This window comes from Novosphingobium sp. NDB2Meth1 (assembly GCF_900117425.1).
In the GTDB taxonomy this organism is placed as follows: domain Bacteria; phylum Pseudomonadota; class Alphaproteobacteria; order Sphingomonadales; family Sphingomonadaceae; genus Novosphingobium.
The window spans coordinates 112372-169132 of sequence record NZ_FPEH01000016.1; the positions used below are offsets into that span (position 1 = coordinate 112372).

Here is a 56761-nt window from a genome sequence, read left to right on the forward strand (position 1 = left end):
CGAACAACCTCGATATCTCGCTGGAGTACTACTACGCCCCCGGCAGCTACGTGTCGGTCGGCGCCTACCTCAAGAACGTCAACAACTTCATCGTGCTCAACCAGACCACCGGCACGGTGGCCGATGCCAATGGCGGCGCGCTGATCGATCCGGGCACGGGCCTGCCCGCGCAGTTCACCGTCACCGCGCCGGTCAACGGGCAGGACGCAACCGTTCGCGGCATCGAGGCTGCTTGGCAGTACTCGATCGGCGATACCGGCTTCGGCTTCCAGGTGAACGGCACCCTCGTAGGCTCGAACCGCAAACTCGATCCGCGCAATCTTGCCAACAAGTTCGCGCTGACGGGTCTCTCCAACTCGGCCAACGCGGTGCTGTTCTACGACAAGAACGGCATCGAGGCGCGCATCGCCTACAACTGGCGCGACAACTTCCTGCAATACCTCGCCCCGCCGCCCCTCAACGGTGCGGGTCAGGCCGTCACGCAAGTGCGGCCCTACTCCCAGGTCGATGCGAGCGTGAACTACCACATCACCCCGCAGTTCTCGGTCTTCGGGGAAGTGGCCAACCTCACCAACTCGCGCACCCTCAAATATGCCTATTATCCCAACCAGTTCCTCTATGCGGAGGATACTGGACGGCGCTTCAAGCTGGGTGCGCGGGTGAACTTCTAAGCCTGCATAAGACCAAGTCCGGGGCGTGCATTGCGGTACACGCCCCGTTTTGCGTAGAACCTGACCAGGACGAGTCAGGCCGGGACGGGAACAGGAAAGGCGCATGGCCGAAAACGGCGCAATTCGTTCGGTTTGCATTGTCGGCGGCGGCTCGGCCGGGTGGCTGACCGCAGGGCTCATCGCCGCCCGCCACGGCGCCGACCTCAAGGTCACGCTCGTCGAAAGCGTGAAGCGCGGCACCATTGGCGTCGGCGAAGGCACCTGGCCCACCATGCGCAACACGCTGCGCAAGATCGGCCTTTCCGAAACCGATTTCATGCGCGCCACGCACGCCTCGTTCAAGCAGGGCGCCAAGTTCGCCCGCTGGCGCACCGGGGCGGCGGACGACTTCTACTACCACCCGCTCGTCCTGCCCGAAGGCTTCCCCGATCTCGATCTCGCGCCCTACTGGAACGCGAACCCGGCGCAGAGCTTCTCCGACGCCGTCTGCTTCCAGGAAGCGCTGTGCGAGGCTTCGCTCGCCCCCAAGCTGATGACGTCGCCCGATTATGTCGGCGTCGCCAACTACGCCTATCACCTCGATGCGGTGCGCCTCGGCGAACTGCTGGCCGAGCACTGCACCGGCAAGCTCGGCGTGCACCACATCGACGACGACATCATCGACGTCCGCCTCACCGAAAATGGCGATGTCACCGCCGTCGTCGGCGAACGCCACGGCGCGATTCAAGCCGACCTCTTCGTCGATTGCACCGGCTTCGCCTCGCGCCTCCTCGGCGAAGCGCTCGGCGTCCCCTTCATCGATCGCTCCGACGTGCTGTTCGTCGACCGCGCGCTGGCCGTCCAGCTCCCCGTCGAGGAAGACAGCCCGATCGCCTCGCACACCATCTCCACCGCGCAGCGCCACGGCTGGATCTGGGACATCGGCCTCCCGACCCGGCGCGGCATCGGCTATGTCTGGTCGAGCCGCCATGCCGGGAACGAGCGCGTCGAGGAGGAACTCGCCGCCTATGTCGGCCCCGATTTCGCCAAGCTCTCCCCGCGCGAGATCACCATCCGCTCGGGCCACCGCGCGCAGTTCTGGAAGAACAACGTCGTCGCGGTCGGCCTCGCCGCCGGCTTCCTCGAGCCGCTCGAAGCCTCCGCGCTCGTGCTGATCGAGCTTTCGGCGGACTATATCGCAACAAGCATGCCCGCCAGCCGCAGCGCGATGGACTTCGTCGCGCGCCGCTTCAACACGATGACGCGCTACCGCTGGGACCGGATCATCGAATTCCTGAAGCTCCACTATGTCCTCTCCGAACGCGAGGACAGCGCGTTCTGGCGCGACAACCGCGACCCCGCGACGATCCCGCAGGACCTCCAAGACCAGCTCGAACTCTGGCGCGACAGCCCGCCCGGCGAACACGATTTTTCGAGCGCGCACGAGATGTTCCCCGCTGCGAGCTACCAATACGTGCTCTACGGCATGGGCTTCCGCACCCGCCCGCGCCCCGGCCGCCTCGCCAATGCCGAGGCCGCGCAGGACGCCTTCGACCGCACCGCCGCGCTGAAGCGCAAGCTCACCGCCACGATGCCCAGCAATCGCGCGCTGCTCACCCGGCTCGCGCATTATCGTTTCCCAACGCTGTGAAGGCCGCCATGACCATCGTTCCCTTGAACCGCGCCGCCCATTCCGGCCTGCGCATCGATCCCGCCCGCGCGGCGGAGGCTGCCGCCGCCGTCCACCTCGTCCCACTGGTGGCGAGCGAGATCCGCCAGGTCGCCGGGCAGTTCCCCGTCTTCCTCGCCAAGGATGCCGAGACCGGCCAGTTCTACCCCGCCGCGCTGATGGGACTGGAGCCGCAGGAGAACCTGTTCTGGAACGGGGCCGCGCTCGAAGCCGATGTCCTCCCGCTCAACCTGCTGCGCCTGCCCTTCTTCGTCGTCGGCGAAGACACGGAAGCCGCGATCGCCATCGATGAAGCGAGCCCCGCGATCGGCCCGCAAGGCACCTGCACCATCGTCGATGCCGAGGGCGCGGAGACCGAATACTTCCGCTCCGTCCAGACCATCCTCGGCCGCCTGCTGCAGGGCCAGGGCGAGACACGCCGACTGGTCGATCTGATGCTGGAAACCAAGGTGGTGCGCGAGATCAAGCTCGACCTTGCCTTCCACGATGGCAGCACCAGCCTGCTCACCGGGCTCTACGGCATCGACGAAGTCGCGCTCGGCCGCGCGCGCGAGAAGATCGCCGCGTTCGACGACCTGATGATCCTCGCCGCGATGGCGCTCTCGCTCGACAAGGTCGCCGCGCTCGTCCGCCGCAAGAACGCGCGGATCGAAGCGCAATCGGCGTGGTTCACCCCGGGCGGCTGAGCCCTTGCAGGCGCACCCCGTCACCCATCTCGGTCGCGAGGCGGTGCCGCTGTGGATAGCGGACGAAGCGCACCCCGATCCTGAAAGCCTGCTGGCTGCCGCGCGCGCGGCTGCGCTCGTCCCCGTCGAGGACGATCTCTATCCCGGCGTACGCGCCCTCGCTCCGGCGGCGTGGGGCGAATGGCTGACGGACGCGCTGTCCGTTTGGCCCGAATTTGCCACCACCGAAGTCCTCCGCGCCGACTTCGCCATCGCCTGCCAGGATCCCGCCCGGCTGACCCCGGTCCAGCGCATCCCCCATTTCGACACGACCGACCCGGCGGTCCACGCCGTGCTGCACTATCTCTGCGACGCACCGCACCAGGGCACCAGCTTCCACCGCCACCACGCCACCGGTTTCGAGCGCATCACCGCGGCGCGCGCACCGCTCTGGCGGCAGGCCCTTGTCGCCGACGGGCAGCGCCACGGCCTGCCGCCCATGCGCTATCACGAAGCGGACACGCCCACCTTCGAACGCATCGGCACCGCCGACCTGCGCTTCAACCGGCTCGTCGTCTATCCGGCAAACTGCCTGCACTGCGGTAACATCGCCGGCTCATGGTCCAGCAGCGAACGCCTTACGATCACGGCACTGATCCGACTTGGGGAGCGCTAGCCGGCGCCCCCCATTTTTTCTGCATTGTCTTGGTGAGCGACGGGCTGCCCCACGTTCAGGCGACGATCAGGACGTCAGCGGAAGTCAGCGCAGGGTGCTCCCAGGCACCGACTGTCGCCACAAGCACTTGCGGGCGTCGGCCGATGCCGTCGACATCATAATAGAGGTTGCCGGTGGTGGCATCATAGATCACCCGGTCGGACGCATCGTTCGCGCTGGTCCCTGCATGGAACGCGTCCTCGTCCAGCACGCCGAGCGCGCTGAGGCCGGTGAACACCGCCTTGCTGAACGCCAACTTGTCCCCCTCGAAGCTGTTGAAGTCGAACACGAAATCGGCTGCGCTGCCCTGCGCCGGGGTCAATTTCGATGCGAACAGGAACGTGTCGGCCCCAGCTCCCCCGTAGAGGTCATCCCGTCCCGCCCCGCCTTCGAGCGTGTCGTTACCGTCCTCGCCATACAGTGCGTCGTTACCGGCGCCGCCGAGCAGGATATTGTCGGCTCCATTGCCATCCAGCCAGTTGTCAAGCCTGTTGCCGGTGCCATTTATCGCATCGGTCCCGGTCAGCAGAAGGGCCTCGATATTGGCCCCGAGCGTGAATGACACCGAGGCCTGGACCGTGTCATAGCCGCCGTCGAGGCCTTCCCGCACCACATCGCCGGCATTGTCGACGATGTACAGATCATCGCCCGATCCGCCGATGAGTGTATCGGCCCCGCTGCCTCCATCGAGCAGGTCAGCACCTGCACCGCCGTTCAGCGTGTCGTTGCCGCCCAGGCCCAGCAGCGTGTCATCGCCGTCGTAGCTCACCAGCGTATCGGCACTCGCAGCGCCGGTCAGCACATTGGACAGTGCGTTGCCCAGTCCCTTGCTTCCCGCACCCTCGGTGTATGTGAACGTGAGGTTTTCGACATTGTCGCTCAGCTTGTAGAAAGCGAGCGCGGTCAGGACCGTATCGGTTCCCTGATCGGCAAGTTCGACGACTTTGTCCGCGTTCGAGTCGACGATGTAGGTGTCGTCGCCCTGCCCGCCCTTCATGACATCGTTGCCCGTGCCGCCGTCGAGCCTGTCGTTGCCGTCGAGCCCCTCGAGCGTGTCCCTGTCGCCAAGGCCATTGAGGACATCATCGCCGTTCGTTCCGGTGATCATATCCTTGCGGGGCGTGCCGATGAAGGTATCTGTCGCGTCGGTGACCGTCACCGAGATCGCCTGATCGCTGAACAAGCTTCCGTCCGAGACGCGGACGGACACATCATAGACGTTGTCGCCGCCTGCATCGCGCGGTGCCTCGAAATCCGGCGCGGCGATGAAGGCCAGCGCGCCCGTCGCCGCGTCGATGGTAAAGAGCGCCGCATCGGCGCCGCCGCTGATCGCATAGACAGCGCTCGCACCCGCATCGGGATCGGTCGATGTCACCGCGGTCACCGCCGTCGTGTTCTCCGCCAGGCTGATGGCGGCGGCAGGCCCGCCGCCGTTCGATGTTATGACCGGGGCGTCGTTGACATTGGTCACCGTGACAGCCAGCGCCTGGGTATCCACGAACGAGCCGTCGCTGACCTGCACGATCACATCGTAGACATTGTCCGCGCCCGAGTCGGTCGGCGTCTCGAAGTCAGACGCGCTCACGAACGACAGCGCCCCGGTGCCAGCATCGATGGCGAACAGTGCCGCATCGGCACCGCCGCTGATCGAATAGACAAGGACAGTGCCCCGGTCGGCATCGGTCGCCGCCAGGGTGGTGACGGCGGCGCTGTTTTCAGCAACCGAGAGGGCCGCCGCAGCGCTGCCGCCGTTCGAGGTGATGCTGGGCGCCGATTCGTTCACGCCGGTGACCGCGATTGTCAGGGTCTGATCGTCGAACAGTACGCCATCGTTCGCCCGCACCTGGACGAGATAGCTGTTGTTCCCATCCGCATCGGTTGGGAAATCGAAATCCGGTGCATTGCGGAAAGACAGCCGGCCAGTCGATGCATCGATGTCGAATTGTGCCGCATCGGCACCGCCAATGATGGAATAGATCAAACCGGTGCCGGCATCGGGATCGGTCGCGGTAACGGTGGTGACCGCCGTGTTGTTCTCGGCAAGCGAGACCAGCGCCGAGATCCCGCCACCGTTGGAAGTGATGACCGGTGCCTCGTTGACATTGGTGACGATGATCTTGGCCGCCTGGGCGCTGAACAATGTGCCATCGCTGACGCGCAATGTGACGTCGTAGACATCGTCGCGTCCAACATCGGCAGGCGCTTCGAAATCGGGCGATGCCTTGAAGGTGAGCCGGGCCGTGCTGAACCGGGGATCGGTCGTCGGGACGAGTGCCACATGGAACAAGGCAGCGTCGGGGCCGGATAGCGTGACCGACAGCGTCGTGCCCGGATCGGCATCGGAGACGATCACCTGATAGGCTGGACCGGTGCCATTTTCGGCAAAGTTGGCCGACGGGGCAAATGCGCTGAACGGGACGTTGTCATTCACATTGGTGACAGTGACGGCAATGGCCTGGTCATCGGTGCGGAGACCGTCGCTGGCGGTCACTGTCACGTTGTAGACATTGTCGCCACCAACGTCGGTCGGGGCTTCAAAATCGGGGGCAGAGACGAAGGTCAGCACACCGGTCGCGGCGTTGATCGCGAATTTCGCTGCATCGGCGCCGCCGGTGATGGCGTAGGTCACCACCGCGCTGCCATCGGCATCGGTCGCTGTCAGAGTGGTCACCGCAGTGCTGTTCTCGGCAATCGAGATGGCCGCCGTGCTACCGCCGCCGTTCGAGCCGATGACCGGCGCGAACTCGTTCACGTCGGTGACGGTGACAGCGATGTCCTGAGTCACGCTCCGGACGCCGTCGCTGGCGCTGACGCCAACGTCGTAGATGTTGTCGCCGCCCACATCGGTCGGTGCATCGAAGTCCGGCGCCGTCACGAACGAAAGCGCGCCGGTGCTGGGGTTGATGGTGAATTTGCTCGCATCGCTGCCGCCGGCGATCGAATAGACGATGGTCGTGCCGGTGTCGGCGTCGGTTGCCCCGACCGTGGTGACGGCCGTGCTGTTCTCAGCCAGCGAAAGCGCCGCGCTGGCACCACCGCCGTTCGTGGTGATCACCGGCGCATTGTCATTCCGGTTGGTGACCGCGACCGACAGCAGCTGATCATCGAACAGGGTGCCGTCACTGGCGCGGACCTGGACCTGATAGATGTTGTTGCCGTCCGCATCGCCCGGCGCTTCGAAGTCCGGTGCGGCAAGGAAGAACAAGGTCCCGACACGGGCATCGATGCCGAAGCGTGCCGCATCGACACCGCCGATGATCGAATAGACGATACTCGTGTTCGCATCGGCGTCGGTTGCGGTGACGGTGGTGACCCCGGCCAGGTTTTCGGCGACCGAGACCGAGGCCGTGACCCCGCCGCCGTTGGACGAGATGATCGGCGCATTGTCATTGACGTCGTTGATGACGACGGACAGGATTTGCTGAGCAGACAGGGTGCCGTCGCTGGCACGCACGATGACGACATAGCCGTTGTTGGCATTGGCGTCCGCAGGCTGTTCGTAGTCCGGCGCAGTGATGAAGCGCAGTGCGCCGCTGCTGGCGTCGATGGCGAACCGGGCCGCGTCATCACCCCCGCTGATCGAATAGGTAAGGACCGCGCTGCCATCGGCATCAGTCGCGGTGAGCGTGGTGACGGCGGTCCTGTTTTCGTCGACAGTGACCGTGACGAGATTGGTGGTCGGGAACCTCGGCGCGAATTCGTTGACGTCGGTGACGGTGACCGCCAACGCCTGATCAGCGGTCAGGGTGCCGTCGCTGGCCCGGACGACGACGTCATAGACATTGTTCGCCCCGACATCGGTGGGCACTTCAAAGTTCGGCGCGGTGAGGAACGTCAGCGCCCCGGTGGTGGCGTTGATCGCAAACTTCGCGGCATCCGCACCGCCGCTGATCGAATAGCGCAGGCTGGTGCCCGGATCCTGATCGAAAGCGGTGACGGTTGTGACGGCGGTCCTGTTCTCGGCGACAGTGACTGCCGCATTGGCGCCGCCGCCATTCGAGGCGATGACCGGGGCATCGTTTGCGTCGGTGACAGCAACAATCAGCGTCTGGACGTCGGAGAACGTGCCGTCACTGGCCGTGACGTTGACGACGTAGGAGTTGGTGCCCGCAGCACTGCCCGGTGCCTCAAAATCGGGCGCCTTGATGAAGCTGAGCGCTCCGGTCGCGGAATCGATGCTGAAGCGTGCGGCATCGTTGCCCCCGCTGATCGCATAGGTGACCACCGACGTCTCGTCGGCATCGGTGGCCGTTACCGTGGTAACTGCGGTCGTATTCTCGGAGACTGTGAGGTTGGCAAGAATATTGCCGCCATTGGAAGTGATAACAGGCGGATTGTCATTAACGTCAGTAATCTTGATGGTATAGACTGCAGATCGAATGTCTATACCGTCGGAAGCAAAAACATAGATCTGATACTCTTTTGTTCCGCTCTCGTAATCAGGTAGAGTTAAAAACCTAATCTCACCCGTACTTGAGTTGTACCCAAATTTTGAATTATCATAAGCTCTTAACGTATTTTGTGTTAATGTCGTTGCATTACTGCCGCTATTTGGATTGTTTGTAACTGAAAAGAATGACAATAAGTATTCCGGCAGTGAATAAGTTACTACTTGACCATCCTGATCAGAAGCTCTAATACTGAAGGAGCGAGTATTCTCTGGAACTATAACGGGATTTTTTGTTAAAAAATCTGGCAAATCATTGACATTGGTGACGGTGATCGCGATGGCCTGGTCATCATACTTGGTCACATCAGCAGCGTTGCTGGCGCGAACAACGACGTTGTAGACATTATCGGCACCAACGTCGGTCGGAGCCTCAAAATTGGGGGCGTTGAGAAAGAACAGCCTTCCGTTCTGAGTAATTCTGAACTGCGCGGCATCTGCCCCGCCCGCAATCGAATAGACAACTGACGATGCGGCCGTGTCGGTCGCAACACTGGGTAGCTCAAGAGTATTTTCTGCAATCGAAAGCGATGCAGCCGGACCGCCTCCGCCCGATACGATCACTGGCGCATCGACTACGTCGGTCACCGAAACGGCGATGGCCTGCTGATCGGTGAGCTCGCCATCCGAGACCTGGACGACCACATCGTAGATGTTGTTGCCGCCGTTGTCGGTGGGCAATTCGAAGTTTGGCCGGGTCACGAACGACAATAGACCGGTGGCGGCGTTGATGGTGAACTTTGAAGCGTCGGCGCCGCCAATGATGCTGTAGCGCAACTGCGCTCCCGGATCGTCGACCGCCAGAACGGTCGCCGCGTTGGCACTGTTCTCGGGAACTGAAACGGCTGCAGTCGTGCCGCCGCCCGGCTCGATGATCGTCGGCGCAAGGTTTGCCGTCACCCGCACAGCGAGGGCCTGCTGGTCCGCCGAATTGCCATCGGACGCCTGTACGATGACATCATAGACATTATTGCGGCCGACGTCGGTCGGCGCGTCAAAGTTGGGCTTCGTGATGAATTGGAGCCTGCCGGTACTGGGATTGATAAAGAACGCCGAGGCATCAGCACCGCCGACAATCGAATAGATCAACGTTGTGCCCGGATCTTGATCAGTTGCTGTAATTGTCGCAACATCATATATTTCCGGAACCACTAAACTCGCCGCAGCAGCCCCACCGAAGGAAGTGATGGTCGGCGTCTCGTTTACGTCGACAACATTGACGTGAAAAAACTCCCTAATCGGCGCAAAGACGCCGTCGCTGACGACAATCTGCAAGTCATAGACGTTGTCACCGTTCGCATCGCCCGGCGCCTCGAAATTTGGGGCGTTGATGAAGCTCAAACGACCCGTAACGGGATCGATTGTAAACTTGTCGCCGTCCGCAAGCAGAGGATCACCGCCGAATGGTGCTGTGATTCTATACGTAAGTACAGCACCGGCATCCTGATCGAAGGCCACCACCGGCGATGCAACCAATGTGTTTTCGCGGGCATAAAGTATGGGATCAACAAATCGAGGCGGATCATCAACATCATCGATCTTAACAAACAATTTTGTGTTGCTAATAATAAGACCCGGACTGTATCCATATCCGACTGCTACCTCATAGATACCATCCCGATGCGCGTCAATTTTGTTTTCATAATCAAATGCATCTTTCGAAATTATAGATGCAATGCCCTGTCCGCTTCCAACTATCTTAAAAAGGTTAGCGTCATCTCCACCTGTAATTGTAGATATAACGCCAGATATTACCAATGTATCTGCGTAAAGAGATCCCCAGAACACATCATTCTCATCGGTTGAGAATGTTTGTGTTGGATATCTGGTACCGATAGTGAGATTAACCGACATGTCGTCCCCCGTCTTGTGACGCAACCGGGCATCACCACCGTTCCGCCCGGCCGATACCGACACGCGGCGCTGAGCATCGTTGACGAGCGCTGCGGTTCGAGGACCACACGCCGGGACGCGCGATCACCAAACGGGTTAGCAGTCTGCCCCGCGCAGAATGTTCAGGACTGCCTAGCCGCCTGTCCGCCGCCTCGCGCCGATCAGGTCTCTTCGCACCGGAAGCGGAGGCGATAATCGCGCGGGCTTTCGCCGTGGAGCGCCCGGAAAGCGCGCGAAAAGGCGGTGTCGCTGTCGTATCCGACGCGGAACGCGATCACCGAAACCGGCAGGATAGTGCCGCGCAGCAGGCGGCGCGCATTGTCCATGCGGATCGTGCGCACATGGTCCGCCACCGCATGGCCAAGCCGCGCGAACACGCCGTAAAGATGCGTGCGCGAGCAGCCCAGCGCCGCCGCGATGCTGGTGGCGGTCAGTTCGGGATCACCGTGACGCTGTTGGATCAGCAGCGTTGCCGCATCGAACAGCGAACGGTCGGCCATGCTCGCCAGCGGATGTCGGTCCGCACCGAGGCTGCGCAGCAGCGCCAAGGAAAGGTCGGTCGCCGTCGCAATCGCGGTTTCCGCCGCCGGGCCGTCCAGCGCCGCAAGATGGGTTTCCAACTGCTCCAGCTGCGCCGTCAGGAACGGCACCAGCGGCGCATCGCCGATCCGGCGCAGCGCCTCGTCATGCCGCACCGGATCGCCGCCGACGGCTTGCCGGGCCAGCTCCATCGGCAGGCTGAGATAGATATGCCCATGCCCCTCGGTCACCGAACAAGTGCCGGCATCGCCGCGGACCAGAACGAGGCCGTCTGCCGGTTTCACCAACTCCTTGGTGTGGCCCTTGCGCAAAAGGCCGATCGAACCCTCGCGCGTCAACGAAATCAGCAGCATGTCCTGCTTGTGCTCACCGAACCGGCACAGATTTGCGGTATAGCGCGATACCCCGAAAATGACGCCCTGCGCTCCGGTCACCGCGCGCATCTTGCCCTCGAAACGCAGCGCATCGCCGCGCTCGGCAACCTCGATGGCGATGCTGGTATGGAGGCTGCGCCAGCGCTCGAAGCGGTCCTTTGCCGATCCGTCAGACGTGCTCAGCCGCAAGAACGGCGTGGGCGCGACGGGCAAGGCATGCCTGCCCTTGCCTCTTGCCGATTCCAGCCTTTCACTCACAGTGAAACATGCCCCTCCCGAAGGGCACCGGCGCTATGCCCGGATCAGCAATATCCGCTATTCTTGACTTGGCCACCAGCCGTTGCTTTCCATTATGGACCATTTGGATGGGCGATTGCCGCGCTCTTGGTACATCGGTCGCGCCCGGAAATGCCGACTACTTGGCGGGAACGGACCAGCAGGGAGCAAATTCTGACCGTTGCGTGCATCAGGTCTGGCGCTTGGGGAGGAGGAACTGCGCTACCCGGCAGCAAGGTGTCTTCCCGCCGATCGAACGCGCAAAGACCCGCCCCGCGCGCGCACTCCGCGTCACCTGGGGGGAAAGCCGGGAAAGAAAGCGGAATTCTCCGCTAACGCTTGATCTAAAAGCATAAGAAATCTGGAAATGGATGCCTGGCGAAGCCTAAGCTGGGCGCGCTGAAGGTGAATGCGATCGGCAGAGCGGACGTTATCACGGCGCTCGCCCCCATTTGGACCGACAAGCCGGTCATGGCCCGAAAGGTGCGCACCCGGATCGGACAGGTCCTCGCCTTTGCCAAGGCACGAGGCCGGCGTGCGGAAGCGCTCCCCGATGCACGCGAACTACGCACCGGCCTTTCGCAGCAGGCACGCGGCGGTAACTTCGCAGCGATGCCATTTCCAGAAGTACCAGCCTTTGCAGCAGCCGAGCTTGCCAAGGGAGCAAGCGCCGGCCGATACGCCGTGTTGTTCGCGATCCTCACGTGTGCGCGATCAGCCGAAGTCCGCGGAGCGAGATGGGAGCAAATCGACCTTGATGCTCGAACTTGGACGCGCCCTGCATCGCTCATGAAGATGAAGGAGGGGCACGTGGTCACCTTGTCCGATGCGGCGATTGCACTGCTTGATGCCTATGCTCCCAAGGAGTTGCGCGAGGGCCTAATCTTCCTCGGGATGCGGGGCGGGCCGTTGTCGGACATGTCACTCACGAAGGCGTTGCGGTGCGCAGGCCGGTCCGAAACCGTGCATGGCTTCCGTTCATCATTTCGGGATTGGGCTGCCGAGAGGATGCCGACTATTCCACCGATGGTCGCGGAGATGGCCCTGGCACACCGCGTCGGCACAGCAACCGAGCAGGCTTATCTGCGCAGTGATCTGAGAGATATGCGACGCATCCTTACGGAAGCTTTGGGGCGCTTCGTTGCCCCGTCCCTTTGAGGTACGGCTTGCAGGCGTAGTCGACGACCCTCTCGTTTGCGCGGCTGCTTGCGAGCAGATCAAGACGCCCTCAGTATCTCCAAGGAACGTCCGCTGTCCGCCAAAAACCGTCGTTCCCCAATCCGGCAATCGCAATCGATTTGCTTGTTGAAGCGGATCGTATCCGCGTCAGAACTGCGCCGTGAGCTGGAGCCCCCATGTCCTCGGATCGCCGCGCTGGGTGTACTCGAGGAAGCCCGGCACCGTGATGTTCGCATCGACCAGATAGCGGGCGCCAAACAGGTTCTGCACCCACCCTTTGACCTGCAGATGATCGCCTATGCCCAGCCCTGCGCTCACGTTGGTGAGCGAGTAGCCGCCCTGGAGCTGGAACGGCCGGTTCGACGGATTGAAGTACTGGCTGGAACGATAGCTGAACTCGATGCGGCCGAGTGCCTTCAGCGAAGCGGTGAGCGGCAGTTCGCCGTCGACGATCCCGAACGCGGAGAAACGCGGCGCGCGCGGCAGGCGGTTGCCGGAATAGTCCTGACCACCGCTCGCGATGAAGCGGCCGTATTTCACGTCCTGCCACGAAAAGCCGGTTGAAAGGGTGAGCCCCTTCACCGGCAGGGCGGTCAAGGACGCCTCGACGCCGGTACCCGATGCCGTCGCGGCATTGCGGGTAATCACGGAGGGGCCGAAATCGACCAGCACCTGCAGATCATCGTACTTGAAATGGAACGCGGCGAGATCGAAGCGCAGGCGGCGGTCAGGCGTTTCCCCCTTGAAGCCGAACTCGTAGTTCCAGATCGTCTCCGGGCGGAACGCAGGGCCCGGTGACAGCTGGTTGAAGCCGCCTGCCTTGTAACCGCGCGAGGCAGAAAGGTACGTGGAGAAACCCTTCGCCAGCTTGTAATCAACCACAAACCGGGGTTGCCAGCTCGAGGTGGCGTAGCGCTGGCGCAAGGTGCCATCGGCAGCGACAGTTCCGTAGGTCGCAAGCTGCGTGAGGCTTGGCGGCACGAGAATGACCGGACCCAGCAGATTGCCGGCCGCCGGGAAGCGGACCTCGAAGCGCTTGAGATCGCGGCTCCAGCGCAGACCGGTCGTGAGGTTGAGACGCGGGGTGAGCGCGTAGGTGGCTTCGCCGTAAGCGGCGTAGCTCGTGTTGCTGCTCTTGCCGAGCGAGCTCTCGCGCACCCGGTCGGCACCCGGCGCGCCGAGCGCCGCGGTGCAGTCGCTGCCGAACAGCACGCCGCAATAGGCTTCCTCGGCGTAGAGCGCGAACTGGTTCGAGCCGATGTCATCGCGCGCCGCGCTGGCCCCGACAAACCACGTCAGCCGCCCGGTGCGACCATTGAGGCGCAGTTCCTGACTATAGCTGTCCTGATAACCGTCCGTACCGAAGTGTAGATAGGTCTCCGGCGAGGCGTCGGTGTCTTCGAGGTAGTGATTGCGGAAGCCGTTGTACGCGGTTGTCGAAGTGAGCCTGGTCGTTTCGCCAAGGTCCGCCTCGATGCGCAGCGTGGCGCGGTAGGTGTCGATATTGTCGCGTGCGGCATCGGCGGTGCCGTCGATCAGATCGGAGGAGACGGGGCCATAGGGGTCCGTGCCGACGAGCACAGGGCTGACATAGGGCCCGGGCTGGGCGCGCGTGCGGCGGTATTCGCCGCTGAGGTAAGCCTTGAGCCCGGCCCCGTCATAGCCCAGCGTGGCGCGCCCTGCGCGGCTCTCGAACGCACCGATCCGCCCCCCGAGCGTATTGCGGACATAACCGTCGCGCTGGCGGCTGACCCCGGCAATGCGCAGCGCCCAATCACCGCCGATGGGCAGATTGACCGCCGCGCGGGCGAAGACCAGCCCGTAGTCCCCCACGGTGAGTTCGCCATTGGCCGCGAATTGCGCGGGTGAGGGCTTGTTGGTCGAAATGCTGATCGCGCCCGCCGTCGTGTTGCGGCCGAACAGCGTGCCCTGCGGCCCGCGCACGACTTCGACACGGGCAATGTCGAACAGGTCGATGATCGAACTCACCCCGCGGCCAAGGTAGACGTCGTCGACATAGATGCCGAGCGCGGGATCCGACCCGACGCCGAAGTCCTCGGTGCTCACCCCGCGCACGGTGATGCGCGGTGTGGTTGCAGCGACCGCGGTTCCTGAAACGCCCGGCGTGAAGGCGACGAGGTCCGAGACATTGGCGCTGCGGTTGCGGGTGATGAAGCTCTCGCCGAAGACAGCCACGGCAATCGGCACATCGGCCAGCGTCTGCGCCCGCTTCTGCGCGGTGACGACGATCTCTTCGAGCTGTCCGGCCTCGGGCTGATCGGCGGCAGCCTCCTGCGCGGCTGCCGTTCCGCCATGAAGCGCGGCGGCAAGGGTGAGGCCATGGAGGGCGGACTTGCAGGGCAGGCGGATCATCCTTTTGCTCCCAGACGGACCATGACTTCGGTGGCCACTTTCAGCGTGCGGCTCTCGAAATCGTTGGGGGTGCGTGCGAACCGGTTGATGGTGTTGGTGAGGACATTGAGCGCGACATGCCCGGCGATCTCGACCAGATCGGCATCGCTGAACCCGGCCGCGCGCGCCTCTTCGAGCAAGGCATCGTCGACATCGCCGACGCGTTCGCGCAGGGCGAGCGCCAGCCGCAGGGCGACTGCTTCGCGCGCATCGCATGCCTGACCGGCCTCGGCAGCGGCAATCTCCGCTGCGGAAAGACGCGCGAAGCGGCCGCCGATGCGGTGCGCGGCAAGGCAATAGTCGCAGGCGTTGCTGGCCGCGATGGCGAGCGCGATCTGCTCCCGCAGGCGACGCGGGAGAGCACCTCCGTCGAGCGATTCCGCAAGAGCCAGATAGCCGCCGAGGAGGGCCGGTGAATGGGCCATGACGCGGTAGGCGTTGGGCACCATCCCTGTCTTGCGCTTGGCCGTATCAAGATGCGCGGCAGCAGCCGGTGCGGCATCGCGGGGCGGCAGGGGGGCAATGCGGGCGGTCATGGCAGGGGCTCCTGACAGGAGGAAGAAAGGATCGCTTCGACGCGCAGCGCGGCGGCGAGCAGGGCGGCATCGTCACCACGGCGGCCGACCAGTTGCAGGCCGACCGGGAGGCCGCCGGACGTTCCTGCGGGCAGCGACAGCGCGGGAGAGCCGGTGAGATTGAACGGCGCGGTGAACGCGGTGTCGCCGTAGATCTCTTCAGCGGTTGGCGCTCCCTTGGGGATCGGGGGCGCCACGCTGCGCGCGGTGGGGAGGACCAGCCCATCCACCCCAGCGAGCACTGCATCGAGCGCATCGCCGAGCGCCAGAGCGCGCCGCACGCCGCGCGCGTATAGCTCCGGGTCCGCGGCGGCGAGCCCCTGGCCCAGCGCGATGGCTTCGTGCAGGACATGCGGGATTTCGGCTATCGCCCTGCGCCACTGCACCCAGCCGGAAGGCAGCGAGGCTGAGAGGCCCGGAACCGCGCCTGCGGTTTCGGCGATAAGCGCCTGGCCGATGCCGTAGAGCACGAGGTGCAGCTCGCTGGCCTCGCGCAGCGCGGGCCAGTCAACGGTCACCAGTTCGGCTCCTCCGTCGGCTAGGTGATCGAGGGCCGTGTCCATGACCTTGCCAATCGCCGCATCGGCCATCTCCTGCGCGCCGGTCAGGATGCCGAGGCGCAATGGTTGCTGCGGCGCTTGTGCCGGCGCTGCGATCTCCCTGCGCCAGGCTGTGCGGATATCGGTGGGATCGGGTCCGTCCAGCGCCGCAAACAGGGCGGCCGCATCGGTCACATTGCGTGCGATGGGACCTGCATGTTCGAGAAACGGTTCGAGCGGGGCAATGCCGGTATAGGAGACGCGCCCTCGGCTCGGCTTGAACCCCACAAGCCCGCAGTATGCCGCCGGAACCCGGATCGAGCCGCCCGAATCCGTACCCAACGCAAGGTCTGCCAGACCGCCTGCGACCATTGCGGCCGAGCCGGACGACGAACCGCCCGCCGACCGGGTGACGTCATGCGGATTGCGCACGGGCCGCGGACGGCTGGAAAAGCTGTTGGCGCCAAGCAGGAAGGCCTCGCATTGCGCCTTGGCGATGATCCGGGCCCCGGCACGCCGCGCGCGGGCGACAACGGCCGCGTCCGCCGCCGGAATGAAGCCTGCCTGCCCCGTTCCCAGCGCCGTTGGAACCCCGCCCACGGCGATGTTGTCTTTGACGGACAGTGTCTTGCCGGTGAGCGGGCCCGTGCCAGTAGGCGGCAGATCGAACGCGCAGACAACGGCGCCGAACGGATCATTGCCCGGCTCCGTGACCAGCGGCGGATCGGCCGGTTCATCCCAGCGTCCGACAAGGCCGGCGATGATCGCCTCGCCCTCGTTCACGCGCGCACCAGCCGGACGAAATCGCCCTCGACGCCTGCGATGCGCGACAGCGCGGCGAAGTAGTCGTCGGGCCTGAACGCTTCTTCGGGGGCCAGCACACCCGTGCGCGCCGCCTTGCCTGCCATGAGCAGCGCGAGCCCGGCGACCAGCGGCGCGGCGGTCGCCGTCGCCATGTCGGTCATGCGGCCATAGTCGGGAATAAAGGCCCCGGCGGCACCATCAGGCCCCTCGGCGAGCGCCCAGACGCCCGGATACTCCGGCACCGGCTCACCGCTGCCGGGCTGGTGACGGGCCAGTTCGCGGCGAGAGGCTTCCATCGGAGCGAGACCTTCGACCGCCACGGCCCTCGCCGCTCGCTTGAGCGTTGCGGCCAGGGCCGAGGGCAGCGTCATCACGTTGATGCAGGTGTCGAGCCCGCCGATCACGCGCGGCAAGGTCACCGCTTCGGGATGGCCGATGGTCAGCGCCGAGCGTGGCGGGAAGCCGGGCAAGGCTACTTCGAGTTCGGCCAACGGCCTTTCGGAAGTCAGCTGCCCTTCGCGCCAGACGAGGATTTCCCCGGTCGCCTGTTCGATCCAGTGTTCGTTCGCCGCGCCATCCGCATCGCCGGGATCGTCATCGAGGCTCCAGCCGGTGATCAGGCTGTTGCAGCCGGGCGTGGCAGCCGCGACCATCATGGCGAGAAGGTTCGAACTGCCAGGGCTCGCACCTTGTCCGACCACGGCGGTGACCCCGGCTGCCCGCGCGCGGGCATCGAGATCGAGCATGGCGAGAGTGGGCTCGGGATCGTCGCATATGTCGAGATAGGCACAACCGGCCTCGATCGCGGCGGCGAGGACCGGCGGGCCAAAGCGGAAGAACGGGCCGACGCAATTGAGGACGAAGTCCGCGCTCCGCATCGCCGCACCAAGTGCGGCACGATCGGTCACATCAAGAGTGATTGCCTCGGCCCGTTCGCCGGCGGCCCGGGAGGCCTGATCCAGATCACGGTCCGCTACGATCAGCTGGCTAATGCCATCCAGTTCCGCCGCAAACCGCGCCGCTGCCTGGCCGACCGTGCCGGCTCCCAGCAGCAGGACTTTGGCGCCCGATGTCATGCAAACCTCCGTTGAATGTGGCGGGACTCGACTGTGCCGAGCAGCGGCAGACTGACGAGCATGAGCGCTGCCGGGGCGAGCGAGAGGAGAACGGCGATCAGGGTTTGTGTCGCCGCGTTCTGCCCGCTGGCGCCTTCGACAAACCCCGCAATCGACAGCCCTGCGCCGCCGATGGCACCGCCCGCCGCGAGCCCCAGCTTCTCGCACGATGTCCAGATGCCCGTGAATGCGGCGGTGCGGTCCTCTCCGGTCCGCGCGCGCTCGCGCTCGAGCACATCGGGCAGCAAGGCAAAGGCGAAGACTTGCGTTCCGGCATTGCCCACGCCCGACAGCGCCGCTGCGAGCCAGAGCGCGCCTAGTTGTGCCGGCGAGGAGAACCAGAACAGCGCCAGCCCGGCAGCATAGATCAGCGAGAACAGCACCAGCGCCCGGCGCTTGCCGATCCTGCCGCCAAACCATGCTGCCACTGGCGTCGCGCCAAGGCTTGCGAGGGTGAAGAGACCGAAGATCAGCCCAGTCAGGCTCTCCGTCGCATGCAGGAGGTAGCGCACGGCATAGGCGAGCATAGCGGCGTTGAGGCCACTCGCGACCATCTGAAGGCCATAGGTGACCAGCAAGGCCCGGAACTCCACAGCCCGCAAGGTGGCGCGTGGCAGGCTGGCCAGCACGCCCTTCTCGCGCCGCCCTTGCTCGATCGGCGCGTGTCCGGCGGCGATGAACGAACCGAACAGCGAGAGGCCTGCCAGCACGGCGAAGATACCGCCGGTCACGGCATAGGCGGCACGCCCGCCGCCAAGCGCTTCGATCAGCAGAGGGGCGCCCGCTCCTGCGGCAAGGATGCCAAGCGCGACGAACACCATGCGGCAGGCGATCAGGCGGGTGCGCTCCACCGGATCGGGCGCGAGTTCGCCGGGCAGCGCCACATAGGGGACGGCAAACAAGGAATAGCCGGTGGTCGCGACGAGGAAGGCAAGGCTCACCCACGCTAGCCGCATCGGCCATGCGGCAAAGGATGGCACCGCGAACAGCAGAGCAAGGCCAAGGGGAAGCAGGACCAGTCCCGCAAGCAGGAACGGACGGCGCCGCCCCCAGCGGCTCGATGTCGCATCAGACCACACGCCGATGACCGGATCGAGCGCGAGTTCCCAGAGCTTGGGCACGAAAAGCGCCGCTCCGGCCCAGACCGGCGGGATGCCGAGCTGCTCGGTCATGAAGAACAGGAGCAGCAATTGGGGGGCGACGATGAATGATGCCGCTCCAAACGATCCGCCCGCAAAGAGCAGCAGGATAAGTGGCGGCACACGCGGATTATCGCGAAATATGGCTTCATATTCATTTTTGTGGCGCGCTTCGCCAGCATCCGCCCGCTCAGGCATAGAGGCCCTGCTCGGCTGCCTGCCGCAGCGCGCGCTTGTCGATCTTGCCGATCGGCAGCATCGGCAGTTCGGGGCGCACCACGATCTGCTTGGGGACCTTGTAATTGGCAAGGCGTTCGCGCGCATGAGCGAGGATCTCGTCCGCGGTGACTTCGGCGCGCGCAATAATGAAGGCCCAGCCCACTTCCTGCCAGCGCGTATCCGGCATCGCGATCACGGCCGCGGCGGCGACGGCCGGATGCTCCTCCAGCACGGTCTCGACCTCGCGTGGGTAGACGTTGTGACCACCGGACTTGTACATTTCCTTGAGCCGGCCGACGAGGCGCAGGCGTCCTTCCTCATCAAGGCAGCCGAGGTCGCCCGTGCGCAGCCAGCCTTCCGGCGTGATGGTCTCGCGCGTTGCCGCGTCAAGCCCGGCGTACCCTGCCATCAGGAGCGGCCCGCGCAGCTGGATCTCGCCGACTTCACCGCTCGGCGCTGCGGACCCGTCGCTCAGAACCACGCGCAGATCGCCAGGTTCGGCCGGCGCGCCGACCGTGTCCGCCAGTTCCTCGACTGACGCGCCGGGCCGGGTGAACGTGATCGAGCCGGTGCATTCGGTCTGGCCGTAGCAGGTCGAAAGCTCGACCGGTGCACTCATCCGCGCCTCGATCCAGCTGCGCGGCATGGCCGCGCCCGACCAGACCAGATGGCGCAGGTGCGGCAGGCGAGCGAGATTGTATCCCCCGGCCGCATCGATCGCGAGATGCATGGCCGGGACTTGCCCGAGGATGCTGATCCGCTCGGCCTCCAGCACGGCCGGGATGGCGGCCGGATCGAACGTGGGCATGGTGACCAGCGTCCCGCCACAAGCCAGCGCGGGTGAGACAAGATCGATCAACGCCCCAACATGGTTGATCGGCAAATTGAGCAGCGTCCGCAGGCCTTCGTGCCCGTACCGCGCCGCATAGAGCCGTGCCGCCGCAACCGTCCCCTCATGCGTCAGCATCGCGCCCTTCGGCACGCCGGTGGTGCCGGAGGTGTAGACCAGCAAGGCGATGCGCGGATCGAGCAGCGGCGCGCTTGCGCAAAGCTGAGGAACCTGCGGCAGATCATCGACCGAGGCGATGACCTGAACCGAAGGCCGATCGGCGACCTCGTCCAAGGCGCTATGCAGCGCGGTCAGATCGTTTGCGCCCTCCGCGACGATGAGCGCAGGGCGGGAATCGGCAACCACATGCAGCAGTTCACGCGCCGTGTAGCGGGGATTGAGCCCCAGCCAGACGCCGCCTGCCTTGTGGGTCGCAAGTTCGCTGATCAGGAAAGCTGCGCCTGGTGCACCAAGGAAGGCGACACGGTCCCCGGCGCGCAGTCCATGCTGTGACAGGACCTCGGCCAGCGCGGTGATGCGCTCCGCGAGCTGTGCATAGGTGAGCCGCAGCGGTCCATCGACCAGCGCCTCGCGCCCGCCGTCCCGCCGCGCCCAATCCAGCGCCATCCCGAAGAGCGTATCCACCGCTCAGGCGACCAGCCGGCGCTGTGCTTCGGGCGGGAACATCAGGCCCAGCCACTCGCCCGAGACGGCAGGACGCGCCTCGCCTTCGATCTCGATCACCACGCCAGTGCGGGTCAGCACCGTGCCGTCCACGCGCGGGGTTGCGCCAAGGAAGGTGAAGCGGCCACGCACGCGAGCACCGACTGGCACCGGCGCCACGAAGCGCACGCGGTCAAACCCGTAATTGAGCGCATAGGCATCGGGCGGCCAGATGCCGGCCTCGTGGCTGAGATGCGTGGTCAGCCCCAGCGACAGGAAGCCGAATGCAATGGTCGTGGGAAAGGGCCCTTTCCGGGCGCACCAGTCCGGATCGACGTGCATCGGATCATGATCGTGGGTGGCACGGGCGAAGAGATCGATGTCGTCCTGCGTGATCACATGCCAGGGCGACACGCCGAGTTCGGTGCCAGGCTCATGGGTCGGGACCGGGGGCTGGTTCATTGCGGCAATCCAGAAGGTTCGAGATTGAACGTGAGAAAATCCGTCGCACGCGGGACCTGCTCGGCGCGGGGACTGGTGCCGAACAGGGCCCGGTACCACAGGATGGAGATGGCCTGCGCCAGCCGTTCGGGATCGCCACGCAAGTCCGCAAGATCGGGAAACTGGTAGGCGAAGGTCTGCAAAAGCACGGTATCGAGCATGGCCTGGAGCGCCAGCGCCGCGAACACGCGCGCGCTTTCATGGGCGGTGGAGTCCGGCGCGCGGCGCGCTATGCCGGCCGCGATGCGCTGGGCCACCCGCGCATTCATCGCCTGCCAGCGCTGCCGCGCTTCGGGCAAAGCATCGACGATCTGTGCCAGCGCCCGGTTGAGCCCGCCGCCACCGACAAAGCGGTGCACGTAGGCGCGATTGGCGGCAAGCACCGCCTCGAAGGGATCATCTGTGCGCGGGCCGCTGAATACGGCCTCGACGTTGGCTTCGCTCAGCTCGTCGAGCAGATCGAGCACCAGCGCGTTCTTGTCTTTGAAATAGATGTAGAAAACGCCGGCTGCCACACCCGCCGTCTTGGCTACGTCGGTGACCTTGAGGTCGTGGTAGCCGTGGTGCTCCAGCAACGTCAGCGCCGCATCGAGAAGACGGCGGCGCGTGCGTTCGGCCTTGGTGCCAATAGGAGTGGGAGGAGATTCGGCGCTCTGCATGCGCTGGGACTAATCCTACCAGGTCATCCCTGTCAATGAAAATGAATCCAGTTTCATTTTCATTGACAGCAGGCATGGTGATCCCGACCGACATAGCCTGCACGAAGGCTGCTTTCGGCTGAAGCCGACATTTGGCGGGCTGAACCTAAAGGGCAGCTTCGTCCCACTTCGCACCCTTGGCAGGACCGTTTCCCATGAATGCCAGAGGTTTCTCGGATTGCGCAAATGACCGCCGAAGGCGTCATGGATCGGACCGCCTACTCGGCCAAGCAGGCAAATCGATTGTCACACCTGCCAACTACGCCGTACTCGTCCGCTCGCGTAAACTACCGTCCGGCATTAATTGTTGGGAGCTTTGTGGAAAAAAGAACCGATCTTGGACCACAAGAATCTGATCTAGAACGATTATTTTTCAAAAAATGGATGCCCCGCGAGGATTCGAACCTCGATAGACGGAATCAGAATCCGTAGTCTTGCCGTTAGACGACGGGGCAATGAGCGCGCGCCTTTAAGCGCGGGTTTGGCCCGAGTCAAGGCGAGCAGACCCATTCCGGTGCCGTACTTGCTCCTGAGCCGCAGGAACGCTAGGATGCGTGTCAAGTACCTGCCGGGCATCCCCTTGGCGGGAAAACATAAGCGATTGGTAGACATGGCGGAATTCGATCCGCCGGCGCAGCAGCGCAAGACGCGGCCAGGCAAGCGGCGCGGACGCAAATCGGCGTCCCGCGGCAAGCCCAGGGGGGCCCGTCCCGCCCCCGCAGCGTCGGCCAGCACCCCTGCCGAGCCAGCCGCTCGGCCCGAGCCGAAGCTGGCAGCCAACCTGGCCATGAGCGCGCCCTCGCCCACGGTTTCCGCACCGCCCCAGCCCGTCGAAGCCTCGCGCGCGCCGTGGCAGAAGTCGCTGCCGTTCCACCGCCAGGCCTATGCCGCGATCGATCTCGGCACCAACAACTGCCGCCTCCTTATCGCGCGGCCTTCGGGCGATCATTTCATGGTGATCGATGCGTTCAGCCGCGTCGTCCGCCTCGGCGAAGGGCTTGCGCAATCGGGCCGTCTGTCCGAAGCCGCGATGGACCGCGCGCTCGGCGCGCTCCACATCTGCGCCGACAAGCTGCGCAAGCGCGGCGTCCATCTCGCCCGCTCGGTCGCGACCGAAGCCTGCCGCCGCGCCACCAATGGCGAGGCCTTTATTGAGCGCGTCCACCGCGAGACGGGCATCCGGCTCAACATCATCACCGCCGAGGAAGAAGCCCGTCTCGCCGTGCTCGGCTGCCACATCCTGCTCGAACCCGGCTGCGGCCCGGCGATGATCTTCGATATCGGCGGCGGCTCGACCGAAATGGTGCTCGTCGATACCAGCGACGCGGTGCCGCGCATTCTCGATTGGCAATCGGTGCCCTGGGGCGTTGTCTCGCTCACCGAAAGCATCGGCGCCATCGAGCTCACCGCCGAAGCCCGCGCCGCCGCCTACAGGGAAATGCGCCGCCGCATCACCGAAGGCTTCGCGCGGTTTGCCGAACGCGTCGCCCCCGCGCGCGAAGCCGCTGACCAGCAGGGCGGCCTCCGCCTGCTCGGGACCAGCGGCACGGTCACCACGCTCGCCAGCCTCCACCTTGGCCTGCCGCAATATGATCGCAGCGCGGTCGACGGCCTCATCGTGCCCACCGCCTCGATGCGCGAGATCAGCCAGCGCCTCGCCCACATCTCCCCGGCCGAGCGCGTCGCCGTGCCCTGCATCGGCCGCGAGCGCGCCGATCTGGTCGTCGCGGGCTGCGCGATCCTCGAATCGATCTTCGATATCTGGCCCGCCGAACGGCTCGGCATCGCCGATCGCGGCATCCGCGAAGGCATCCTGCGCAGCCTTATGGCGGCGGGCGGGCTGGGCGACCGGCGGGCGGCGGAAGCCAAGGGCGCCCAGGCATGAGCCCCAGGTCATGAGCAGAAGCGGCCGCGACCCGGGCACACGGGTCAAGACGGCGCGGGGACGCACCGCCTCGTCCAACCGCTGGCTCGCGCGCCAGCTCAACGATCCTTACGTCAAGCAGGCCAAGGCCGAAGGCTGGCGCAGCCGCGCCGCGTTCAAGCTGATCGAGCTCGACACCCGCTTCGGCCTGCTCAAGGGCGCGCGCCGTGTCGTCGATCTCGGCATCGCGCCGGGCGGCTGGGCGCAAGTCGTGCGCAAGCAGGCTCCGCAAGCCGAAGTCGTCGGCATCGACCTGCTGCCGGTCGACCCCATCGAGGGCGTGACGATCTTCCAGATGGACTTCATGGCGGATGAAGCCCCCGCCGCGCTCACCGGCGCACTGGGCGGTGCGCCCGATCTCGTCATCTCGGACATGGCCGCCAACACCGTCGGCCACAAGGCGACCGACCATCTGCGCACCATGGGCCTCGTCGAGACCGCGGTCGATTTCGCGGTACAGACGCTCGCGCCCGGCGGCGCCTTCGTCGCCAAGGTCTTCGCGGGCGGCACCGACGGCGAGCTTCTCACCATCCTCAAGCGCAACTTCAGGACGGTGAAGCACGCCAAGCCCCCCGCGAGCCGCAAGGACTCGTCCGAGTGGTACGTGATCGCCCAAGGCTTCAAGGGGCGCGCCGATCTCGAACCCACCCCATAGCCCTCTCCCCTTGAGGGGAGAGGGTTGGGAGAGGGGAGCACGCACTCCCCCCCCCGGCGGCGATCCGAAAGAACATTTCCACAGGCAGGGTTTTGCGCGAATCGGGGCGAGCGCCCTAACGCGTCGGCAACCCTTTCTGACCGGAGATTTCTGACCATGGCCGAAGCCGCCGACGACCGCCTGCGCCTCCTGATCGAGCGCATCGAACGCCTCGAGGAAGAAAAGAAGGGCATCGGCGACGATATCAAGGACGTCTACGCCGAGGCCAAGGCGGTCGGCTACGATCCCAAGATCATGCGCCAGATCGTCCGCCTGCGGAAGTTGAAGCCCGACGATCGCCGCGAAATGGAAATGATTCTCGATACCTACAAGAACGCGCTGGGCATCGAGTAGCAGGACTGGACGCGGGGCGGGGAGACGCTAGGCTGCGACGAAACGTTGCTGCCGGAGGTTCCCCGATGCGTCTTGCCCGCCCCGCCCTGCTTGCCGGCTTTGCCGCGCTGATTGCCGTAGCCGCGCCCGTTTCAGCAGCGGAAACCCCGGCCAAGCCGCAACCCAAGATCACCTACCTCCACGCCGGTCGCCTCCTCGACCAGCCCGGCAAGCCCCCGCGGGGTGCCTCCACCGTGGTGATCACCGACGGCGTGGTCACCAGCGTGAGCGACGGTACGCTGCCAGCCCCCGCCGGTGCCACCACCGTCGAACTCGGCGATGCTTTCGTGCTGCCCGGTCTCACCGACATGCACGTCCATTTGTTCAGCGACGGCGACCCGCTGCGCGAGCGGCTGGATGCCTCCACGCGCGACCGCGAGGATGCGGCCTATCTCGCCGCGCTCCATGCCAAGCAGACGCTCGAAGCCGGTTTCACCACGGTGCGCGATCTCGGCGGCCCGCCGCGCGGCATCCGCGCGCTGCGCGATGCGATCGACGCCGGCGAAGTGCCCGGGCCGACGATCATCAACGCCGGGACGATGATCTCGGTCTCCGGCGGCCATGGCGATGGCGGCGGTCTGAATGAGGAAAGCTACGGCGCCTTCTTCCCGCATGATTACAACAACCTCTGCAACGGCGCCGACGATTGCCGCCGCGCGGTGCGCGAGCAGATCCGGCTTGGCGCACAGGTCATCAAATTTGCCGCGACCGGCGGCGTGCTCTCGAACGTCGCGGGCGGGCTCGGCCAGCAGATGACCGACGAGGAAATGAAGGCTGTCATCGACACCGCACACAGCTTCGGCCGCAAGGTGGCGGCGCACAGCCATGCCGCGGCAGGCACGATGGCGGCGGTCAATGCCGGAGTCGATACGATTGACCATGGCACTTTCCTCGACGAGCCGACGATCAAGGCGATGCTCTCGCATGGCACTTGGCTCGTGCCGACTATGCTCGCCCCGGTCGCCGCGCTCGCGCAGGCCCGCGCCGGGCTGCTGCCGCCTGCGACGATCCCCAAGGCCGAAAACGCCGCTGCCGCCGAACGCAAGTCGCACGAACTCGCGATCCGCATGGGCGTGAAGATCGCCTTCGGCACCGACACCGGCGTCTCGAAGCACGGCGACAACGCCCGCGAGTTCGCGCTGATGGTCAAGGCCGGGATGACCCCCGCCGCCGCCATCGCCGCCGCCACCGTGAACGCCGCCGAAGCGCTGGGCCGCAGCGATAGCGTGGGCCGCATCGCGCCGGGCATGCCAGCCGATATCATCGCGGTCCACGGCGATCCGCTCACCGACGTCACCCGTCTCGAACACGTCGATTTCGTGATGAAGCGCGGCGCCGTGGTGAAGCAGTGACCCCATGGCGGACCCGCTGACGATCCGCGACGCCTGCCCGGAAGACGCAGAGGCCTGTGCTGCGATCTACGCACCCCATGTGACCGGCAGCTGGGTCAGCTTCGAACTTGAAGCCCCGGACAAGGCTGAAATGGCCCGCCGCATTGCCGACTATGGCACGAGCCACGCCTGGCTCGTGGCGGAACGCGACGGCGAGGTACTCGGCTATGCCTATGGCAGCCCGCACCGCACCCGCGCCGCCTATGCCTCCTCCTGCGATGTCGCGATCTATGTCAGCGCCGCCGCCGCGCGCTCGGGGATCGGCCGCGCCCTCTATGGTGAACTGCTCGCGCGCCTGAAGGCCAAGGGCTTCCACGCCGCCTTTGCCGGCATCGCCCAGCCCAATCCCGCCAGCGTCGCCTTGCACGAGGCCTGCGGTTTCACCCCCGTCGGCGTCTACCGCGAAGTCGGCTGGAAAATGGGCGCGTGGCGCGATGTCGGCTGGTGGCAGCGCGTGCTCTAGACACCCAGCAGCGCGAGGCTCACCGAAATGCCGTTGGCCGCCGCATGGATCAGCATCGAACCGAAGATGCCGATCCGCATCCGCGTATAGCTCAGCGTCATCCCCGCCCAGACTTGCGGCAGCACCATCGGCAGCAGCGCCCACGTAAAGCGCGGATAGTTGGAAAGGTGCGAAAGGCCGAAGACCAGAATCGACAGCCACACCAGCACCGGAAACGCGCGCTCGAACCCCGGCACCACACCGCGCCCGCGCAGCCACCACCAGCCCGCCGGTGCGACGATCCCCATGCCCAGCACGGCAAAGCTCGCCGGCACTTCATAGATACGCAGGCTCACCATCGCGAGGAATCCCGCGGTGAGGAACCCGCAGAATACAAGCCACACCGCGCGCACCCGGCCCGTCAGCCAGCCGCGAAACGCCAGTTCCTCCGCCACCGGCGCCAGCAGCACCACGAAGGGCACCAGCATCGCCTTGGAGACCTGATCGAAGGCTTCCGGCGAAGGGAGCCCCATCGCCGCCTGCCACAGCCCCAGCACCGGCAGCAGCACGAGCAGCAGCACCACCAGATGCAGCGCCAGCATGTACCGCAAGGCCTGCCCGGCGTAGGGCGCACGCAGCCCCGAAGGCGTCAGCATGTGTGGATGGGCCAGCCACGCGGCAAAGTCTTGGTATAGCGCTTTCATGGCAGCCCTGATGCCGCAGCGCGGGTTAAGACGGCGTGTGCAGGCCCAATTGCCCAGCGTCCCTGTCTCGGCTAGGGGAGCCGCCAAAGCAAACCCAAGCCTTCGAGCAGCACACCATGGCAGGCCATTCCAAATTCAAGAACATCATGCACCGCAAGGGCGCGCAGGACAAAAAGCGCTCGGCGATGTTTTCCAAGCTCTCCCGCGAAATCACCGTCGCGGCCAAGATGGGCATGCCCGATCCGGACATGAACCCGCGCCTGCGCGCCGCCGTCAACGCGGCCAAGGCGCAGTCGATGCCCAAGGACAATATCGCCCGCGCGATCGACAAGGCGAGCAAGGGCGAAGGCGACAACTACGAGGAAGTGCGCTACGAGGGCTATGGCCCGGGCGGCGTCGCGATCATCGTCGAAGCGCTCACCGACAACCGCAACCGCACCGCCACCAACGTGCGCACCGCCTTCGCCAAGAACGGCGGCAACCTCGGCGCCTCGGGCGCGGTGAGCCACGGGTTCGAGCGGCTCGGCCTGATCGAGTATCCCGGCAAGGCGGGCGATGAGGAAAAGGTCCTCGAAGCCGCGATCGAAGCGGGCGCCGAAGATGTCGAGAGCGATCTCGGCGACGGCGACGAGAACCCCGGCAGCCACCAGATCTGGGTCGCCATCGAGCAGCTCCACCCCGTCGCGCGCGAACTCGAGAAGGTACTGGGCGAAGCCGAGGGCGTGAAGCTCGCGTGGAAGCCCAACATGACGACCACCGTCGATGCCGATACCGCCGCGACGCTGCTCAAGCTGATCGACGTGCTCGAGGATGACGACGACGTCCAGACCGTCTGGGGCAACTACGAGATCCCCGACGAGGTGATGGAGAAGCTGGGTTGATCCTTCGTTCCTCCCCGGACCGGGGAGGGGGACCATCCGCCGGATGGTGGAGGGGCACGGGCGGACGATGATCATCCTCGGCATCGATCCCGGCCTCACCTGCACCGGCTGGGGCATTGTCGCCAAGTCCGGCAGCCGCCTCAGCCACGTCGCCAACGGCCAGATCCGCACCGATGCCAAAGCCGGCATGGCCGAGCGGCTGGTCGAGCTGGACGCGGGGCTGGCCGCCGTGATCGCGCAGCACCACCCCGATGCGGGCGCGGTCGAGGAAGTCTTCGTCAACGTGAACCCGCAGTCGACGCTCAAGCTGGGGCAGGCGCGGGGCGTCGCGTTGCTGGCCGTCGCGCGCGCGGGCCTGCCGGTGGCGGAATACCCCACCAAGGTCATCAAGAAGGCCCTCGTCGGCACCGGAGGGGCGGAAAAGCTGCAGATTCAGGCCATGCTCAAGGTCCTGCTCCCCGGTGTCGCGCTCACAGGCGCGGACGCCGCCGATGCCCTCGCCGTCGCGATCACCCACGCCAACATGATGGGCAGCCACCGCTAGGGCCAACGCGGTGTCGATGCTTCGACAAGCTCAGCATGAGCGGGGTTTCGGAGAATGGACAAAGCCCGCTCATGCTGAGCCTGTCGAAGGATGCTCGCGCAAGCTTGCTCGCGAAACGCAGGCCTGCCATAGAACAAACCATGATCGCAAAGCTCACCGGCCTGCTCGACGATTTCGGCCCCGACTGGGCCATCATCGACGTGAACGGCGTCGGCTACCTCGTCCACTGCTCGGCCAAGACGCTCGACCGGCTCGGCATTCGCGGCGACAGGGTGGTCATCCACACCGAGCTGCAGGTCTCCGAAAACGACCAGCGCCTGATCGGCTTCACCAGCGCTGCCGAACGCGGCTGGTTCCGCCTGCTGACCGCCGTGCAGGGGGTCGGCAGCAAAGTCGCGCTCGCCATCCTTTCCGCCCTCTCGGTCGAAGACCTGCAACGCGCCTGCGCCAGCGGCGATGCCGCGATGGTCGCCCGCGCGCAGGGCGTCGGCCCCAAGCTCGCGGGCCGCATCGTCAACGAACTCAAGGACAAGGCCGGTGGCCTCGGCCCGATCTCCGCCGGCCCCGGCAGCCCGCCGCTGGAAGGCCTCGCCGCTGCGCCCGCCGGCTCCACCAGCGCCGATGCGATTTCCGCCCTCCAGAACCTCGGCTTCAAACCCGCCACTGCCAGCATGGCCGTCGCCGCCGCCGTCAAGGAACTGGGCGACGATGCGCCGCTCAACGATCTGGTGCGCGTGGCGCTGAAGCGGGCGACGGGGTGAGACATGCTGCGCAAGCACCTCACTGCGCTGATATGCACTGCCGGCATGCTGTTTCTTGCGGGCGTGCTTGTTGGGCTCTGGATCTGGGATTGGCAGGAAATCGATAGGTGCCTCGATCATGGCGGTCGCTGGGACTACCATCTGCAGGTCTGCATCCTGAAGTGACCGCCCCAAACCCGCTTGCCGCTCCCACCCTGTTGGAGGATAATCGCCAGATGACCGACCTCAGCTTCCCCCTCCCCACCGCGCTGCAAAGCCGCATCGACCAGCGCATCGCCGATGGCGGTTATCTTGATGCCGCCGAGTACCTACGCGATCTGATCCGGCGCGATCTGGCCGAGGCGGACGAGGATGCCGCATGGGTCCGGGCGCGGCTGGCGGAGGGTGAGGCATCGGGCTATCTGGATGCTGATCCGCGCGACGTGCTCAGGGAGATCATGGCGAAACTGCCTGATGCATGAAGTTCGGATTTCGCGGCAGGCGCAGGCTGATCTTGAAGAAATCCAGTTGCGCAGCCTGACCGAGTTCGGAGCCCCCACCACGCGCGCCTTCATGGCAGGCTTCGACGACATTCTCGCTAGGCTGAAGATGTATCCGCTCGTCGGGAGAGTGCGCCCGGAATACGGCCGCAACGTCCGCAGCTGCCTGCGCGCACCCTACCTCGTGCTCTATCGCTTTGAGGCCGATATCGTTTCCATCCAGCGCATCCTCCATTCCTCAAGGCGGACCGAGCCGCTCGGCAAGGGTGAGCCATGACCGATAACCCCATCCTCACCCCCCGCCGCCAGACGGAAGACCCCGACGCCGCGCTGCGCCCGAAATCGCTGGCCGAATTCGTCGGGCAGGAAGCCGCGCGCGAAAACCTCCACGTCTTCATCGAAAGCGCCAAGCAGCGCGGCGAGGCGATGGATCATGTGCTGTTCTATGGCCCGCCCGGCCTCGGCAAGACCACGCTCGCCGCGATCATCGCGCGCGAGATGGGGGTGAACTTCCGCGCCACCTCCGGCCCGGTCATCGCCAAGGCGGGCGATCTCGCCGCACTGCTAACCAATCTGGAGAGCGGCGACGTTCTCTTCATCGACGAGATCCACCGCCTCAACCCGGTGGTCGAGGAAGTGCTCTATCCGGCGATGGAAGACCGCGCGCTCGATCTCATCATCGGCGAAGGGCCATCGGCGCGGTCGGTGCGGATCGATCTGCCGCCCTTCACCCTGATCGGCGCGACCACCCGCGCAGGCCTCCTCGCCACGCCTTTGCGCGACCGCTTCGGCATCCCCGTTCGCCTGCAGTTCTACACCGTGGCCGAGCTCGAACGCGTCGTCACGCGCGGCGCGGGCCTGCTCGGCATCGGCGTCGACAGCGGCGGCGCGGGCGAGATCGCGCGGCGTTCGCGCGGCACTCCGCGAGTCGCCGGCCGCCTGCTCCGCCGCGTCCGCGATTTCGCGCAAGTAGCCGGAGCAGCGGTGATTTCCCGCGACGTGGCAGACAGCGCGCTGACCCGGCTCGAAGTCGACTCGCTCGGGCTCGATCTGCAGGACCGGCGCTACCTCAGCATGATTGCGGATATCTACAAGGGCGGCCCGGTCGGCGTCGAGACGCTCGCCGCCGGCCTTTCCGAACCGCGCGACACCATCGAAGACGTGATCGAGCCTTACCTCATCCAGCTCGGTCTGGTCGCCCGCACCGCACGAGGTCGGTGCCTCAACGATCGCGGCTGGCGCCATCTGGGACTCACCCCGCCCGCCGCCGATCTCCCCGGCCTCTTCGCGCCCGACGAGGGCTGATGGTAAACGCTCTAAGCGTAACTGCCGATGCCAATTCGGTTCCAGATTGGCACAGACTTGCGCGCAAGCCCCGTTTTGACCCAATTCGGGTCCCCCGGAGGGGGTGAAACCCGGTTAACGGCATTGCCGCAGCCGGTCTGATCTGCGTTGTTCGATCTGTCAGGAGAGGGTTTGTCCACCATTGTGCGGATAAGGCCCTTTCCCACGGGAACAGAGAGCAAAGATCATGTCGGTTCGGATGGCATTGGCAAAACTGGCGGCCTGCGCAGCGGGCGGTGCCGTGCTGGGCGGCGGCGCGGTGCACGTGTCGGAAGCGCCCTCGGCTGCCGAGATCCATCACGTCAAGCCGATCAAGGTCAAGCAAGTGAAGCGGCACTATGCCGTGGTCAAGCCGCGCCCGGTCCACCGCCTGCGCCGCGTGGTCAAGACCACCGTCACCAAGTCCTGCGCCATGCCGCAGCAGCAGATGGCCTATGCCCCCGTCCCCTACATGGCACCGATGCCCCCGCAGGCAGCGGGCGGCGGCAGCGCGGCCCCGGTCGTCATCGGCGGCGGCGGCGGGATCGGCGGCTTCGGCGGCGGGTTCTTCGGCGGCTTCTTCGGCGGCAGCAGCGGCGGCGGCAGCGTGGTGGTCTCCTCGACCAGCACCGGCTCGACCTCGACCTCCGGCGGCTCCACCTCGGGCGGCAGCACCTCGACCTCGGGCGGTTCGACGTCGACGTCGGGCGGCTCGACCTCGAGCGGCAATATCTCCACCTCGACTTCGAGCGGCAACGTCTCGACCAGCTCGGGTGCGGTGACCAGCAGCACCTCGACCTCGTCGGGCAACGTCAGCACGTCTTCGGGCAATGTCTCGACGAGCTCGGGCAATGTCAGCACCTCGTCGGGCAACGTCTCCACCAGCTCGTCGACTTCGACCAGTTCGGGCAACGTGACGAGCAGCTCGTCGACCTCGTCCTCGACCTCGTCGTCGACGTCCTCCTCGACTTCGTCGTCCTCCTCGTCGACCGGTGGCTCTTCCTCGTCGTCGAGCAGCAGCTCCAGCTCGTCGTCGTCGTCCTCGAACGGCAGCACCAGCACGTCTACCTCGACCTCGTCGAACGGCGGCACGCCGGTGCCGGAACCCTCGATGGTCCTCCTGTTCGGCGCCGCTGCCGCCGGTCTCGTCGCGCGCCGCCGTCAGGGCCTCAAGGCCAAGGGTGCGGCTACGGCCTGAACCAGCTTCCGCGGGCCGTCACGTACGCAGCATACGCGGGCAAAAGGAAAGGGCGGCTCCGGGGGGGAGCCGCCCTTTCTGATTCCAGCGCGACCGCTTGCGACCGTCAGGCCGCCAGGTTGCGCAGCACGTAGTGCAGGATGCCGCCGTTGAGATAGTATTCCAGCTCGTTGGCAGTATCGATGCGGCAGAGCGCGGTGAAGGTGAAGCTGGTGCCATCGGCGCGCGTCACCTCCACTTCCACATCCTGACGCGGCTTCAGGCCCGCCACACCGCGGATGGTGAAGCTGTCGTCACCCGTCAGCCCCAGCGTCTCGCGGCTCTCGCCTTCCTTGAACTGCAGCGGCAGCACGCCCATGCCGACAAGGTTCGAGCGGTGGATACGCTCGAAGCTCTCCACGATCACCGCGCGCACGCCGAGCAGGTTGGTGCCCTTGGCCGCCCAGTCGCGGCTGGAACCGGTGCCGTATTCCTTGCCCGCGATCACGACCAGCGGCGTGCCGTCGGCCTTGTGCTTCATCGCCACGTCGTAGATCGCGCCGACCTCGCTGCCATAGCGGCTCATGCCGCCTTCGATGCCGGGCACCATCTCGTTCTTGATGCGGATGTTGGCGAAAGTGCCGCGCATCATCACTTCGTGGTGGCCGCGGCGCGCGCCATAGGAGTTGAAGTCCGCCTTGGCGACCTGGTGCTCCATCAGCCACTTGCCCGCCGGACTGTCGGCCTTGATCGAACCGGCCGGCGAGATGTGGTCGGTGGTGATCGAATCGCCGAGGATCGCCAGCGGCTTGGCCTCGATAATGTCGCTCACCGGCGCCGGGGTCATCGTCATGCCCTCGAAGTAGGGCGGGTTGGCAACATAGGTGCTGCCCGCGCGCCACTGGTAGGTTTCCGAGCCCGTGACGTTGATCGCCTGCCAGTGCACGTCGCCCTTGTAGACGTCGGCGTAGCGCGCCTGGAACATCGCGCGGTCCATGCAGCCCGCCATCGTCTCGTAGACTTCATGGTTCGACGGCCAGATGTCCTTGAGATAGACGTCCACGCCATCCTTGCTCTGGCCGATCGGGGTCGAGACGAAGTCCTCGATCACCGTGCCCTTGAGCGCGTAGGCCACCACCAGCGGCGGGCTGGCGAGGAAGTTCGCGCGCACGTCGGGCGAGACGCGGCCCTCGAAGTTGCGGTTGCCCGAGATCACGGCCGCGGCAACGAGGCCGTTGTCGTTGATCGCCTTGCTGATCGGCTCGGCCAGCGGGCCCGAGTTGCCGATGCAGGTCGTGCAGCCATAGCCGACGAGGTTGAAGCCCACCGCGTCGAGGTGCTCCTGCAGCCCGGCCTTGACGAGGTAGTCCGTCACCACCTGCGAGCCCGGCGCCAGCGAGGTCTTGACCCAGGGCTTGGGCTTGAGGCCCATCTCGTTGGCCTTCTTGGCGACGAGGCCCGCCGCCACCAGCACGCCCGGGTTCGAGGTGTTGGTGCAGCTGGTGATCGCCGCGATCGTCACGTCGCCATCGCCGATGTCGAAGTCCTTGCCTTCCACCGGCACGCGCTGCTGCGCCTTCTTGTAGGTGTTCGCCATGTCGGCATTGAACACATCATCGACGTCGGGCAGCGAGACGCGGTCCTGCGGGCGCTTCGGCCCGGCAAGGCTGGGCACCACGGTGCCAAGGTCCAGCTCCAGCGTCGAGGTGAACACGGGCTCGACCGAAGGATCGATCCAGAAGCCCTGCGCCTTGGCATAGGCTTCGGTCAGCGCGATCTGGTCTTCCTCGCGGCCGGTCAGGCGCATGTAGTCGAGCGTCTTGTCGTCGATGCCGAAGAAGCCGCAAGTAGCGCCATACTCCGGCGCCATGTTGGCCAGCGTCGCGCGGTCCGCCAGCGTGAGCGAGGCAAGGCCCGGACCATAGTATTCGACGAAGCGGCCGACCACGCCGTGCTTGCGCAGCATGCTGGTGCAGGTCAGCACGAGGTCGGTCGCGGTCACGCCTTCCTGAAGCTCGCCGGTGAACTTGAAGCCGACAACTTCGGGGATCAGCATCGAAACCGGCTGGCCAAGCATCGCGGCTTCCGCCTCGATCCCGCCGACGCCCCAGCCCAGCACGCCAAGGCCGTTGATCATCGTGGTGTGGCTGTCGGTGCCGACGCAGGTGTCAGGATAAGCGACTGTCGCGCCGTCCGGCCCTTCGCTCGTCCACACCGCCTGCGCGATATGCTCGAGGTTGACCTGGTGGCAGATGCCGGTGCCCGGAGGCACCGCCTTGAAGTTGGCCAGCGACTTCGAGCCCCACTTGAGGAAGTCATAGCGCTCGCCGTTGCGGTAGTATTCGATCTCGACGTTCTGCTCGAAAGCCTTGGGGTGGCCGAACTCGTCGACCATCACCGAGTGGTCGATCACGAGGTGAACCGGCACCTGCGGATTGATCTTGCTGGTATCGCCGCCCAGCTTGGCAATCGCATCGCGCATGGCGGCGAGGTCGACCACGCAAGGCACGCCGGTGAAATCCTGCAGCAGCACGCGCGCCGGGCGGTACTGGATCTCGCGGCTGCTCGAGGGGTCCTTCTGCCAGTCGACCAGCGCCTTGATGTCGTCGGTCGAGACGGTGAAGCCGCCATCCTCGAAGCGGAGCAGATTCTCGAGCAGGACCTTCATCGAGAAAGGCAGGCGCGAGACGTCACCATAGGCTGCGGCGGCCTTGCCGAGCGCGTAGTAGGCATAGTCCTTGCCGCCAACGGTAAGCGTGCTGCGGGCGCCGAGCGTGTCCTGTCCGACCTGGGTCATGGCGATGCGTAATCCCTTCAAGTTGAAACCGTTTGCCGCACCGGAGCCGCCCCCGAGGGCACGCGTGCCCGATGCGCCGAGACAGCCCCCGCGTCAAGGCTTGGGGCGCTCGAAATGCATAGGCCTCTGCATGCCATACGGTGCGGCGCAGCGAAACGTTACAAGGCCGCAGTCAGGCCCGTTCGGCGGCCGCTTCGGGCGCGGGTTTGCGCTGCAGCGCGATCAGGCAGCCCGCCACGATCAGCACCACGCCGGCCAGGGTGCGCCACGTCAGCGGCTCGGAAAACACCACCCAGCCGACAATCGCGGCCCAGATGAACGCGGTATACTCGAGCGGCACCAGCACTTGCGCCTCGGCGCGCGCATAGGCCCAGCCGAGCAGCATCAGCGACGCGGTCGACAGCACGGCGGAGGCGGCCAGCACGGCCCAGATCTGCGCGGGCGGCACCGGCGCGAACCACCAGGCGCCGATCCCCAGCAGGCAGAAGATGAAGAAGGTCTGGAAGAACGAGATTTCCTCCGGCCCCGCCAGCTGTGATTGCCGCCGCTGCAACACGAGGTTCCACGCATAGAGCACGGCCGAAATCAGGATCGCGATCAGGCCGTGCACGCTTTCGGCATTGTAGCTCGTCCCGCCAAACTTGCCCGCCGCGATCAGTCCCACGCCGGACAGGGCCAGCACCGATCCCGCCACCGCGCGCCGCGAAAGCTCCTCGCCCAGCCAGACGGCAGCGAGGTAGAGCGCCAGCAGCGGCGCAATGAACGAAAGCGCCATGGCTTCAGCCACGGGCGTCCGCGCCAGGCCATAGAAGAACAGCGTCGCCATCACCCCCGAAACGCCCGAGCGCAGCAGATGCAGCCGCATCGCCTCGCGCCCCGGCAGGCCGCGCTTGCCGTCCTTGTTGCCGCGCGCCAGCCACACCGGCAGCATGATCAGCGATCCGACCAGATTGCGCCAGAACAGCGCCGCATAGGCTCCCACCGCCAGCGCGGCGATCTTCATGAAGCCGTCCATCACCCCGAAGCACAGCAGCCCGGTCATCGCGGAGAGGATCGGCAGGAGGGGGGCAGCGCGCTTCATCGCCCGCCCATAGCGACGCCTTTCGTGCAGCGCAAAGGTCAGCAGCATCGTGCAACCTGGATCAGTCTGGCGATTCAGCAAACAGACAGCCGCCTTGCTTGATTGCTTCGTCCGCTTGGGGCAGGAATCACCAGACAGCCGGGCGCCACACAGGGAAAGACATCGAGCAATGCGCATGATTCATCGGGCCAAAGTCAGCGGCATGCTCTGCACGGCAGCCTTGGGCTGGGCCGCGCTGGGCACGCCCGCCACGGCCGCGCAGCAGGGCCCGGTCGATCTGACCGCCGGCGTCCAGCCCGCCAAGCCCGCGCCGAAGCCCACGCCGACGGCGACCGCCCCGACCGCACAGGCCCCGACGGTACAGGCCACCCCGGCCCCCACCGGCACGGCCACACCCGACGCCGTACCCGTCTTCCAGCCGCTGCCGCCCCCGCTGGCGCACTGGACGCTGGCCGATGCCAAGGCCCTCCTCGCCGCGATCAAGGGCATCCGCAGCGAAGGCCTCACCCCGGCCGACTACGAGCCCGCCAATCTCGCCGCCGCCATCGCCAAGGGTGAAGGCGACGATCTCGACGTACTCGCCAGCCGCCTGTTCGTCTGGCTGGCCGAAGACCTGCGCGATGGCCGCACCCCGATGCCCGCGCGCATCCAGTGGTTCGCCATCGATCCCGATCAGGACCTGCACCCCAACGCGCAGCTCCTCGCGCAGGCGACCGAAACGCACGACATTCCCGGCGTGCTCGCCTCGCTCAATCCCACGCATCCCGATTACGCGCTGCTCAAGGACATGCTGGCCAAGGCCAAGGACCCGCGCCAGATCGGCATGATCAAGGCCAACATGGACCGCTGGCGCTGGCTCGCGCGCGACATGGGCCTCCAGTACCTCATCATCAACGTGCCCGAGCAGGAGCTCCGGCTGACGGTGAACAACAAGATCATCCGCTCCTACCGCGCCATCGTCGGCAAGCCGGGCAAGACCGCAACGCCGCAGCTCGCCGAGCAGGTCAAGAACGTGGTGTTCAACCCGACGTGGACCGTCCCGCAGTCGATCGTCGTCGGCGAAGGCCTCGGCGCGCGCCTGATCAAGAACCCGCGTCAGGCCGCGCGCGAAGGCTATGTCGCCACCAAGGCCGCCGATGGCACGATCACCGTCGTGCAGCAGCCGGGCGACAGCAACTCCTTGGGCCGCGTCAAGCTCGACATGCCCAACGAGCACGCGATCTACATCCACGACACCCCCAACCGGAACCTCTTCGCGCTGCCTTCCCGCGCGCTCAGCCACGGCTGCATCCGCGCCGAACGCGCCACCGAACTCGCGATGACGATGGCGATCCTCGGCGCCGATCTGCCGCCGGAAACCGCCGTCGAATACAACCTCTCGGGCAAGTACACCAAGGTCCCGATGACCAAGCCCTGGGCGGTCTACATCACCTACTTCACCGTCGCGCGCGACGTGACCGGCCTGATGCGCAGCTTCCCGGACATCTACAGCCGCGACGCGCCCGTCATCGCCAGCTTCGCCCAGCCGCGCCAGCTCCACACCGACCAGCGCAAGAGCACCGAAGCGATCATCAAGCTGGATAACCCGCTGTGACGGGGCAACCGGGCAAGCCTGTGCTTGCCCGGTTGCCGTATCGCTTCAGTCTCGCAGCTCCCCGGCCTCAGGCGCCGAACCCGCCGTCAATGGTCTGCATCGAGCCGGTGATCATGCCCGCATTCGGCCCGGCGAGGTAGGCCGCCAGTTCTGCGATTTCCTCCGCTTTCACATGGCGCTTGATCGCCATGAAGCCGTGCATCATCGGCGCCATCGGGCCGTCCGCCGGGTTCATGTCGCTGTCGGTTGGTCCCGGCTGGATGCTGTTGACCGTGATCCCGCGGTCGCCGAAGTCGCGCGCCAGCCCCCGCACCATGCCCTGCACGGCCGACTTGGTCAGGGCATAGGCGGCGCCCCCGGCGAACGGCATCCGGTCGCCGTTGACCGAGCCGATGACGATGATCCGGCCGCCGTCGTTCATCCGCCGCGCCGCCTCGACCGCTGCGTGATAGGGCGCGCGCACGTTGACATCGATCATGTGGTCGACGGCGTCGGCATCAAGTTGCAGCGGATCGCCCATGACGAGCGTGCCGGCATTGATGATCAAGGCATCGAGCGCGCCCTGCCCGGCAACCGTCGCGATCAGCGCAGCGCGATCCGCACTGTCAGTCTGGATCGCGCTCGCTCCGGTTTCAGCGGCCAGTGCATCGGCAGCGCCTTGCGAACCGGCGTATGTGAAGCTCACCGCTGCGCCCGCCGCGCTGAAACGGCGCACGATGGCCGCGCCAATGCCCCGGCTTCCGCCAAGCACCAGCACGTTCTTTCCGTTAAGGTCGTCCATGTTCTGTCTCCTTCGGGTCTGTGCCAGCGGGCCGGTGCCACGATGCTGCCGATCTGCCGCGCTGTCTGGATCTGAAGGTGCTCGTCCGGCATCGTTCGCGCCAGACGTAAAATTTCATTTCACAATTGCGGAAAAATCGAACGATGACCCGCTCAATAAATCCCCAACCGGTCGGCATACAAAAGCCGCCCCCCCGAAAGGTGCCACAGCGCCTCGTTGAAGTCGGCTTCAGGCATCGCGAAGCACCCGTCGCTGCGCCCCAGCTTGCCCCACTTTTCCAGCATGTCCGGGTTCGCATACCACGCCGGGTGCATCACGATCGCGCGGTCCAGCGTGTTGCTGTTCTCCGGGTCGAGCCCGCCGAGCCGGATCGAGGTGCCGTACTTGCCCTTGTACCACTCGTAGGTGATGAACGCCCCGCGCGAAGTGGCGAGGCTGCCGACATCGTTGGAAAAGAGCTTGAGAAACCCGTCATGCTCCGGGTCCGAACCCTTGCCGTGCGCGACAAGGAACGAGCGCACTTCGCCCTTCTCGAGATCGGCGAAATGGAGCCGCGGCATGGCCGAAGGCAACGCGAAATCGGCGACGCCTACGATATCGGTCCGCCACAGCACCGACCGGACCCGCTCCATCTGCTCCTTTGCGACGGCGAGGATGCGCCGGTTCTGTTCCGGCACGCTGTAGGGCTGGGCGAACACGCGCGCAGGCAGCGCCGCAGCAACCGCCGTTGCCGCCGCGCCCGCAATGAGCCCGCGCCTGTTTACCAGTCCCGTCATATCGGTTTGTATACGGCGAATCAGGCCGATTTTCCAGCAGATGCGCCCAGTTGCACCAGAGCCGCGCCGTCCACCCGCATGACGGTCCACTCGTCCATCAGCCGCGCGCCGAGCTTCTTGTAGAAGCCGATCGCGGGTTCGTTCCAGTCAAGCACCGACCACTCGAGCCGCGCGCAATCGCGCTCCACCGCGATGGCCGCCAGCCGCGACAGCAGCGCCTTGCCGAGCCCGCTCCCGCGCGCCTCGGGCCGCACGAAAAGGTCCTCCAGATAGACCCCGGGCTTGCCCTCGAAGGTCGAGAAATTGTGGAAGAACAAGGCGAAACCCTGCGCCGCGCCGTCCACTTCGCCGATGATCACTTCGGCGTAAGGGCGCTGGCCGAACAGCTTGGCGCCCAGCACCGGCTCATCGAAGCGCACTTCATGGGCCAGCTTCTCGTAATCGGCGAGCCCGCGGATCAAGTCCGCAATCAGGGGCAGGTCTTCGGGCGTTGCAATGCGGATCGAGATGGTCATGGGCCGGCTTTTAGCCCGCAATGATCAACCGGTCACCCTGCAAGGTCACGCTCCCCAGCCGCCGCAGCGCCGATTGGCCGAGCAGGCTGACGGAGAGATCGGGCACGACCACCGCCGCCACCCCGGTCAGTTCGCGCCCGCCGATCGTCAGCCGGTCGATCTCCACCGGTGCGGCGAGGCCCGTTCCGGAGGCTGTCTGGAGCATCGGGCGGTATTCGGATGGATCGGGCCGCAGCCCCAGCCGCTCGGCATCATCCTCGGTCAAGGCCACCACGTCCGCGCCGGTGTCCACAAGGAACCGCACGGATTCCCCGCCCACATCGACCTCAAGGTGAAACTGCCCCTGCGAATCGCGCGCGATCTCGACCATCTCGGCCGTCCCGTCCCGCTTCGTGGGCGGCGCCGCATCCTTGCTCCACGGCGAGGAATGCCCGGCCTTCGCCGTCCGCGCCTTGGCCGGTGGCTCGACAGACAGACCCGGCGCCAGCAGCACGCTGAAGAACACGACAAGGCCAGCAATGACGATCAAGCGGTTCATGACCGCGCCATTGTGCCCGCAAAGGCGTTAGCAAATGACGAAGAGCGCTGCCTACTCCGCCGGCACTTCCGCCTTCCCCGCGTCGGTCGTCGCCGCTTCCATCTCGGCGGCCTTCTTCTCCACCAGCGCGACGATATGCTCGAGCATGTCCTCGTCCTGCACCGTGTGGTCGGTCACGCCCGAAAGGTAGACCATGTGCTTGCCATTGCCGCCGCCGGTCAGGCCCACATCGGTCTCGCGCGCCTCGCCGGGGCCGTTGACCACGCAGCCGAGCACCGAAAGCGAGATCGGCGTCTTGATGTGGCTGAGGCGGCTTTCCAGCTTCTCCACAGTGCGGATCACGTCGAAGCCCTGCCGCGCGCAACTCGGGCACGAGACGACGCGCACGCCGCGGGTGCGCAGGCCAAGCGACTTCAGGATCTCGAAGCCGACGCGCACTTCCTCTTCGGGCTCGGCCGAAAGCGAGACACGCAGCGTATCGCCGATGCCCGCCCAGAGCAGGCTGCCGAGCCCGATCGAGGACTTGACCGTCCCGCCGATCAGCCCGCCCGCCTCGGTGATACCAAGATGCAGCGGGCAATCGACCGCTTCGGCAAGGCCCATATAGGCCGCCACCGCGAGGAACACGTCGGAGGCCTTCACCGCCACCTTGTATTCGTGGAAATCGTGGTCCTGCAGCAGCTTGATATGGTCGAGCGCGCTCTCCACCAGCGCCTCGGGGCAAGGTTCGCCGTACTTTTCGAGGAGGTCCTTCTCGAGGCTGCCCGCGTTCACGCCGATGCGGATCGCGCAGCCGTTGGCCTTGGCCGCGCGGACCACCTCGGCGACGCGCTCGGAGGAGCCGATATTGCCGGGGTTGATGCGCAGGCACGCCGCGCCCGCGTCCGCCGCTTCGAGCGCGCGCTTGTAGTGGAAATGGATGTCCGCCACGATCGGCACCCGCGCCGCGCGCACGATCTTGCCGAGCGCCGCGGTGCTTTCCACGTCCGGGCACGAAACGCGGATGATGTCCGCCCCCGCATCCTCGCAGCGCCGGATCTGGTTGATCGTCGCGACAGGATCGCTGGTCAGCGTGTTGGTCATGGTCTGCACCGTGATCGGCGCATCGCCGCCAACGGGGACGGATCCAACCATGATCTGGCGGCTCTTGCGGCGCGTGATATCGCGCCAGGGGCGTACGGATGACATGGCGATGCTTATACCTGCTCGGCTTGCGCCTGACTATGGCCTTCAGAGACAAGGCGCTTGGCATACATGAATTCCGGATCGCAATGCGTGCCCACCCAGAACTCGATATCAGCGATCTTGGCAAAGCCATAGCGGTGGTAGAACCGCTGCGCCTCGGGGTTCTCGCTGTAGACCGAAAGCTGGATCTCGTCCGCGCCCGCCGCTTCGGCCTGCGTCAGCGCCCAGTCCATCAGCTTCGCGCCCAGCCCGCCGCCGATGCGCGCAGGATCGGTGTAGAGCTGCTTGAGTTCCAGCGGCCGCCGCGCATCGCTGTGCCCGGTCGGCATCGTGCTTTCCAGCACCAGCTTGCAGAACGCCACCAGCGCGCCGTTCTCCTCGATCACCGCCACGCGCATGCCGGGATCGGCAATCTCCTTGGCCACCTTCGCCTCGCTGTGCGCCTCTCCAAGAAAGGTCGCGAAGTCTTCCGGCTTGTAGAGATGCCCGAACTTGGCGGTGATCGCGCGGCGCCCTAGATCGGCGAGCGCGGCTACGTCGTCAGGCGTGGCGAGGCGGAGGAGCATGGCTGTCATGCCGCGCCCATACCGCCGACCGCCCGCCGGAATCAATGCAAGTCAGTTGGCCATCGCGACCTTCGGCGCGCGGGTGTAGGGCACGAACTGGTCGAGCGCCACGAACCCGCGCCAGAACCACCCGTTGCGATCGCGCAGCTGCACCACGTCAAGGTTGCACAGCTGCGAGGTGGTCTGCAGGGTGACGAGGATATCGGTCGAATCGAGCGTCGAGGCGCCCGACTTGGGCCGCTGCACATAGATCGTGTTGCCGCTGCCATAGACAATCGCGGTCTTGTCGATCACGTGCGAGGACTGGACCTGCGGCAGGTTGATGCAGTTCACGGGCTTGCCCTCCACGCGGCCCTCGAGCAGCTTGGCCAGCTGTTCCTCGCCGGTCAGGCGCGGGCGGGCGTCGGCGGCGGCACCGGCCAGCAGCATCGCACCGGCGGCAGCGGCGAGCCCGAGCTTGGTGGCAATCCGGATCATGACGTGCCCTTTCTCAAATTGGTCGCAGACCAAGGTGCGCCGCGCCGGCTTAACCGTCGCTGACTGTAGTTTTCCTGAGGGCAGCCTAAAACAAGACGCAAGCCAAGCGCCAACTACGTAGAAGTCCTGGAGTCGCATTACGGGACGGGTAACGCGCCCCGCCGGTCAGGCCGTGCCGCCCACCGTCAGCCCCTCGACCAGCAGCGTGGGCTGGCCAACGCCGGCGGGAACGCTCTGCCCGCCCTTGCCGCACACGCCCACGCCTTCGTCGAGCGCCATGTCATGGCCGATCCCGGTCACGCGGGTCAGCACGCTCGGCCCATCGCCGATCAGCGTCGCGCCCTTGATCGGCGCGCCCAGCTTGCCGTTCTCGACGCGGTAGGCCTCGGTGCAGGAAAACACGAACTTGCCGCTGGTGATGTCGACCTGCCCGCCGCCGAACGACTTGGCGAAAATCCCGTTCTTCACCCGCGATAGCAGCTCCGCCGGGTCATCATTGCCGCCGCGCATGAAGGTGTTGGTCATCCGCGGCATCGGCGCATGGGCATAGCTTTCGCGCCGCCCGTTGCCCGTCGGCGCAAGGCCCATCAGCCGCGCGCTCATCCGGTCGTGGATATAGCCTTTCAGGATACCGTCCTCGATCAGCACGGTCTCTTCCGTCGGCGTGCCTTCGTCGTCGATGGTCAGCGACCCGCGCCGGCCGGGGATCGAGCCATCGTCGACCACGGTCACGCCGGGCGCCGCCACCCGCTCGCCGATCCGGCCGGAGAAGGCGCTGGTGCCCTTGCGGTTGAAATCGCCTTCAAGGCCATGGCCCACCGCCTCATGCAGCAGCACGCCGGGCCAGCCGGGGCCGAGCAGCACGGTCATCTCGCCCGCCGGGGCATCGACCGACTCAAGGTTCACCAGCGCCTGCGCCAGCGCGGTATCGATCCCCCGGTTCCAGGTGCTCTCCTCGAACAGGTCGTCATAGAGCCGCCGCCCGCCGATCCCGAACGTCCCCGTCTCGCGCCGCCCGTTATGCTCGGCGACAATGGAGACATTGAGCCGCACCAGCGGACGCACGTCTTGCGCAACAAAGCCGTCCGCGCGCACGATCTCGACCACCGACCAGCTTGCCGAAAGGCTCGCCGAGACTTGCGCGACGCGGGGATCGCGCGCCCGCGCCGCCGCGTCGATTGTCTCGAGCAGCTTCACCTTGGCCGCGAAGGGTACAGCATCGAGCGGCGAGGCGTCGGTATAGAGGTGCCGGTTGTTCTGGCGCGGCGCGGCGGCGGGCGCTGTCTTCGCCGGATCGAGCAGCTTCAAAGTCTCGCCCGCACGCGCGATGGCGGCGGCGGAAATCTCGTTGGCATGGGCAAACCCGGTCATCTCGCCCGAAACCCCGCGCAGGCCGAAGCCCGCATCGCGCGAATAGTCGGCCGTCTTCAGCCGCCCGTCGTCGAAACCGAAGCTCTCGCTGGCGATGAACTGCAGGTAAAGCTCGCCATCCTCGCAGGCGCCGAGCGCGGTTGCCGTAAGGCGCTTGGCCTCATCAGGCGTCAGCAGGCCGGGGCGATAGAGCAGCGAGCGGGGATCGGGCGTATGAGTCATGCGCAGGGATATAGGCAGCCCTGCCCGATCATGCCACCTCGATCAGGAATGATCCGCCGGGCCGCCCTTCAGCACGAAGCGCCGGTCGCAATAGCCGCATTCGGCATAGCCGCGCTCGTCGATCTCGATGAACACACGCGGATGGCCCAGCGCCGCCCCGCCACGGATATTGTCCGCGCCGTCGCAGCGCACGCGCGTGCTGGTGGTGAGAACCGTCTCGGGTGCCTTGATCGTGCTCATGGCCGCGCGGGTAGCAAACCGAGCCCCCTTTACGCAAGGCGCTTCAGGTTGCAGGGAGAAACCCATGGACAACATCCCCGCCATCCGCATCCGCGATCTCGTCAAGCGCTATGCTCCCGCCGGCAGCAAATCGGGCGAAGGCAAGCTCGCCTTGGGCGGGGTCAGCTTCGATGTGCCGCAAGGCCAGATCTTCGGCCTGCTCGGCCCCAACGGCGCGGGCAAGTCCACTCTGATCAACACGCTCGCCGGGCTCGTCATGAAGTCCTCGGGCACGGTCGAGATCTGGGGCTTCGATATCGACCGCGAGCCGCGCAACGCCAAGGCCTCGATCGGCATCGTCCCGCAGGAGATCGTGTTCGATCCCTTCTTCACCCCGCTCGAAGTGCTCGATATCCAGGCCGGGCTCTACGGCGTGCCGGCGCCCGCGCGCCGCTCGCTCGAACTGCTGCAATCGGTCCATCTGGCGGACAAGGCCAATGCCTACGCCCGGTCGCTCTCGGGCGGGATGAAGCGCCGCCTGCTGATCGCCAAGGCCATGGTCCACACGCCCCCGATCCTCGTGCTCGACGAGCCGACTGCCGGCGTCGACGTCGAACTGCGGCGGCTGTTGTGGGAACTGGTGGTCGATCTTAACAATCAAGGCGTTACGATCGTCCTCACCACGCACTACCTCGAAGAGGCCGAGCAGCTGTGCGACCGCATCGCCATCATCAACCACGGACGGCTGATCACCGACCAGCCGACGCGCGACCTCGTCGGCATGATGCGCGAGAAAATCGTGGTGCTGACTCTCGATCGTCCGATCGATGCCGCGCCGCAGCATCCGGCCTTCGCCAAGAGCGTCATTTCGGGCGAACAGGAGCTGCGCGTGACCTACAACAAGGACCGCATCAACGCAGGCGATGTGCTCGCGCTCGTCCAGTCGCTCGGCTACGGAATCATCGATGTCTCGACCGACGAAGCCGACCTCGAGGACGTATTCGTCAAGCTGACGAGCGGGCCGGACATGGCGCTGGCCTGAGCATCGAGTTCAGCCAAGCGCCCCCTGATCAAAAGCGAAATTATTGAATTCATTGCGCATTTTTTTCCGCGAGTGCCGGAACCAGCTTCCAGTACTGCTTCCGGGATGACTTGCGCACAAGCTTCCCGCAATCGGGGCAAGTCGCAACGTGCCACGTGCCGTTCCAGGCGATTGTCGCCTTGTCCGCGCGGTGGCGGTTCATCCTGCAGAAAGGCAATCGCCACAGCATAGTTACGAATCCCTAATCTACACCACTAGGGGTAACCCCTATCATTTTGCAGGCGCGAAAACAAATCTCCTGACCGGCGTTATTTACGTTTGATTGCCTCTCGGGACGGGCTGCTTGATACTTCCCAAAGGCGGCAAGGACGGGCAAAGAGGCCTGCGTGACCGATCCCATTCCTGATGCGCAGCGGGCCCGCAGATGACCTGCGCCGACATGTCCAGCCCGGATGTCCTCATCATCGGCTCCGGTGCCGCCGGGCTCACCGCCGCGCTTGTGCTTGCCGAACGCTGCCGCGTGCTCGTCCTCGCCAAGGGCGCGCTTGATGGCGGCTCGACCGCATGGGCTCAGGGCGGCATCGCCGCCGTGCTCGACGAGGGCGATACCTTCGAGGACCACATCCGCGACACGATGGTCGCCGGCGCCGGGCTCAACCGGCGCGAGACGGTGGAGTTCGTGGTGGAGAACGCGCCTGCCGCGATCCACCGCCTCGCCGAACTGGGCGTGCCGTTCAACGCCGAATCCGGCGCGCTCCACCTCACCCGCGAGGGCGGCCACTCGCACCGCCGCATCGTCCATGTCGACGACGCGACCGGCTGGGCCGTCCAGCAGGCGCTGATCGCGGCCGCCAAGGCCCATCCCAACATCACCCTCCGGCCCGACATGGTCGCGATCGACCTCGTCACCGACCGCCACCGCGCGGACCGCAGCGAAACCCCCGGCGGCGCCCGGCGCGTCTGGGGCGTCTACGCGCTCGATACCGGCACCGGGCGCGTCGAATGCTTCTCGGCGCGCGCCACGATCCTCGCCACCGGCGGCGCGGGCCGCACCTACCTCTTCAGCACCGCCCCGCGCGGCGCGACAGGAGACGGCATCGCCATGGCCTGGCGCGCGGGCTGCCGCGTCTCCAACATGGAGTTCATGCAGTTCCACCCGACCTGCCTCTACAACCTCGAGGTCAAGAACTTCCTCATCACCGAGGCCGTGCGCGGCGAAGGCGGCCACCTCAAGCTGCCCCCCGGCGTCCCCGGCGGCGGCGAACGCTTCATGCCGCGCTTCGACCCGCGTGAAGAACTCGCGCCGCGCGATATCGTCGCCCGCGCCATCGATCACGAGATCAAGCGGCTCGGTCTCGACTACGTCCACCTCGATATCAGCCACAAGGACCCGGAGTTCGTCCGCGGCCACTTCCCCAATATCTACGAACGCCTGCTCGGCCTCGGCATCGACATGACCAGGGAGCCGATCCCGGTCGTCCCCGCGCAGCACTACACCTGTGGCGGCGTTCTGATCGACCTTGCCGGACGCACCGATCTCGACGGACTCTATGCCGTCGGCGAATGCTCCGAAAGCGGGCTCCACGGCGCCAACCGGCTTGCCTCCAACAGCCTGCTCGAATGCTTCGTGTTCGGCGATGCCGCCGCCAACGACATCCTTGCGCGCTGGGACCAGTTCCCCGCCCCGCCTGACCTCAGGCCCTGGGACGAAAGCCGCGTCTCGGACTCCGACGAGGAAGTCGTCATCAAGCAGAACTGGACCGAGCTCAGGCGCTTCATGTGGAACTACGTCGGCATCGTGCGCACCAACAAGCGCCTCGAACGCGCCGCGCACCGCATCAAGCTCCTGAAGGGCGAGGTCAACGACTACTACGGCAACTTCCGCGTGACCGCCGATCTCATCGAGCTGCGCAACCTGCTCCAGACTGCCGAACTCATCGTCAAAAGCGCCCGCGCCCGCCGCGAGAGCCGCGGCCTGCACTTCACCGAGGATTACCCCCAGACCCAGCCCGCCGCGCGCGACACCGTGCTGGTGCCGAACTAGGCAGATCCTTCGTCATCCCCGCGCAGGCGGGGATCCAGAGCGGCCCGAACCACCGCCCGCCGCCGATCAACAGGGACTGCCCCCTCCGTCAGACATACCTGACGTCGGCATCAAAACCGCAGCTACCAGAAAAGGGGACTGTCCCTGTTGATCGGTCAGCCCTGTTTATCGGCAGCCACTCACGGTTGGACGCACCCTACAGATGCCGCCCGATAAAGATCAGCACCAGCGCCCCAAGCACCGAAGCCAGGCACCCTGCCCGGCTGATCCCGTCGCGACCCCGGTTCGCCGCCAGCCCCGCGACCAGCGAGCCCGCGATCCCCAGCAGGATCGTGCGCCCCAGCCCCATCGGCACCGGCCCAGGATAAATGTACCGCGCCGCAAGCCCTACGAGCAAACCGCTGAAAATGATCGAGATGAGCTTGAACATGGGGGGCCGCTCCGCATTGACCTGCCCCGCAAGGCATATCGCGCCCCCCGTCCCACACGCCAGTGGATAATCGCGTGGCTAAGTAACAACCGGGTCTGGACAGCGATCTTGTCCACAAGATCGGATCGCGCCTTCAAAAAAAGTTCGCGGGGCCCATATTGGGACTTGAAATGCCGGTTTGACCACGCGTCGCTGCGCTGCAACATGACTGTCATGACGATGAAACGAATCGTACGTGCGACGAGCCGAATCAATAATGCGGTGTTTACCCTCTTGTGTCTGCTTCCGGTTGAGGCACTATGGGTAGTGGTCGGGTTCTGGGGGAACCTCTAAACCTAGTTTCAGTGGCGCGGCGGGCAGTTAGCTCGCGGCAACGGTGGCAGCTTCGCCGCCGACCCTCGACTTGACCTTGTTTCGGGCGCCGGTGCGGGCACCCGGGAGAATGAAATATTCTCCTTTTGTTCCGCCCGGTGTATGTTGGATTGTATGATGGATTGCGCGTCGCGATTCGGCCCTCGGGGCCCGCGCGCAGCAGGTGGAACAGGGGACTGCCAGCGTGGATTTCAGGACTGGAGACAGCGTCGCGGAGCATGACGGCCAGAGCGAGCTTCTGCTCGCCGGTGACAGTGCCCCCGCTGGTGGCAATGAGAAGGCAATTGGCATGAATGCAGATGACAAGGGCAGCGAGGCACTCGTCGCGGCCCTGACAGCCATGGGGACCGCAGGCGCAGCCGGTGCGCTCGCCGCAGCGGCCAAGCCCGTTTCGGATTCCAAGACGATCAACGCCCGCCGCTTCGCGATTGCGACGAACTCGGATCGCGACGCGCTGCTGACGGCGTTCGGCAAGGAAACGCTCGACGACCGCTACCTCCTCCCCGGCGAACGCTATCAGGATCTCTTCGCGCGCGTCGCGGACGCCTATGCCGACGATCAGGACCACGCCCAGCGTCTCTACGACTACATCTCGAAGCTGTGGTTCATGCCCGCCACGCCCGTCCTCTCGAACGGCGGCACCGGGCGGGGCCTGCCCATCTCGTGCTACCTCAATTCGGTGTCGGACAGCCTCGAAGGCATCGTCGGCACGTGGAACGAGAACGTCTGGCTCGCCAGCCGCGGCGGCGGCATCGGCACCTACTGGGGCCAGGTCCGCGGCATCGGCGAATCTGTCGGCCTCAACGGCAAGACCAGCGGGATCATCCCCTTCGTCCGCGTGATGGACAGCCTCACCCTCGCGATCTCGCAGGGCTCGCTGCGCCGCGGTTCGGCCGCGTGCTACCTCGATATCTCGCACCCCGAGATCGAGGAGTTCCTCGAGATCCGCAAGCCGTCGGGCGATTTCAACCGCAAGGCCTTGAACCTCCACCACGGCGTGCTCTTGACGGACGAGTTCATGGAAGCGGTCCGCGATGGCACCGAATTCCACTTGCGCAGCCCCAAGGACGGCTCGGTGCGCGGCACGGTCGATGCCCGCTCGCTGTTCCAGAAGCTCGTCGAAACCCGCCTCGCCACGGGCGAGCCCTACATCGTGTTCAACGACACGGTGAACCGCACGATGCCCAAGCATCACCGCGATCTCGGGCTCAAGGTCTCGACCTCGAACCTTTGCTCGGAAATCACGCTCCCCACCGGGCGCGACCACCTCGGCAACGATCGCACCGCGGTGTGCTGCCTCTCCTCGCTCAACCTCGAAACCTGGGACGAGTGGCACAAGGACGAGCGCTTCATCGAGGACGTGCTCCGCTTCCTCGACAACGTGCTGCAGGACTACATCGACCGCGCGCCGGACGAGATGGCCCGCGCCAAGTATTCCGCGATGCGCGAACGCTCGGTCGGCATGGGCGTGATGGGCTACCACTCGTTCCTGCAGCAGAAGGGCATCGCCTTCGAAAGCGCGATGGCCAAGGCGTGGAACCTCAAGATGTTCAAGCACATCGCCGCCAAGGCGGACGAGGCTTCGCTCCTCCTCGCGCAGGAACGCGGCGCGTGCCCGGATGCGGCGGACATGGGCGTCATGCAGCGCTTCTCGTGTAAGATGGCGATCGCCCCCACCGCGTCGATCTCGATCATCTGCGGCGGCACGTCTGCCTGCATCGAGCCGATCCCGGCCAACATCTACACCCACAAGACGCTCTCGGGCAGTTTCGTGGTCAAGAACCCCTATCTCGAGAAGCTGCTCCAGTCGAAGTCGAAGGACTCCACCAACGTGTGGAACTCGATCCTCGAGCGCGGCGGTTCGGTCCAGCACCTCGATTTCCTCTCGCCGGAGGAAAAGGCGGTCTACAAGACCAGCTTCGAGATCGACCAGCGCTGGCTGCTCGAATTCGCGGCGGACCGCACGCCCTATATCGATCAGGCCCAGTCGCTGAACCTCTACATCCCGGCGGATGTCGACAAGTGGGACCTCATGATGCTGCACTTCCAGGCATGGGAGAAGGGCATCAAGTCGCTCTACTACCTCCGCTCGAAGTCGGTGCAGCGCGCCGGTTTCGCCGGCGGCGTGGAGGCGGACAACACCGCCGAAGCCCCCAAGATCGAACTCAGCGCCGGCCAGACCGACTACGAGGAATGCCTTGCCTGCCAGTGAGCTGGACAAACTAAAGCTGACTTGAGGTTTAAACCATGCCGGCCCGCCTGATACAATCGGCCACACATTGCGGCTTGTCCGGCATGGCCTCCATCCGCGACACGGTTCCCGCTTGCCCCGGACAGTCCGGGCAGGCTACACTTGCGAATAATTCGCAATTGCAAAAGGGACCTCGTCGTGCGCAAGTTTCATCGCTGGATTTCGGTTTTCTTCGGCGTCTTCCTCCTCTGGATCGCCGTCACGGGCACACTCAGCCAGATCGTGCCGCTCATGGCGGGCGGGGAGAAACCGAAAGCGGAGCAGACCGCCCAAAGTCCAGCCACGAAGCCCGCATTCACCTGCCCGCCGGACTACATGTGCCGCCCCAAGCCCAAGCCCGGCGATCCGCGCGCCCTGATCGGCCTCTTGCACCATCTGCACTCGGGCGAGAGCTTCGGACCCGTCGGCGTCGTGATCGGCACGCTGTCGGGCTTCGCGATGATTTTCTTCAGTTTTTCGGGCCTGTGGCTCTACATCCAGATGTGGCGCAACCGGGCCGAGCGCAAGCTCACGCCCCGCTGGTTCTGGAAGTAGCGCCTCCTGTCCTTCGGGGCGCCCGAGCAGACTGGGGAAAAACCGGTCAGGCTCTGATTCCCTTCACCCCGCGCGCTTTCACCGGTGCGCGGGCCGCCCTATCTTCCTTGCGCTGAACCCCGAACAGGACTCGTCCCCATGTCACTTCTTCAAGCCCGCAGCTCCTACAAGCCCTTCGAATATCCTTGGGCCTACGAGTTCTGGAAGCGCCAGCAGCAGATCCACTGGATGCCCGAGGAAGTGCCGCTGGGCGAAGATTGCCGCGACTGGGCGCAGAAGATCTCGGACCACGAGCGCAACCTGCTCACCCAGATCTTCCGCTTCTTCACCCAGGCCGATGTCGAGGTGCAGGATTGCTACCACGACAAGTACGGCCGCGTGTTCAAGCCGACCGAGGTCAAGATGATGCTCGCCGCCTTCTCCAACATGGAGACGGTGCACATCGCCGCCTACAGCCACCTGCTCGACACCATCGGCATGCCCGAAAGCGAGTACGCGATGTTCCTCGAATACGAGGAAATGCGCGCCAAGCACGATTACCTGCAGCAGTTCGGCGTCGACAGCGATGAAGACATCGCCCGCACCCTCGCGATGTTCGGCGGCTTCACCGAAGGCCTCCAGCTCTTCGCCAGCTTCGCCATGCTGATGAACTTCCCGCGCTTCAACAAGATGAAGGGCATGGGCCAGATCGTCTCGTGGTCCGTCCGCGACGAATCGCTCCACTGCGAAGGCATCACCAAGTTGTTCCACGCCTTCGTGGCGGAGCGCGGCTGCCTCACCAAGGCGGTGAAGGAAGACATCATCGATTGCTGCCAGAAGACCGTCCGCCTCGAGGACGCCTTCATCGACCTCGCCTTCGAGCAGGGCCCGGTCCCGGGCATGAGCCCCAAGGAAATCAAGAAGTACATCCGCTATATCGCCGACTGGCGCCTCGGCCAGCTGGGCTTCCAGCCGATCTACATGATCGAGGAACACCCCCTCCCCTGGCTCACCCCGCTGCTCAACGGCGTCGAACACGCCAATTTCTTCGAAACCCGCGCCACTGAATACTCCAAGGCCGCCACCCGCGGCGACTGGAACACCGTGTGGTCCAGCTTCGACTCGCGCCGCAAGGCGAAGGCCGCGGAACCGGCGAACGAGCTGGTGGAAGAAGCCGAAGCGGACATGTTCAAGGCAGCCGGGATCGCGGCGGAGTAATTCTGCCCACCCCCAACCCCTCCCGCAGGCGGGAGGGGAGCTGAAATGGTACCTTTCAACTCACCTCCCGCCTTCGGGAAGGCGCAACATCTCATTCCCCCTCCCGCATGCGGGAGGGGTTAGGGGTGGGCCAGCGACCTCACCTCCATAACCACCGTCTGAATCGCCCAAGCTACCTCCTCTACATTCCCCAGCACTTCGGCGTTGGTAAACCGAAGCACCCGGTATCCCGCTGCCTCGATCACCCGCGTCCTTACGGCATCCGCTTCCTGCCGCATTTCATGGCTGAACCCGTCGAGCTCCACGACCAGCATCAGCTCCCGGCACAGGAAATCCGCAAAGTACGGACCGACCGGCATCTGCCGGCTGAACTTTGCGCCAAGCTGCCCGCGCGCCAGGTAACGCCACAGCTGCCTTTCCGCCGGCGTCGCCTGATTGCGCAATTCCCGCGCACGTTCCGTATTGCGAGGTTTGAACTTCACCATCACGCGGAGAGTGCCCACCCCCGACCCCTCCCGCAAGCGGGAGGGGGGCCAGACGCCGCGCAACCTGTTCCACCGTGGTGTGAACTGTGAAATCCGCCTAACACTTGCGGGAGGGCTCTACCTGTCCTCTCCCCTCCCGCTTGCGGGAGGGGTCGGGAGTGGGCCTGCAACGCCGCAACCAAGCGCAGCGCTTCCACCCTTGACAAGACGAACCATATAGGTTATACGCCCCGCCCAGATCGGGAGCAGGCTAGGCCGGCCTCGCCCTCGCTCCTTTGGCCGTAAAACGCCAACGCGACCGGTGCGGGCTGCGGGTTCAAGGTGGGGCGGTCTCCCCCAAGTCCTTGGCCAGGCAACCTACCGCGCCAGCACGCAGATCATGGCTCCCCTCGGCTTCGTCCCGGTGCGAGCAAAGACCGGCACGCACGCGAGCCGCTACCCCGGTCCCGGGCCATGATCGACACAAATGGCTGCGCCGGACCTCTTCTGCCCATCCGGCCACTCGCACCCGGCGGAACACGACGCCCTCCCCGCAGCACCAGTGCAGGTGCCGCACCGGTCGCGCGATCCCCCCTAATGCCCGTCAGCCGCGAGGCCGCGCCGCCAAATCCAACAATCAGTCTGTCAACCAGCCCATCATCACCGCAAACAGCAGGGCCTCCAGCCCACCCAGCAGCGCATAGACCGCGGCCCACATCAGCGGGCGCGGCACTTGCGCGAGATCGGGCCGGCCTGCGGGATAGCGCAGCGCTACCTCCGCACCCACCGGCGGCTTCATCGCGCCGGAATAGACCGCATCGACCACCTCGTGCGTCCCCTCCTCGCCCGCGAAGCGGAACACCGGCGCATAGGCGCGGGCGCCCTCGTCCCATGTCGAGCGGTACGCCGTCACCACGCCCATCACCCGCAGCGAAGGCCGCGTCAGCCGCACCCAGTCGCGGCGCGCCAGCACCCACAGGCTGAACAGGCATAGCGCCTGACCCGCAAGGAGGAAGAACAGCTTCATCGCGCGGAGGATGGCATGGGCGGGTTAAAACATAGCCCAACACGCCAAGACCGCTCATGCTGAGCTTGTCGAAGCATCAGTCACGACGGTCGTGCCAGCACCCTTCGACAAGCTCAGGGTGAGCGAGTTTGGTGGACTCATGCGCGAGTTGGAGGGAAAGGCCTCAGTGCGCGGTCTCGCCGCCTTCCTCACCCAGCCTTGCAGCCAGCACCGCAATCTCCGCCGGTTCCAGCAGCCACGTCCGCGTCGCTCGCCCCGCGCGGTGCACCGGCACGGTCAGCAGCAGGCGCGCGTTTGCCTTCGCGTGCGGCTTGTAGAGCGTGAAGTGCAGCGCGCACTCGCGGACCGTCCCGATGATCGGCACGCGCCCTTCCAGATCGATCATCGTGGCCGCCTGATCCCACGGAATATCGGCCAGCGTAGCCCCTGCCATCAGACGTCCAGATTCGCCACGTTGAGCGCGTTCTCCTGAATGAAGTCGCGCCGCGGCTCGACCACGTCGCCCATCAGGCGGGTGAAGATCTCGTCGGTAACGTCGGCGTCTTCCATCTTCACCTGCAGCAGCGAGCGCTGCGAAGGATCGAGCGTGGTTTCCCACAGCTGCTCGGCGTTCATTTCGCCAAGGCCCTTGTAGCGCGAGATCGAGAGGCCCTTGCGCCCCGCCGCCAGCACTTGCGCCAGCAGTTCGGACGGCCGGGTGATCCCCGCCCCTTCCTTCGCCGCCGGACGCACCGGAGCCGCAGCAACCTCGGCCTCGCCTTCCTGCTCCTCCACCACGACTTCCGGCTCCGGCTCCACCGCCGCGCCGCTGCCGCGCACCAGCCGCGCCGGGCTTTCGTAGACCTCCGCCTGCTCGCCCGCCAGCCGCGCCAGTTTGCGCGCTTCGGCACTGGCGAGGAACCCGGCCTCGATCACGTGATCGTCGGTCACCCCGCGCCACACCCGCGCGATCCGATAACTGCCGTCCGCGCCGACCTCGGCCGACCACTTCGCCTCGCGCTCGCCGCGGTCCATCCAGCGCACCGCCGCGGCCAGCACCGCCTCGCGCTCGGCTGCGGTCATCTCGGGCTCCAGCGCGCCTGCCAGCGCCAGTGCCTCGATGATCGTGGGATCATAGCGCTTGGGCGCAAAGGCCATCAGGTTGCGCAGGCGCAGCGCATGATCGACGAGGTCCGCCAGATCCGCCCCGCTGCGCGCGCCGCCCGCCGTTTCCAGCATGCGCCCCGCCAGCCCCGCCTCGACGAGGTAGCGATCGAGCGCCGGCCCGTCCTTGAGGTAGACCTCGCTCCTGCCCTTCGCCACCTTGTAGAGCGGCGGCTGGGCGATGAAGAGGTGCCCCTCGCGGATGATCTCGGGCATCTGGCGGTGGAAGAAGGTGAGCAGCAAGGTGCGGATATGCGCGCCGTCGACGTCGGCGTCGGTCATGATCACGATCTTGTGATAGCGCAGCTTGGCGAGGTTGAACTCGTCGCGGATGCCGGTGCCCATCGCCTGGATCAGCGTGCCGACTTCCTTCGAGCCGATGATCCGGTCGAACCGCGCGCGCTCCACGTTGAGTATCTTGCCCTTGAGCGGGAGAATTGCCTGGAAGTGCCGGTCACGCCCCTGCTTGGCCGAACCGCCGGCGCTGTCGCCCTCGACGAGGAACAGCTCGCACTTGGCGGGATCGCGTTCCTGACAATCGGCCAGCTTGCCGGGCAGGCTGGCGATGTCCATCGCGCCCTTGCGCCGGGTCAGCTCGCGCGCTTTCTTGGCGGCCTCGCGCGCGGCGGCAGCGTCGATCACCTTCTGGATGACGGCGCGCGCGTGGGCCGGGTTTTCCTCCAGCCATTCGCTCATCTTGTCCGCCATCAAGGCCTCGAGCGGCTGGCGCACTTCGGAGGAGACCAGCTTGTCCTTGGTCTGGCTCGAGAACTTGGGGTCCGGCAGCTTGACCGAGACGATCGCCGTCAGCCCCTCGCGCATGTCGTCGCCGGTGAGGGAGACCTTCTCCTTCTTCAGCATCCCCGAACGATCCGCATAGCCGTTGAGCGTGCGCGTCAGCGCCGCGCGGAAGGCGGCCAAGTGCGTGCCGCCGTCGCGCTGGGGGATGTTGTTGGTGAAGGTGAGGACGTTCTCGTAGTAGCTGTCGTTCCACTGCAGCGCGACGTCGATGCCGATGCCGTCCTTCTCCGCGCCGATCGCGATGGGTTCGGGCATCAGCGGCTGCTTGTTGCGGTCGAGGTACTTCACGAAGGCCGCGATGCCGCCCACGTAATAGAGATCGTGCTCCTTGGTCTCCTCGTGCCGCTTGTCGCGCAGCAGGATGCGCACGCCCGAATTGAGGAAGGCCAGCTCGCGGTAGCGGTGCTCCAGCTTGTCGAAATCGAACTCGGTGACGTTCTTGAACGTGTCGTGGCTGGCGAAGAAGGTGACGCGGGTGCCCTTCTTGACGCCGCCCTTGCCGTCCGCCGGAGCGGGGCCCAGCACCTTCAAGGGCGCGACCGCATCGCCGTGCTCGAAGCGCATCCAGTGCTCCTCGCCGTCGCGCCAGATCGTCAGCTCCAGCCATTCGGAGAGGGCATTGACGACCGAAACGCCCACGCCGTGGAGGCCGCCCGAAACCTTGTAGGCATTGTCGTCGCTGGTGTTCTCGAACTTCC

General features: G+C 65.7%; 51 protein-coding genes and 1 tRNA gene (2 of these 52 running past the window's edge). 24 read left to right on the top strand and 28 right to left on the bottom strand.

From position 1 onward, the window contains the following. The 4 genes from NDB2M1_RS12660 to NDB2M1_RS12675 all read left to right on the top strand — a co-directional run. A protein-coding gene (locus NDB2M1_RS12660) for a TonB-dependent receptor (protein WP_253185886.1) crosses the window boundary here: on the top strand, positions 1–671 show its 3' portion. The gene continues 2425 nt to the left of window position 1, outside the view; only the last 671 of its 3096 coding nucleotides appear in the window; its start codon lies beyond the left edge, outside the window; it ends in the stop codon at positions 669–671. 103 nt (positions 672–774) lie between these two features. Further along, positions 775–2301, top strand: a complete 1527-nt coding sequence (locus NDB2M1_RS12665; RefSeq protein ID WP_072382815.1) for a tryptophan halogenase family protein — start codon at positions 775–777, stop codon at positions 2299–2301. A gap of 8 nt (positions 2302–2309) precedes the next feature. Then, entirely contained in the window at positions 2310–3026 is a 717-nt protein-coding gene (locus NDB2M1_RS12670; protein ID WP_072383210.1) for a SapC family protein, read from the top strand. Between the two features lie 4 nt (positions 3027–3030). Then, complete coding sequence (locus NDB2M1_RS12675; protein ID WP_072382817.1) at positions 3031–3681, top strand: DUF6445 family protein; 651 nt, start codon at positions 3031–3033, stop codon at positions 3679–3681. Positions 3682–3736: 55 nt separating this feature from the next. Here the strand turns inward: NDB2M1_RS12675 and NDB2M1_RS23135 are convergent, their stop codons facing one another. Next, positions 3737–9718 carry a cadherin domain-containing protein gene (locus NDB2M1_RS23135; protein WP_171955386.1) on the bottom strand — a complete coding sequence of 1994 codons (5982 nt, stop codon included), beginning with the start codon at positions 9716–9718 and terminating at the stop codon, positions 3737–3739. Positions 9719–10221: 503 nt separating this feature from the next. Next, positions 10222–11187, bottom strand: a complete 966-nt coding sequence (locus tag NDB2M1_RS12685; protein ID WP_072382821.1) for a helix-turn-helix transcriptional regulator — start codon at positions 11185–11187, stop codon at positions 10222–10224. A gap of 453 nt (positions 11188–11640) precedes the next feature. On the opposite strand from NDB2M1_RS12685, the gene NDB2M1_RS12690 reads away from it, so the two are divergent. Beyond that, positions 11641–12408 carry a tyrosine-type recombinase/integrase gene (locus NDB2M1_RS12690; RefSeq protein WP_371328207.1) on the top strand — a complete coding sequence of 256 codons (768 nt, stop codon included), beginning with the start codon at positions 11641–11643 and terminating at the stop codon, positions 12406–12408. Positions 12409–12576: 168 nt separating this feature from the next. Here NDB2M1_RS12690 and NDB2M1_RS12695 read toward each other — a convergent pair whose 3' ends face one another. From NDB2M1_RS12695 to NDB2M1_RS12735, 9 genes are all read right to left on the bottom strand, one after another. Continuing rightward, positions 12577–14802, bottom strand: coding sequence for a TonB-dependent receptor (locus tag NDB2M1_RS12695; protein ID WP_072382825.1), 2226 nt, complete (start codon positions 14800–14802; stop codon positions 12577–12579). After that, positions 14799–15377: a carboxymuconolactone decarboxylase family protein gene (locus NDB2M1_RS12700; RefSeq protein ID WP_083554840.1), complete on the bottom strand. Its 579-nt coding sequence runs from the start codon at positions 15375–15377 to the stop codon at positions 14799–14801. The genes NDB2M1_RS12695 and NDB2M1_RS12700 overlap by 4 nt, the downstream gene beginning before the upstream one ends. After that, positions 15374–16738 carry an amidase gene (locus NDB2M1_RS12705; RefSeq protein WP_072382827.1) on the bottom strand — a complete coding sequence of 455 codons (1365 nt, stop codon included), beginning with the start codon at positions 16736–16738 and terminating at the stop codon, positions 15374–15376. The genes NDB2M1_RS12700 and NDB2M1_RS12705 overlap by 4 nt, the downstream gene beginning before the upstream one ends. Continuing rightward, positions 16735–17835 (bottom strand): saccharopine dehydrogenase family protein, encoded by a 1101-nt coding sequence (locus NDB2M1_RS12710; protein ID WP_072382829.1) that lies wholly within the window; start codon positions 17833–17835, stop codon positions 16735–16737. Before NDB2M1_RS12710 ends, NDB2M1_RS12705 begins: the two co-directional genes overlap by 4 nt. Then, on the bottom strand, positions 17832–19211 hold the full coding sequence (locus NDB2M1_RS12715) for an MFS transporter (RefSeq protein WP_253185873.1): 1380 nt from the start codon (positions 19209–19211) through the stop codon (positions 17832–17834). The genes NDB2M1_RS12710 and NDB2M1_RS12715 overlap by 4 nt, the downstream gene beginning before the upstream one ends. Next, a complete protein-coding gene (locus tag NDB2M1_RS12720) occupies positions 19204–20706 on the bottom strand; it encodes a class I adenylate-forming enzyme family protein (protein ID WP_072382831.1) in 1503 nt (500 codons plus the stop codon). The genes NDB2M1_RS12715 and NDB2M1_RS12720 overlap by 8 nt, the downstream gene beginning before the upstream one ends. Before the next feature lie 3 nt (positions 20707–20709). Next, a complete protein-coding gene (locus NDB2M1_RS12725) occupies positions 20710–21186 on the bottom strand; it encodes a MaoC family dehydratase (RefSeq protein ID WP_072382833.1) in 477 nt (158 codons plus the stop codon). Next, on the bottom strand, positions 21183–21884 hold the full coding sequence (locus NDB2M1_RS12730; RefSeq protein WP_072382835.1) for a TetR/AcrR family transcriptional regulator: 702 nt from the start codon (positions 21882–21884) through the stop codon (positions 21183–21185). The genes NDB2M1_RS12725 and NDB2M1_RS12730 overlap by 4 nt, the downstream gene beginning before the upstream one ends. A 420-nt stretch (positions 21885–22304) precedes the next feature. After that, positions 22305–22378: transfer RNA gene (locus tag NDB2M1_RS12735), tRNA-Gln, on the bottom strand. A 155-nt stretch (positions 22379–22533) separates the two neighbouring features. Between NDB2M1_RS12735 and NDB2M1_RS12740 the strand changes: the two genes are divergently transcribed. The 5 genes from NDB2M1_RS12740 to NDB2M1_RS12760 all read left to right on the top strand — a co-directional run bounded on the left by NDB2M1_RS12740 (position 22534) and on the right by NDB2M1_RS12760 (position 26788). Further along, positions 22534–23808 carry a Ppx/GppA phosphatase family protein gene (locus NDB2M1_RS12740; RefSeq protein ID WP_072382837.1) on the top strand — a complete coding sequence of 425 codons (1275 nt, stop codon included), beginning with the start codon at positions 22534–22536 and terminating at the stop codon, positions 23806–23808. 10 nt (positions 23809–23818) lie between these two features. Continuing rightward, positions 23819–24502 (top strand): RlmE family RNA methyltransferase, encoded by a 684-nt coding sequence (locus tag NDB2M1_RS12745; protein WP_072382838.1) that lies wholly within the window; start codon positions 23819–23821, stop codon positions 24500–24502. A gap of 156 nt (positions 24503–24658) precedes the next feature. Then, positions 24659–24895: a DUF2312 domain-containing protein gene (locus NDB2M1_RS12750; protein WP_054123520.1), complete on the top strand. Its 237-nt coding sequence runs from the start codon at positions 24659–24661 to the stop codon at positions 24893–24895. 65 nt (positions 24896–24960) lie between these two features. Further along, complete coding sequence (locus NDB2M1_RS12755; RefSeq protein ID WP_072382840.1) at positions 24961–26286, top strand: metal-dependent hydrolase family protein; 1326 nt, start codon at positions 24961–24963, stop codon at positions 26284–26286. Positions 26287–26290: 4 nt separating this feature from the next. Then, the gene (locus NDB2M1_RS12760) at positions 26291–26788 is read left to right on the top strand and encodes an arsinothricin resistance N-acetyltransferase ArsN1 family B (RefSeq protein ID WP_072382842.1); all 498 of its coding nucleotides are present in this window, start codon (positions 26291–26293) and stop codon (positions 26786–26788) included. On the opposite strand, the gene NDB2M1_RS12765 is transcribed toward NDB2M1_RS12760, so the two are convergent. Then, positions 26785–27423, bottom strand: a complete 639-nt coding sequence (locus NDB2M1_RS12765) for a CPBP family glutamic-type intramembrane protease (RefSeq protein ID WP_171955388.1) — start codon at positions 27421–27423, stop codon at positions 26785–26787. The genes NDB2M1_RS12760 and NDB2M1_RS12765 overlap by 4 nt on opposite strands. A gap of 164 nt (positions 27424–27587) precedes the next feature. Between NDB2M1_RS12765 and NDB2M1_RS12770 the strand changes: the two genes are divergently transcribed. From NDB2M1_RS12770 to NDB2M1_RS21785, 8 genes are all read left to right on the top strand, one after another. Further along, a complete protein-coding gene (locus tag NDB2M1_RS12770; protein ID WP_072382846.1) occupies positions 27588–28352 on the top strand; it encodes a YebC/PmpR family DNA-binding transcriptional regulator in 765 nt (254 codons plus the stop codon). 67 nt (positions 28353–28419) lie between these two features. Further along, positions 28420–28896, top strand: a complete 477-nt coding sequence (ruvC, locus tag NDB2M1_RS12775; RefSeq protein WP_072383218.1) for a crossover junction endodeoxyribonuclease RuvC — start codon at positions 28420–28422, stop codon at positions 28894–28896. A 140-nt stretch (positions 28897–29036) separates the two neighbouring features. Beyond that, positions 29037–29657 (top strand): Holliday junction branch migration protein RuvA, encoded by a 621-nt coding sequence (gene ruvA, locus NDB2M1_RS12780; RefSeq protein ID WP_072382848.1) that lies wholly within the window; start codon positions 29037–29039, stop codon positions 29655–29657. 3 nt (positions 29658–29660) lie between these two features. Further along, positions 29661–29822: a hypothetical protein gene (locus NDB2M1_RS22655; RefSeq protein ID WP_171955389.1), complete on the top strand. Its 162-nt coding sequence runs from the start codon at positions 29661–29663 to the stop codon at positions 29820–29822. Positions 29823–29872: 50 nt separating this feature from the next. Beyond that, entirely contained in the window at positions 29873–30118 is a 246-nt protein-coding gene (locus tag NDB2M1_RS22075) for a ribbon-helix-helix domain-containing protein (RefSeq protein ID WP_054123527.1), read from the top strand. After that, on the top strand, positions 30111–30413 hold the full coding sequence (locus NDB2M1_RS12790) for a type II toxin-antitoxin system RelE/ParE family toxin (RefSeq protein ID WP_072382850.1): 303 nt from the start codon (positions 30111–30113) through the stop codon (positions 30411–30413). The genes NDB2M1_RS22075 and NDB2M1_RS12790 overlap by 8 nt, the downstream gene beginning before the upstream one ends. After that, a complete protein-coding gene (ruvB, locus tag NDB2M1_RS12795; protein ID WP_054123529.1) occupies positions 30410–31441 on the top strand; it encodes a Holliday junction branch migration DNA helicase RuvB in 1032 nt (343 codons plus the stop codon). The genes NDB2M1_RS12790 and ruvB overlap by 4 nt, the downstream gene beginning before the upstream one ends. A gap of 226 nt (positions 31442–31667) precedes the next feature. Continuing rightward, complete coding sequence (locus NDB2M1_RS21785; RefSeq protein ID WP_083554843.1) at positions 31668–32657, top strand: PEP-CTERM sorting domain-containing protein; 990 nt, start codon at positions 31668–31670, stop codon at positions 32655–32657. A 106-nt stretch (positions 32658–32763) separates the two neighbouring features. Here the strand turns inward: NDB2M1_RS21785 and acnA are convergent, their stop codons facing one another. Both acnA and NDB2M1_RS12810 read right to left on the bottom strand, forming a co-directional pair. Continuing rightward, the gene (gene acnA, locus NDB2M1_RS12805) at positions 32764–35433 is read right to left on the bottom strand and encodes an aconitate hydratase AcnA (RefSeq protein WP_072382852.1); all 2670 of its coding nucleotides are present in this window, start codon (positions 35431–35433) and stop codon (positions 32764–32766) included. A gap of 172 nt (positions 35434–35605) precedes the next feature. Next, positions 35606–36514 (bottom strand): DMT family transporter, encoded by a 909-nt coding sequence (locus NDB2M1_RS12810; protein ID WP_072383220.1) that lies wholly within the window; start codon positions 36512–36514, stop codon positions 35606–35608. A 175-nt stretch (positions 36515–36689) separates the two neighbouring features. Between NDB2M1_RS12810 and NDB2M1_RS12815 the strand changes: the two genes are divergently transcribed. Beyond that, positions 36690–38108: a L,D-transpeptidase family protein gene (locus NDB2M1_RS12815; protein WP_371328208.1), complete on the top strand. Its 1419-nt coding sequence runs from the start codon at positions 36690–36692 to the stop codon at positions 38106–38108. Between the two features lie 67 nt (positions 38109–38175). On the opposite strand, the gene bdcA is transcribed toward NDB2M1_RS12815, so the two are convergent. The 9 genes from bdcA to NDB2M1_RS12860 form a co-directional block, all read right to left on the bottom strand. Continuing rightward, the gene (bdcA, locus tag NDB2M1_RS12820) at positions 38176–38889 is read right to left on the bottom strand and encodes an SDR family oxidoreductase (protein WP_072382856.1); all 714 of its coding nucleotides are present in this window, start codon (positions 38887–38889) and stop codon (positions 38176–38178) included. 152 nt (positions 38890–39041) lie between these two features. Further along, positions 39042–39665, bottom strand: a complete 624-nt coding sequence (locus tag NDB2M1_RS12825; protein ID WP_072382857.1) for a murein L,D-transpeptidase catalytic domain-containing protein — start codon at positions 39663–39665, stop codon at positions 39042–39044. Between the two features lie 20 nt (positions 39666–39685). Continuing rightward, positions 39686–40180 (bottom strand): GNAT family N-acetyltransferase, encoded by a 495-nt coding sequence (locus NDB2M1_RS12830; RefSeq protein WP_072382858.1) that lies wholly within the window; start codon positions 40178–40180, stop codon positions 39686–39688. 10 nt (positions 40181–40190) lie between these two features. Then, positions 40191–40718 carry a retropepsin-like aspartic protease family protein gene (locus tag NDB2M1_RS12835; protein ID WP_072382860.1) on the bottom strand — a complete coding sequence of 176 codons (528 nt, stop codon included), beginning with the start codon at positions 40716–40718 and terminating at the stop codon, positions 40191–40193. Between the two features lie 51 nt (positions 40719–40769). After that, on the bottom strand, positions 40770–41906 hold the full coding sequence (gene ispG, locus NDB2M1_RS12840) for a flavodoxin-dependent (E)-4-hydroxy-3-methylbut-2-enyl-diphosphate synthase (protein ID WP_054123537.1): 1137 nt from the start codon (positions 41904–41906) through the stop codon (positions 40770–40772). A gap of 8 nt (positions 41907–41914) precedes the next feature. After that, complete coding sequence (locus NDB2M1_RS12845; RefSeq protein ID WP_054123538.1) at positions 41915–42469, bottom strand: GNAT family N-acetyltransferase; 555 nt, start codon at positions 42467–42469, stop codon at positions 41915–41917. 51 nt (positions 42470–42520) lie between these two features. Beyond that, entirely contained in the window at positions 42521–42946 is a 426-nt protein-coding gene (locus NDB2M1_RS12850; protein ID WP_072382862.1) for a hypothetical protein, read from the bottom strand. 165 nt (positions 42947–43111) lie between these two features. Next, a complete protein-coding gene (tldD, locus tag NDB2M1_RS12855; protein ID WP_072382864.1) occupies positions 43112–44539 on the bottom strand; it encodes a metalloprotease TldD in 1428 nt (475 codons plus the stop codon). 42 nt (positions 44540–44581) lie between these two features. Then, positions 44582–44779, bottom strand: coding sequence for a zinc-finger domain-containing protein (locus NDB2M1_RS12860; RefSeq protein ID WP_072382866.1), 198 nt, complete (start codon positions 44777–44779; stop codon positions 44582–44584). A 64-nt stretch (positions 44780–44843) separates the two neighbouring features. Between NDB2M1_RS12860 and NDB2M1_RS12865 the strand changes: the two genes are divergently transcribed. Both NDB2M1_RS12865 and nadB read left to right on the top strand, forming a co-directional pair. Continuing rightward, positions 44844–45800, top strand: a complete 957-nt coding sequence (locus tag NDB2M1_RS12865; RefSeq protein WP_072382868.1) for an ABC transporter ATP-binding protein — start codon at positions 44844–44846, stop codon at positions 45798–45800. Between the two features lie 439 nt (positions 45801–46239). Next, on the top strand, positions 46240–47844 hold the full coding sequence (nadB, locus tag NDB2M1_RS12870) for an L-aspartate oxidase (RefSeq protein WP_253185874.1): 1605 nt from the start codon (positions 46240–46242) through the stop codon (positions 47842–47844). 196 nt (positions 47845–48040) lie between these two features. Here the strand turns inward: nadB and NDB2M1_RS12875 are convergent, their stop codons facing one another. After that, positions 48041–48274: a GlsB/YeaQ/YmgE family stress response membrane protein gene (locus NDB2M1_RS12875; RefSeq protein ID WP_054123544.1), complete on the bottom strand. Its 234-nt coding sequence runs from the start codon at positions 48272–48274 to the stop codon at positions 48041–48043. Positions 48275–48830: 556 nt separating this feature from the next. Here NDB2M1_RS12875 and NDB2M1_RS12880 point away from each other — a divergent pair. The 3 genes from NDB2M1_RS12880 (at position 48831) to NDB2M1_RS12890 (ending at position 52628) form a co-directional block, all read left to right on the top strand. Further along, positions 48831–50858: a ribonucleoside-diphosphate reductase subunit alpha gene (locus NDB2M1_RS12880; RefSeq protein ID WP_072383222.1), complete on the top strand. Its 2028-nt coding sequence runs from the start codon at positions 48831–48833 to the stop codon at positions 50856–50858. Positions 50859–51035: 177 nt separating this feature from the next. Then, a complete protein-coding gene (locus NDB2M1_RS12885) occupies positions 51036–51431 on the top strand; it encodes a PepSY domain-containing protein (RefSeq protein ID WP_054123545.1) in 396 nt (131 codons plus the stop codon). Positions 51432–51569: 138 nt separating this feature from the next. Beyond that, positions 51570–52628: a ribonucleotide-diphosphate reductase subunit beta gene (locus tag NDB2M1_RS12890; protein ID WP_072382871.1), complete on the top strand. Its 1059-nt coding sequence runs from the start codon at positions 51570–51572 to the stop codon at positions 52626–52628. Positions 52629–52747: 119 nt separating this feature from the next. Here NDB2M1_RS12890 and NDB2M1_RS12895 read toward each other — a convergent pair whose 3' ends face one another. The 4 genes from NDB2M1_RS12895 to gyrB form a co-directional block, all read right to left on the bottom strand. Next, positions 52748–53113, bottom strand: a complete 366-nt coding sequence (locus NDB2M1_RS12895) for an endonuclease domain-containing protein (RefSeq protein ID WP_072383226.1) — start codon at positions 53111–53113, stop codon at positions 52748–52750. A 616-nt stretch (positions 53114–53729) separates the two neighbouring features. Then, positions 53730–54119 (bottom strand): DUF3592 domain-containing protein, encoded by a 390-nt coding sequence (locus NDB2M1_RS12900; protein WP_072382873.1) that lies wholly within the window; start codon positions 54117–54119, stop codon positions 53730–53732. 163 nt (positions 54120–54282) lie between these two features. Then, positions 54283–54552, bottom strand: a complete 270-nt coding sequence (locus NDB2M1_RS12905; RefSeq protein WP_072382875.1) for a hypothetical protein — start codon at positions 54550–54552, stop codon at positions 54283–54285. Continuing rightward, positions 54552–56761, bottom strand: the 3' portion of a protein-coding gene (gene gyrB / locus NDB2M1_RS12910) for a DNA topoisomerase (ATP-hydrolyzing) subunit B (RefSeq protein ID WP_072382877.1). It continues 331 nt past the right edge of the window; 2210 of the gene's 2541 nt are visible here — the last part of the coding sequence; the start codon falls outside the window, past its right edge — the gene reads right to left on this strand; its stop codon occupies positions 54552–54554. The genes NDB2M1_RS12905 and gyrB overlap by 1 nt, the downstream gene beginning before the upstream one ends.

What these genes read in the sequence shown, in the direction of transcription:
- NDB2M1_RS12665 (WP_072382815.1), top strand. Translation starts at nt 775, where the DNA reads ATGGCCGAAAACGGCGCAATTCGTTCGGTTTGCATTGTCGGCGGCGGC.
- NDB2M1_RS12670 (WP_072383210.1), top strand. Translation starts at nt 2,310, where the DNA reads ATGACCATCGTTCCCTTGAACCGCGCCGCCCATTCCGGCCTGCGCATC.
- NDB2M1_RS12695 (WP_072382825.1), bottom strand. Translation starts at nt 14,802, where the DNA reads ATGATCCGCCTGCCCTGCAAGTCCGCCCTCCATGGCCTCACCCTTGCC.
- NDB2M1_RS12700 (WP_083554840.1), bottom strand. Translation starts at nt 15,377, where the DNA reads ATGACCGCCCGCATTGCCCCCCTGCCGCCCCGCGATGCCGCACCGGCT.
- NDB2M1_RS12710 (WP_072382829.1), bottom strand. Translation starts at nt 17,835, where the DNA reads ATGACATCGGGCGCCAAAGTCCTGCTGCTGGGAGCCGGCACGGTCGGC.
- NDB2M1_RS12715 (WP_253185873.1), bottom strand. Translation starts at nt 19,211, where the DNA reads ATGCCTGAGCGGGCGGATGCTGGCGAAGCGCGCCACAAAAATGAATAT.
- NDB2M1_RS12725 (WP_072382833.1), bottom strand. Translation starts at nt 21,186, where the DNA reads ATGAACCAGCCCCCGGTCCCGACCCATGAGCCTGGCACCGAACTCGGC.
- NDB2M1_RS12730 (WP_072382835.1), bottom strand. Translation starts at nt 21,884, where the DNA reads ATGCAGAGCGCCGAATCTCCTCCCACTCCTATTGGCACCAAGGCCGAA.
- NDB2M1_RS12740 (WP_072382837.1), top strand. Translation starts at nt 22,534, where the DNA reads ATGGCGGAATTCGATCCGCCGGCGCAGCAGCGCAAGACGCGGCCAGGC.
- NDB2M1_RS12745 (WP_072382838.1), top strand. Translation starts at nt 23,819, where the DNA reads ATGAGCAGAAGCGGCCGCGACCCGGGCACACGGGTCAAGACGGCGCGG.
- NDB2M1_RS12750 (WP_054123520.1), top strand. Translation starts at nt 24,659, where the DNA reads ATGGCCGAAGCCGCCGACGACCGCCTGCGCCTCCTGATCGAGCGCATC.
- NDB2M1_RS12755 (WP_072382840.1), top strand. Translation starts at nt 24,961, where the DNA reads ATGCGTCTTGCCCGCCCCGCCCTGCTTGCCGGCTTTGCCGCGCTGATT.
- NDB2M1_RS12760 (WP_072382842.1), top strand. Translation starts at nt 26,291, where the DNA reads ATGGCGGACCCGCTGACGATCCGCGACGCCTGCCCGGAAGACGCAGAG.
- NDB2M1_RS12765 (WP_171955388.1), bottom strand. Translation starts at nt 27,423, where the DNA reads ATGCTGACGCCTTCGGGGCTGCGTGCGCCCTACGCCGGGCAGGCCTTG.
- NDB2M1_RS12770 (WP_072382846.1), top strand. Translation starts at nt 27,588, where the DNA reads ATGGCAGGCCATTCCAAATTCAAGAACATCATGCACCGCAAGGGCGCG.
- ruvC (WP_072383218.1), top strand. Translation starts at nt 28,420, where the DNA reads ATGATCATCCTCGGCATCGATCCCGGCCTCACCTGCACCGGCTGGGGC.
- ruvA (WP_072382848.1), top strand. Translation starts at nt 29,037, where the DNA reads ATGATCGCAAAGCTCACCGGCCTGCTCGACGATTTCGGCCCCGACTGG.
- NDB2M1_RS22655 (WP_171955389.1), top strand. Translation starts at nt 29,661, where the DNA reads ATGCTGCGCAAGCACCTCACTGCGCTGATATGCACTGCCGGCATGCTG.
- NDB2M1_RS22075 (WP_054123527.1), top strand. Translation starts at nt 29,873, where the DNA reads ATGACCGACCTCAGCTTCCCCCTCCCCACCGCGCTGCAAAGCCGCATC.
- NDB2M1_RS12790 (WP_072382850.1), top strand. Translation starts at nt 30,111, where the DNA reads ATGCATGAAGTTCGGATTTCGCGGCAGGCGCAGGCTGATCTTGAAGAA.
- ruvB (WP_054123529.1), top strand. Translation starts at nt 30,410, where the DNA reads ATGACCGATAACCCCATCCTCACCCCCCGCCGCCAGACGGAAGACCCC.
- NDB2M1_RS21785 (WP_083554843.1), top strand. Translation starts at nt 31,668, where the DNA reads ATGTCGGTTCGGATGGCATTGGCAAAACTGGCGGCCTGCGCAGCGGGC.
- acnA (WP_072382852.1), bottom strand. Translation starts at nt 35,433, where the DNA reads ATGACCCAGGTCGGACAGGACACGCTCGGCGCCCGCAGCACGCTTACC.
- NDB2M1_RS12810 (WP_072383220.1), bottom strand. Translation starts at nt 36,514, where the DNA reads ATGAAGCGCGCTGCCCCCCTCCTGCCGATCCTCTCCGCGATGACCGGG.
- NDB2M1_RS12815 (WP_371328208.1), top strand. Translation starts at nt 36,690, where the DNA reads ATGATTCATCGGGCCAAAGTCAGCGGCATGCTCTGCACGGCAGCCTTG.
- bdcA (WP_072382856.1), bottom strand. Translation starts at nt 38,889, where the DNA reads ATGGACGACCTTAACGGAAAGAACGTGCTGGTGCTTGGCGGAAGCCGG.
- NDB2M1_RS12825 (WP_072382857.1), bottom strand. Translation starts at nt 39,665, where the DNA reads ATGACGGGACTGGTAAACAGGCGCGGGCTCATTGCGGGCGCGGCGGCA.
- NDB2M1_RS12830 (WP_072382858.1), bottom strand. Translation starts at nt 40,180, where the DNA reads ATGACCATCTCGATCCGCATTGCAACGCCCGAAGACCTGCCCCTGATT.
- NDB2M1_RS12835 (WP_072382860.1), bottom strand. Translation starts at nt 40,718, where the DNA reads ATGAACCGCTTGATCGTCATTGCTGGCCTTGTCGTGTTCTTCAGCGTG.
- ispG (WP_054123537.1), bottom strand. Translation starts at nt 41,906, where the DNA reads ATGTCATCCGTACGCCCCTGGCGCGATATCACGCGCCGCAAGAGCCGC.
- NDB2M1_RS12845 (WP_054123538.1), bottom strand. Translation starts at nt 42,469, where the DNA reads ATGCTCCTCCGCCTCGCCACGCCTGACGACGTAGCCGCGCTCGCCGAT.
- NDB2M1_RS12850 (WP_072382862.1), bottom strand. Translation starts at nt 42,946, where the DNA reads ATGATCCGGATTGCCACCAAGCTCGGGCTCGCCGCTGCCGCCGGTGCG.
- tldD (WP_072382864.1), bottom strand. Translation starts at nt 44,539, where the DNA reads ATGACTCATACGCCCGATCCCCGCTCGCTGCTCTATCGCCCCGGCCTG.
- NDB2M1_RS12860 (WP_072382866.1), bottom strand. Translation starts at nt 44,779, where the DNA reads ATGAGCACGATCAAGGCACCCGAGACGGTTCTCACCACCAGCACGCGC.
- NDB2M1_RS12865 (WP_072382868.1), top strand. Translation starts at nt 44,844, where the DNA reads ATGGACAACATCCCCGCCATCCGCATCCGCGATCTCGTCAAGCGCTAT.
- nadB (WP_253185874.1), top strand. Translation starts at nt 46,240, where the DNA reads ATGTCCAGCCCGGATGTCCTCATCATCGGCTCCGGTGCCGCCGGGCTC.
- NDB2M1_RS12875 (WP_054123544.1), bottom strand. Translation starts at nt 48,274, where the DNA reads ATGTTCAAGCTCATCTCGATCATTTTCAGCGGTTTGCTCGTAGGGCTT.
- NDB2M1_RS12890 (WP_072382871.1), top strand. Translation starts at nt 51,570, where the DNA reads ATGTCACTTCTTCAAGCCCGCAGCTCCTACAAGCCCTTCGAATATCCT.
- NDB2M1_RS12895 (WP_072383226.1), bottom strand. Translation starts at nt 53,113, where the DNA reads ATGGTGAAGTTCAAACCTCGCAATACGGAACGTGCGCGGGAATTGCGC.
- NDB2M1_RS12900 (WP_072382873.1), bottom strand. Translation starts at nt 54,119, where the DNA reads ATGAAGCTGTTCTTCCTCCTTGCGGGTCAGGCGCTATGCCTGTTCAGC.
- NDB2M1_RS12905 (WP_072382875.1), bottom strand. Translation starts at nt 54,552, where the DNA reads ATGGCAGGGGCTACGCTGGCCGATATTCCGTGGGATCAGGCGGCCACG.